The 56867-nt window shown below is 60.6% G+C and carries 54 protein-coding genes and 1 riboswitch (2 of these 55 cut by a window edge); of the genes, 36 read left to right on the top strand and 18 right to left on the bottom strand.

Translation table 11 applies throughout. From position 1 onward, the window contains the following. The 4 genes from PMI03_RS07240 to PMI03_RS07225 form a co-directional block, all read left to right on the top strand. On the top strand, window positions 1–277 hold the 3' portion of the coding sequence (locus tag PMI03_RS07240; RefSeq protein ID WP_007691410.1) for a hypothetical protein. The gene continues 41 nt to the left of window position 1, outside the view; only the last 277 of its 318 coding nucleotides appear in the window; its start codon lies off the left edge, out of view; the stop codon is at window positions 275–277. Window positions 278–359: 82 nt separating this feature from the next. Then, window positions 360–1208 carry a transglutaminase family protein gene (locus PMI03_RS07235; RefSeq protein ID WP_007691408.1) on the top strand — a complete coding sequence of 283 codons (849 nt, stop codon included), beginning with the start codon at window positions 360–362 and terminating at the stop codon, window positions 1206–1208. A gap of 231 nt (window positions 1209–1439) precedes the next feature. Then, the gene (locus tag PMI03_RS07230; RefSeq protein WP_007691406.1) at window positions 1440–2213 is read left to right on the top strand and encodes a DeoR/GlpR family DNA-binding transcription regulator; all 774 of its coding nucleotides are present in this window, start codon (window positions 1440–1442) and stop codon (window positions 2211–2213) included. A 228-nt stretch (window positions 2214–2441) separates the two neighbouring features. Further along, a complete protein-coding gene (locus PMI03_RS07225; protein ID WP_007691403.1) occupies window positions 2442–3437 on the top strand; it encodes an AraC family transcriptional regulator in 996 nt (331 codons plus the stop codon). 12 nt (window positions 3438–3449) lie between these two features. Here the strand turns inward: PMI03_RS07225 and PMI03_RS07220 are convergent, their stop codons facing one another. Then, window positions 3450–4406 (bottom strand): AraC family transcriptional regulator, encoded by a 957-nt coding sequence (locus PMI03_RS07220; RefSeq protein ID WP_309574334.1) that lies wholly within the window; start codon window positions 4404–4406, stop codon window positions 3450–3452. A 465-nt stretch (window positions 4407–4871) separates the two neighbouring features. On the opposite strand from PMI03_RS07220, the gene PMI03_RS07215 reads away from it, so the two are divergent. From PMI03_RS07215 to PMI03_RS07165, 11 genes are read left to right on the top strand one after another with little or no spacing between them, the layout of a single operon-like run. After that, window positions 4872–5114, top strand: coding sequence for a hypothetical protein (locus PMI03_RS07215; RefSeq protein WP_007691398.1), 243 nt, complete (start codon window positions 4872–4874; stop codon window positions 5112–5114). A gap of 57 nt (window positions 5115–5171) precedes the next feature. Next, window positions 5172–5639, top strand: a complete 468-nt coding sequence (locus tag PMI03_RS07210; RefSeq protein WP_007691396.1) for a hypothetical protein — start codon at window positions 5172–5174, stop codon at window positions 5637–5639. Next, complete coding sequence (gene sctJ / locus PMI03_RS07205) at window positions 5636–6457, top strand: type III secretion system inner membrane ring lipoprotein SctJ (RefSeq protein WP_007691394.1); 822 nt, start codon at window positions 5636–5638, stop codon at window positions 6455–6457. The genes PMI03_RS07210 and sctJ overlap by 4 nt, the downstream gene beginning before the upstream one ends. Next, a complete protein-coding gene (locus PMI03_RS07200) occupies window positions 6457–7074 on the top strand; it encodes a hypothetical protein (protein ID WP_007691392.1) in 618 nt (205 codons plus the stop codon). The genes sctJ and PMI03_RS07200 overlap by 1 nt, the downstream gene beginning before the upstream one ends. Beyond that, window positions 7071–7634 (top strand): type III secretion system stator protein SctL, encoded by a 564-nt coding sequence (sctL, locus tag PMI03_RS07195; protein ID WP_007691391.1) that lies wholly within the window; start codon window positions 7071–7073, stop codon window positions 7632–7634. The genes PMI03_RS07200 and sctL overlap by 4 nt, the downstream gene beginning before the upstream one ends. Beyond that, complete coding sequence (locus PMI03_RS07190; protein ID WP_007691390.1) at window positions 7627–8946, top strand: FliI/YscN family ATPase; 1320 nt, start codon at window positions 7627–7629, stop codon at window positions 8944–8946. Before sctL ends, PMI03_RS07190 begins: the two co-directional genes overlap by 8 nt. Beyond that, window positions 8943–9953, top strand: a complete 1011-nt coding sequence (gene sctQ / locus PMI03_RS07185; protein ID WP_007691388.1) for a type III secretion system cytoplasmic ring protein SctQ — start codon at window positions 8943–8945, stop codon at window positions 9951–9953. Before PMI03_RS07190 ends, sctQ begins: the two co-directional genes overlap by 4 nt. Then, window positions 9953–10606 carry a type III secretion system export apparatus subunit SctR gene (sctR, locus tag PMI03_RS07180; RefSeq protein WP_007691386.1) on the top strand — a complete coding sequence of 218 codons (654 nt, stop codon included), beginning with the start codon at window positions 9953–9955 and terminating at the stop codon, window positions 10604–10606. The genes sctQ and sctR overlap by 1 nt, the downstream gene beginning before the upstream one ends. A 3-nt stretch (window positions 10607–10609) precedes the next feature. Next, window positions 10610–10879, top strand: a complete 270-nt coding sequence (locus PMI03_RS07175; protein ID WP_007691384.1) for a flagellar biosynthetic protein FliQ — start codon at window positions 10610–10612, stop codon at window positions 10877–10879. A 5-nt stretch (window positions 10880–10884) separates the two neighbouring features. Further along, window positions 10885–11700: an EscT/YscT/HrcT family type III secretion system export apparatus protein gene (locus tag PMI03_RS07170; RefSeq protein WP_007691382.1), complete on the top strand. Its 816-nt coding sequence runs from the start codon at window positions 10885–10887 to the stop codon at window positions 11698–11700. Then, window positions 11687–12493 carry an EscU/YscU/HrcU family type III secretion system export apparatus switch protein gene (locus PMI03_RS07165; RefSeq protein WP_007691380.1) on the top strand — a complete coding sequence of 269 codons (807 nt, stop codon included), beginning with the start codon at window positions 11687–11689 and terminating at the stop codon, window positions 12491–12493. Before PMI03_RS07170 ends, PMI03_RS07165 begins: the two co-directional genes overlap by 14 nt. 64 nt (window positions 12494–12557) lie before the next feature. On the opposite strand, the gene PMI03_RS07160 is transcribed toward PMI03_RS07165, so the two are convergent. The 4 genes from PMI03_RS07160 to PMI03_RS31555 form a co-directional block, all read right to left on the bottom strand. Beyond that, a complete protein-coding gene (locus PMI03_RS07160; protein ID WP_007691378.1) occupies window positions 12558–15740 on the bottom strand; it encodes a hypothetical protein in 3183 nt (1060 codons plus the stop codon). Window positions 15741–15804: 64 nt separating this feature from the next. After that, window positions 15805–17739: a flagellar biosynthesis protein FlhA gene (locus tag PMI03_RS07155; protein ID WP_007691376.1), complete on the bottom strand. Its 1935-nt coding sequence runs from the start codon at window positions 17737–17739 to the stop codon at window positions 15805–15807. 3 nt (window positions 17740–17742) lie between these two features. Continuing rightward, window positions 17743–18705: a hypothetical protein gene (locus tag PMI03_RS07150; protein WP_007691374.1), complete on the bottom strand. Its 963-nt coding sequence runs from the start codon at window positions 18703–18705 to the stop codon at window positions 17743–17745. A gap of 151 nt (window positions 18706–18856) precedes the next feature. After that, window positions 18857–19030 carry a hypothetical protein gene (locus PMI03_RS31555; RefSeq protein WP_007691372.1) on the bottom strand — a complete coding sequence of 58 codons (174 nt, stop codon included), beginning with the start codon at window positions 19028–19030 and terminating at the stop codon, window positions 18857–18859. 272 nt (window positions 19031–19302) lie between these two features. Here PMI03_RS31555 and PMI03_RS07145 point away from each other — a divergent pair, with 272 nt between their 5' ends. Both PMI03_RS07145 and PMI03_RS07140 read left to right on the top strand, forming a co-directional pair. Beyond that, window positions 19303–19854 carry a hypothetical protein gene (locus tag PMI03_RS07145; RefSeq protein WP_007691371.1) on the top strand — a complete coding sequence of 184 codons (552 nt, stop codon included), beginning with the start codon at window positions 19303–19305 and terminating at the stop codon, window positions 19852–19854. Between the two features lie 24 nt (window positions 19855–19878). Then, on the top strand, window positions 19879–20313 hold the full coding sequence (locus tag PMI03_RS07140) for a hypothetical protein (protein ID WP_007691370.1): 435 nt from the start codon (window positions 19879–19881) through the stop codon (window positions 20311–20313). Window positions 20314–20324: 11 nt separating this feature from the next. On the opposite strand, the gene PMI03_RS07135 is transcribed toward PMI03_RS07140, so the two are convergent. The 11 genes from PMI03_RS07135 to PMI03_RS07085 all read right to left on the bottom strand — a co-directional run bounded on the left by PMI03_RS07135 (window position 20325) and on the right by PMI03_RS07085 (window position 34018). Then, window positions 20325–22268: a heavy metal translocating P-type ATPase gene (locus PMI03_RS07135; protein WP_007691364.1), complete on the bottom strand. Its 1944-nt coding sequence runs from the start codon at window positions 22266–22268 to the stop codon at window positions 20325–20327. Next, window positions 22265–23305, bottom strand: a complete 1041-nt coding sequence (gene hflK, locus PMI03_RS07130; protein ID WP_007691362.1) for a protease modulator HflK — start codon at window positions 23303–23305, stop codon at window positions 22265–22267. Before hflK (PMI03_RS07130) ends, PMI03_RS07135 begins: the two co-directional genes overlap by 4 nt. 2 nt (window positions 23306–23307) lie before the next feature. Next, window positions 23308–24318 carry a protease modulator HflC gene (gene hflC / locus PMI03_RS07125; protein ID WP_039973680.1) on the bottom strand — a complete coding sequence of 337 codons (1011 nt, stop codon included), beginning with the start codon at window positions 24316–24318 and terminating at the stop codon, window positions 23308–23310. Beyond that, a complete protein-coding gene (gene hflK, locus PMI03_RS07120; RefSeq protein WP_007691358.1) occupies window positions 24315–26381 on the bottom strand; it encodes a protease modulator HflK in 2067 nt (688 codons plus the stop codon). Before hflK (PMI03_RS07120) ends, hflC begins: the two co-directional genes overlap by 4 nt. 185 nt (window positions 26382–26566) lie before the next feature. Continuing rightward, the gene (locus PMI03_RS07115; protein WP_007691356.1) at window positions 26567–27337 is read right to left on the bottom strand and encodes a FadR/GntR family transcriptional regulator; all 771 of its coding nucleotides are present in this window, start codon (window positions 27335–27337) and stop codon (window positions 26567–26569) included. Between the two features lie 18 nt (window positions 27338–27355). Then, complete coding sequence (locus tag PMI03_RS07110; RefSeq protein ID WP_007691355.1) at window positions 27356–28417, bottom strand: four-carbon acid sugar kinase family protein; 1062 nt, start codon at window positions 28415–28417, stop codon at window positions 27356–27358. Further along, a complete protein-coding gene (locus PMI03_RS07105; RefSeq protein WP_007691354.1) occupies window positions 28414–29406 on the bottom strand; it encodes an ABC transporter ATP-binding protein in 993 nt (330 codons plus the stop codon). Before PMI03_RS07105 ends, PMI03_RS07110 begins: the two co-directional genes overlap by 4 nt. After that, window positions 29406–30413, bottom strand: a complete 1008-nt coding sequence (locus tag PMI03_RS07100; protein ID WP_007691353.1) for an ABC transporter ATP-binding protein — start codon at window positions 30411–30413, stop codon at window positions 29406–29408. Before PMI03_RS07100 ends, PMI03_RS07105 begins: the two co-directional genes overlap by 1 nt. Next, window positions 30413–31372, bottom strand: coding sequence for an ABC transporter permease (locus PMI03_RS07095; protein ID WP_007691352.1), 960 nt, complete (start codon window positions 31370–31372; stop codon window positions 30413–30415). Before PMI03_RS07095 ends, PMI03_RS07100 begins: the two co-directional genes overlap by 1 nt. Window positions 31373–31374: 2 nt before the next feature. Then, window positions 31375–32331 (bottom strand): ABC transporter permease, encoded by a 957-nt coding sequence (locus PMI03_RS07090; RefSeq protein ID WP_007691351.1) that lies wholly within the window; start codon window positions 32329–32331, stop codon window positions 31375–31377. A gap of 46 nt (window positions 32332–32377) precedes the next feature. Next, entirely contained in the window at window positions 32378–34018 is a 1641-nt protein-coding gene (locus tag PMI03_RS07085) for an ABC transporter substrate-binding protein (protein WP_007691350.1), read from the bottom strand. Window positions 34019–34305: 287 nt separating this feature from the next. On the opposite strand from PMI03_RS07085, the gene PMI03_RS07080 reads away from it, so the two are divergent. From PMI03_RS07080 to pdxA, 4 genes are all read left to right on the top strand, one after another. Then, entirely contained in the window at window positions 34306–35211 is a 906-nt protein-coding gene (locus PMI03_RS07080; RefSeq protein ID WP_007691344.1) for a dihydrodipicolinate synthase family protein, read from the top strand. Window positions 35212–35222: 11 nt separating this feature from the next. Continuing rightward, a complete protein-coding gene (locus PMI03_RS07075) occupies window positions 35223–36410 on the top strand; it encodes an exo-alpha-sialidase (RefSeq protein WP_007691337.1) in 1188 nt (395 codons plus the stop codon). 113 nt (window positions 36411–36523) lie between these two features. Beyond that, window positions 36524–37657, top strand: a complete 1134-nt coding sequence (locus tag PMI03_RS07070) for an iron-containing alcohol dehydrogenase (RefSeq protein ID WP_007691336.1) — start codon at window positions 36524–36526, stop codon at window positions 37655–37657. Between the two features lie 27 nt (window positions 37658–37684). Then, window positions 37685–38674 carry a 4-hydroxythreonine-4-phosphate dehydrogenase PdxA gene (gene pdxA, locus PMI03_RS07065; RefSeq protein WP_007691335.1) on the top strand — a complete coding sequence of 330 codons (990 nt, stop codon included), beginning with the start codon at window positions 37685–37687 and terminating at the stop codon, window positions 38672–38674. A 7-nt stretch (window positions 38675–38681) separates the two neighbouring features. Here the strand turns inward: pdxA and PMI03_RS07060 are convergent, their stop codons facing one another. Beyond that, on the bottom strand, window positions 38682–39608 hold the full coding sequence (locus PMI03_RS07060) for a LysR family transcriptional regulator (RefSeq protein WP_012650217.1): 927 nt from the start codon (window positions 39606–39608) through the stop codon (window positions 38682–38684). A gap of 96 nt (window positions 39609–39704) precedes the next feature. Between PMI03_RS07060 and PMI03_RS07055 the strand changes: the two genes are divergently transcribed. The 14 genes from PMI03_RS07055 (at window position 39705) to PMI03_RS06990 (ending at window position 55329) form a co-directional block, all read left to right on the top strand. After that, window positions 39705–41108 (top strand): VOC family protein, encoded by a 1404-nt coding sequence (locus tag PMI03_RS07055; RefSeq protein ID WP_007691332.1) that lies wholly within the window; start codon window positions 39705–39707, stop codon window positions 41106–41108. Between the two features lie 10 nt (window positions 41109–41118). Beyond that, complete coding sequence (locus tag PMI03_RS07050; RefSeq protein ID WP_007691331.1) at window positions 41119–42540, top strand: FAD-binding oxidoreductase; 1422 nt, start codon at window positions 41119–41121, stop codon at window positions 42538–42540. 119 nt (window positions 42541–42659) lie between these two features. Continuing rightward, on the top strand, window positions 42660–43556 hold the full coding sequence (locus PMI03_RS07045) for a LysR family transcriptional regulator (RefSeq protein WP_007691330.1): 897 nt from the start codon (window positions 42660–42662) through the stop codon (window positions 43554–43556). A 131-nt stretch (window positions 43557–43687) separates the two neighbouring features. Then, on the top strand, window positions 43688–44830 hold the full coding sequence (locus PMI03_RS07040) for an ABC transporter substrate-binding protein (RefSeq protein WP_007691325.1): 1143 nt from the start codon (window positions 43688–43690) through the stop codon (window positions 44828–44830). 60 nt (window positions 44831–44890) lie between these two features. Further along, window positions 44891–45769 (top strand): branched-chain amino acid ABC transporter permease, encoded by an 879-nt coding sequence (locus PMI03_RS07035; protein WP_007691323.1) that lies wholly within the window; start codon window positions 44891–44893, stop codon window positions 45767–45769. After that, entirely contained in the window at window positions 45766–46740 is a 975-nt protein-coding gene (locus PMI03_RS07030; protein WP_007691322.1) for a branched-chain amino acid ABC transporter permease, read from the top strand. Before PMI03_RS07035 ends, PMI03_RS07030 begins: the two co-directional genes overlap by 4 nt. Next, window positions 46737–47480, top strand: coding sequence for an ABC transporter ATP-binding protein (locus PMI03_RS07025; protein WP_007691321.1), 744 nt, complete (start codon window positions 46737–46739; stop codon window positions 47478–47480). Before PMI03_RS07030 ends, PMI03_RS07025 begins: the two co-directional genes overlap by 4 nt. Window positions 47481–47483: 3 nt before the next feature. Then, window positions 47484–48203 (top strand): ABC transporter ATP-binding protein, encoded by a 720-nt coding sequence (locus PMI03_RS07020; RefSeq protein WP_007691315.1) that lies wholly within the window; start codon window positions 47484–47486, stop codon window positions 48201–48203. After that, window positions 48204–49022, top strand: coding sequence for a shikimate dehydrogenase (locus PMI03_RS07015; RefSeq protein WP_007691312.1), 819 nt, complete (start codon window positions 48204–48206; stop codon window positions 49020–49022). Window positions 49023–49027: 5 nt separating this feature from the next. Continuing rightward, a complete protein-coding gene (locus tag PMI03_RS07010) occupies window positions 49028–50917 on the top strand; it encodes a bifunctional sugar phosphate isomerase/epimerase/4-hydroxyphenylpyruvate dioxygenase family protein (RefSeq protein ID WP_007691310.1) in 1890 nt (629 codons plus the stop codon). Between the two features lie 327 nt (window positions 50918–51244). After that, window positions 51245–51480, top strand: a riboswitch (cobalamin riboswitch). 183 nt (window positions 51481–51663) lie between these two features. Further along, window positions 51664–52695 carry an ABC transporter substrate-binding protein gene (locus tag PMI03_RS07005; RefSeq protein WP_007691307.1) on the top strand — a complete coding sequence of 344 codons (1032 nt, stop codon included), beginning with the start codon at window positions 51664–51666 and terminating at the stop codon, window positions 52693–52695. Beyond that, window positions 52692–53720 carry an iron ABC transporter permease gene (locus tag PMI03_RS07000; protein WP_007691305.1) on the top strand — a complete coding sequence of 343 codons (1029 nt, stop codon included), beginning with the start codon at window positions 52692–52694 and terminating at the stop codon, window positions 53718–53720. Before PMI03_RS07005 ends, PMI03_RS07000 begins: the two co-directional genes overlap by 4 nt. Next, a complete protein-coding gene (locus PMI03_RS06995; RefSeq protein WP_007691300.1) occupies window positions 53717–54547 on the top strand; it encodes an ABC transporter ATP-binding protein in 831 nt (276 codons plus the stop codon). The genes PMI03_RS07000 and PMI03_RS06995 overlap by 4 nt, the downstream gene beginning before the upstream one ends. Before the next feature lie 2 nt (window positions 54548–54549). Continuing rightward, window positions 54550–55329 carry a class I SAM-dependent methyltransferase gene (locus PMI03_RS06990; protein WP_007691298.1) on the top strand — a complete coding sequence of 260 codons (780 nt, stop codon included), beginning with the start codon at window positions 54550–54552 and terminating at the stop codon, window positions 55327–55329. Here the strand turns inward: PMI03_RS06990 and PMI03_RS06985 are convergent. Continuing rightward, complete coding sequence (locus PMI03_RS06985; RefSeq protein WP_034516579.1) at window positions 55320–56648, bottom strand: PLP-dependent aminotransferase family protein; 1329 nt, start codon at window positions 56646–56648, stop codon at window positions 55320–55322. The two genes, PMI03_RS06990 and PMI03_RS06985, sit on opposite strands and share 10 nt — an antisense overlap. A gap of 100 nt (window positions 56649–56748) precedes the next feature. Between PMI03_RS06985 and PMI03_RS06980 the strand changes: the two genes are divergently transcribed. Continuing rightward, window positions 56749–56867: the 5' portion of a nitrate ABC transporter substrate-binding protein gene (locus PMI03_RS06980; RefSeq protein ID WP_007691289.1), read on the top strand. The gene runs 868 nt beyond the window's last position; 119 of the gene's 987 nt are visible here — the first part of the coding sequence; it begins with the start codon at window positions 56749–56751; its stop codon lies off the right edge, out of view.

Below are 56867 nucleotides of genomic sequence, written 5' to 3'. Positions count from 1 at the left end.
TCCCGCCATGCATCTTTTTGCCGTGGGACAGGCCGTCTGGATAAGAAAGGCCCCCGGCATGGCCGCGCCCAAATTCAGAAGCACCTACCGTATCACCGGTACGCTGCCGCCGAGAGGTAATGTGCTGCAATACCGCATCCGCAATGAGGACGAGCCTCATGAACGGGTAATGATGGAGGACCAGCTGGAATCGGCGCGCGCTTCATCCGGTGGCAGAGAGACCCTCATGGAGAAGACTTTCGGTCATGCTCAGGGAGCGAAACCATGGCTCTCGTGAAACGAGAAAGCCAAACACGAAAAATGCCGCCGAAATCTGAACGTCCACATGCTTGTTAGCCTTGCTGCACAGGAGCCTCTTTATGCTGATCCGCTACGGTTACGAAATGACCCTGACCTGCCAGCAGCCGACGGCCCTGGTTTGCCTGCTGTCGGTCCACGACGATCGCGCTGCGGATATCAGAGCGCCGGAAACTGTATTTACCATCCCCGACGTCCCGACATCGACGTACCATGATCTCTTTGGCAACCGGTGCCTCCGGCTTGTCGCACCGGTGGGTGACCTGACGATCTGGGGCGACGCCACGATCGAGGACGACGGCAAGACGGACAGGATACTGCCCGATGCTCGGGAGGTCCCGGTTTCCGATTTACCGGATGATTGTCTCGTCTATCTCATGGGCAGCCGCTATTGCGAAACCGATCGGCTGAGCCAATTTGCCTGGGATACGTTTGGCGCGACCACGCCCGGCTGGGCGCGCGTGCAGGCCATTTGCGATTTCGTTCACGGCCACATCCGCTTTGACTATATGCAGGCGCGATCGACGCGGACGGCATTCGAGACGTTCCACGAGCGTGTCGGCGTTTGCCGTGACTACGCACATCTGGCCGTCACGCTCTGCCGCTGCCTCAACATTCCCACCCGATATGTCAACGGCCATCTCGGTGACATCGGCGTTCCCGTCGTCGATCCGATGGATTTCAGTGCCTGGATGGAAGTCTTTCTCGATGGAACATGGCATACGTTCGATCCGCGCAACAACAAGCCGCGGATCGGCCGTATCGTCGTGGCGCGGGGCCGCGATGCCGCCGATATCCCGCTCATCAATTCCTTCGGACCGCATGTGCTGAAGGCATTCCGGGTCTGGACCTACGAAGTGGAGAGCCTCAGCTCAGGAATGAGCGCACCCGCGTTCAATTCCGGGCAATGAGACGTCGCTCCCAATTCTGTTGCGTTTGCTTTCGACGGCTCTCCACAAGCGTGAGCCGGAAGAGAGTGCTCGTTGTAGTGGAATAGTGCAGCGATCCGATTCCATAAAAAGTCTACTCGGCATCGACAGGAACATCTTGCTTTCATCTTTGGTCTGACGACAAATAAGGGTGTCTCGGACGGCGCATGATGTTGGGATTCGAGGTGCTGGACTTGGAATTACGTGACGCCAATGGACTATAATCTGAAGAAAAGGGCGATCCGCCAACGGGCTTTACTGCGCCTCCTCGAAAAAACGGGCTATGCCTCGGTCGAGGAGTTGACGGCTGCACTTTCCGTCACGCCGCAGACGATCCGGCGCGACATTGCTGATCTGTCGGATAGTGGGAAGGTGCGCCGCTACCATGGCGGGGCCGCCCTTGCGAGTCCGATCGATCCTGGCACCTATCGTCAGCGGCGTGTCGACAAGGTTGACGTGAAGCGCCGGATTGCCCGCCGCGCGGCGGAGCTCGTGCCGAATGGCGCGACGCTTTTTCTCGACGCAGGCTCGACCTGCGAGGCGGTCGCGGAGGCGCTTGCCGAGCGTAAAGGATTGAAGGTTGTCACCTACAGTCTGCGCGCCGCGATGATCCTGATGGATCGAACGGATTTCACCATTGCCGTTCCGGGCGGTTTCGTCCGCCATGTGGATGGTAGTGTTATCGGCGATGCGATGGTCGAGTTCGTGCGGCGGTTCCGGTTCGATGTCGCGGTCATTGCCGTCAGCGGTATCGAAGAAGACGGCAGTATCGGGGACGACGATCAAAACGAAGTTGACATCGTGCGTGTCGCGATTGGCCAGGCTCGCTCCGTCATGCTCGTTGCCGATTCCAGCAAATTCCATCGAGCAGCACTCGTGTCGCTGGGATCGATCACGGAAGTTTCGGATTTTGTCACGGACTTGCCCCCGGAAGGGCCCCTGGAGCGAGTGATCGGAGCTTCGGGCGTCCGGCTGCATATCGCCTGAAATCATTTGAACTGACTGAGCGAGCGGTTGATCCAGCGCGGAAAATCTCTGCGCTGGATTTTTTTTGTTGTAAAACGAAAATTTTATGTTCTTAAATAAACAAAAAATAAAAACTACACATTTAGTGTGATAATGTTGGCAAGGAAGTGGACGGTGGGGCGTCTCTGGATAAGCGCGACGGCAATATTGCCCAGCGCTTTCATCTCATTCTAGTTCGGGAACACCGGAATGCAGCGCGAGAAACCTGGTTCGTCCTTAACCTTCAGGGGCAACGACGCGGATGAATTTTCTGAGATACTGAGCCGTTGCAAGGCTCCAGCAAGGGTCGAGGCCCTGCGCGATGCGGGATTTTCCGCCGAATATGATTTCGTTGCCGCCGAGGCACTTGGCGTTGGTCGCGCAGCATATCAGGGGGGGCTGAGGTTTCACCAGAAGGCTGAGGACAGCAAGTTTCTGATCTACGTCCCACTCTCGGGCGCGGCAATGATATCGTCGTCCAATCGGCACCATGTTTCCGAACCCGGCAAAGGCACGATCATCGATATGACCAGCCTGTCTGATGTCGTGATCGAGGGGGACCGCGAGCATCTTTCGCTGATTATCAATCAGAACGAGGTTGTCCGGCTACTGTCCGCCATGCTGGAGCAACCCATCTCTGGCTCGATCGATCTTGCGCCCGAATTCGACCTGCGCCTTGAGGCCGGACTGGCCTTTTCCCGCGTGACAACAATTCTGGCGACCGGATTGAATGACGACGCCTCCCTGCTGCAATCGCCGGCCGCCCTTTCCTGTCTATCCACGGGATTGATCCACCTGCTGCTTGAAAACGTGCCGCATCGTTTTTCAGGCGCGTTGGCCCGGCAGCCGGCGTTGCCATCTCCCCGGCATATCCGACGTGCTATCGATTTCATGCAGGCCAATCTCTCGCAGCCGATCTCGATCGGCGACATAGCGCAGGCTTCCCAGGTTGGCATTCGATCGCTGCAGGAAGGCTTCAAGCGTTTCAAGGGGATGTCCCCCATGGCCTATCTGACCAATCTGCGCATGGAGGCTGCGCATCGGGATCTCATCATGGCAAATCCCGCGACATCCGTCGCTGCCATAGCGCAGAAGTGGGGTTTCACCCATCTGGGCCGCTTCTCGGGCGATTACAGGAAGAGTTATGGCTGTCTGCCGTCGCATACATTGCGATCCGGGCATTCAGTGGGCGCCGATGGCCGCTGAAACCGGCATGGATTATCGTCGCAGGGTCTGCGACGGCAATTGGCCGAATCGAAGCCTGTAGTCGACGGCAAAACGACCGAAATGGGTGAAGCCCCATTTCAGGGCGATTGCCGCGACAGTCAGTCCCGGCGTTGCTTCCTGAAGTTCCCTATGGGCGGCTTCCAGTCGAAGATGCTGGAGGTATGCCATGGGCGTCGTCATTTTGAAGTCCCGGAAACCCTTCTGAAGCGACCGCACACTGACGTTGCATACCGCCGCCATGTCGGCAATCGAGAGCGGCCGCATAAGGTTGGCCTGCATGAAGTCGATGGCACGCCTGACATGGCGTGGCGCCGGCGCCGGGGCTATCCTGGCAAGTGCCTCTGAAAAGCGATGCGGCACGGTCTCCAGAATGAGGTTGGTTATGGCGCCTGTCAGGTTTGACAATGCGAGAGGCGATTGGCGCAAGGCTGTATCCTGCGCCAACCCGCTAAAGGTTGCTTCAGCCAGATCCTGCAATATCCGCCCCGGACCGGCGGCCAGATCGATATCGGGATGGAAGTTAAGATTGCCGCCGACAGGTGTTTCCAGCAGTCCGCTGAGCCGGTTGATCATCTCATTTCGATCATGGATCACGATCAGATGCTGTCGCGGCCCCATGATGTGCATGTCGCCATACGGTATTCCATTGGTAATGAAGCCGCGCCCCGGCCTTGAGCCAAACGTCTCCTTGCTGGTGTTGAAACTTGCCTCTCCGCTCAAGGGAATGAACATCAGGAACTTGCCGCTATCTGTCTCACGCGTCAGTCGAAAATCGCCGTCATAGGTGCACAGGCCGAAAGAGATTGAACCGGCGGATGCGAATTCGCATCGGTAGGAGATGGTCTTCTTTGCGGTGGTTTTGACCCTTATCGTCGATGCCGGCGTTGAAAGCGCCTCTGATAATCCATCCGGATCTTTCCCGCTGTAGCGAAGGCTTCCTTCGGTCATCGCCGGTTTCAATGGTAACTTCATGCCTTGCCTCGTATGCCGGAGCGCCCATCAATGGCGATAGGGTTCATTGATGCCCCTCATGCCTAGGGTGCGCCCTGTAAACGCTGCGTAAATGGCGCCCGCGGACGCATATTCAATTGGAATATGGGTAAACGGATTGTTCGGCAGCCCAGCCTGGCATTTCGAAACAAGAATTCGATATCATCAACAAAGAATAATAAAGCAAATATTTGCGCGTTTTACGGATATAATATTCGCTTTTCGGATTATATGTGTCTTATTGTTGTAGTTTTTAAACAAGAATCCAATTTTGGCACAGGCTTGGTGAAAAGATGCATCATTGATGCTCCATAATTTGCCATGGTTTTTAATTATCTATTATAATTAATGAATTGACACCATGATTTTGGCGAAATATTACCTGATGCAGCATTGATCAGCTCTTCCAGATGGAGAACGTGCATGGCGATTGAAGCGGTAACCTCAAGTCCGGCGACGATTCCAGCCACGCCTGCGGATGCTCCCGGCTCCACGTCGTTAAGCACCAGCGACACGACGAAGAAGGTTGATCCCAATAGCGAGAAAGAGGTCCTGAATGCTGCGGTTGAAGCGTTTTTGCCGAGCATGGTTTCCAACACGCTGATGCTCAACAACACGCTTTTCAACTTTGCGAAGGACGCCATCGACGAGGGCGATCAGGAATAGTCCTCCGGCCTCGCTTTCACTGACCAAGCGGATCGTATTGCGTACAAGGAGTTTCCGATGAGTGGTGATGCCCTTCCCAGAGGTGCCTTGGTTCCTCCTGCCGATGCGATCGGATCCGGAGCGCCCTTGCAGACGGTGGAGACCGTTTCCCTCCGGATCGGAGCTGATCGGGAGAGCCTTCAAGTCGAACAGTCGGTCTCGCCTGGCATACAGTTGCGCAAGATCATGCCGGGCGGCGAGGCGGCTCCGGCATTCGATCCCACGCCGATCGAGACGAAGACTTCGAGTTTCCTCGATCGCATTACTTCTTTCATCATGCCGAAGGGTACGGCGCCCGAAACACCGCTGGTGCGGTTCGTCGAGAAACCGGGTGAGGCCAATGGCCACCCGGCGAAGACGGAGAACCTGGAGAGCGCCATCGACAGGCTGGAAAAATCTCAGCAATTCGCCACCGGCACGACGCTCATCTCCTCTCTCACGCAATCTGTCATGTCGTCCTCTAAGCGGCTGACGCAAGGCCAATGAGTGATTTGACCGTGGTGCTGCCCTTTTCGCTCTCATCGTCATTCCTGCGCCGCGCGGCGGGAATCCTCTCCGTTCTCGTCTGTGCTGCCTTTCTGTCGGCTTGCAGTGAGGATGTCCTGACCGGCCTTGATCAGCGGGACGCGCGCGATGCGCAAGTGCTGCTGGAGCGTGCCGGCATCCGTGCTACGGTGACGGGCGAGAAGGGCGATGTTTTCAAGATCGCAGTTGATGAAACCGATCATGCGCGGGCAATCGAGCTACTCTCCGACGCGGGTCTGCCGCGCCTGCCGCATCGCACGATGGCGGAGCTGTTTCCCGGCGACGGATTTCTGGTCACGCCGCTCGAGCAGAAAGCCAGGATGACCTATGCGGTCGAGCAGCAGCTTGGCGAGACGCTATCGGCATTGGATGGCGTCGCCTCCGCCCGCGTGCATATCGTGCTTCCGGAAGACAATGGGCGGGGTCTCATCAAGGAAAAGGCGCGTGCCTCAGCGCTGTTGCAATACCGACCCAGTGCCAATCTGGTTGATATCGAGATGAAGAGCCGGTCCTTGCTGCTCAACAGCGTTCGGGGTCTCGCCTACGAAGATGTATCGGTGGTGGTCAGCCCCTGGTCGGAGATCGGCTCCCTCGCTGGAGCCGCGCCCGCGGGTGCCGCGGCCGAACCCAAGCAGGCGGCCGCGCAGGTCGCGATCGCAACTGCGACGCACGGGCTGACCTCTTTTTTGGATTATCGCACTCTTTCGATCGCAGGCTCAGCCTTGCTGGCGATTGCCGCCAGTCTCATTCTTCTCCTCCCGCGACGGAAGGAAAGCTGATGACACGGGCGGGCGGGCATGGCGAACAGGCAGCGCTTAGGGATGTGGCGGTTCGCCGGGCAGCACTCGCAGGAGCTGGCTGTGGAGCAAAGTGGTTGAGCGAAATCGATGCCGACCTTCTAGGCCGTCTGGATGCGACACCGAGGCTGCAGTCACGCCTGTTCCATGCACGCGCCGAGATCGGTGGCGATCCCGCCTGTCTGCCGATCGAAGCCAGTCATCTGCTGACGCTTTTACCGCAAATGCAGCGGAAGGCGGCGCTGTCAGCAGGCCTGACCTATCACCTCGCCGCCGCCGGTCCTGTGCTGAGCAAGGACAAAGTGGCGGCGCTGACCGCTATCTTCGGCGACGATGTTCTGGCATTCGCCTTCGGCCACACTCATCTGTCTGCGCCGGCGCCTGTCTTGCTCGGTTTCGAGGACGAGGAGGTCCGGCGGCTTGTCGAAGCGGATGGCTGGGCGATACTCGGCCTTTGGCTGGCCGACAGTGGGTTGGCGCCGATCTGGCTTGGTGATTGGGAAAGCAGGCGGGACGGCGGCTCGATATCGCTGATCCGCTCCGCCGCACTTGCCATCGGCAAGGCCGCTGCGATTGCTCAATGGGAGAGCCGGCGGTGACATCAGCCCCCTTTAGCCAGCGGCGGATCATACCAGCGGCCGAGTTCGGGCAGATCCGCGATGCCACGGATCTTGTCGCTGCCGCCCTTCAGTCCGCAGCGGACATGCATGTAAAGGCGGAAGACGAGCGGCAGGAAGCGCGGAAATCCGGCTATCAGGACGGATTTACTGACGGTTTGCGCAAGGCTTCCGAGGCTCTTGCCGAAGCCACCGGCAAGGCCGAGAGGGAGCTGGGTGACCTGGACCACTGGATCGGCCCGGTCGTGTTGAAGGCTGTAGCGCAGATTGTTGGCTCCATGGACATGGATGATCGCATTCGCCGGATCATCGCCCGGGCAATTGCCGATACGGCCGCCACGCAGACGATCAGTCTTTACGTGCCGCCGGAAGATGAGGCGCTGGTGCGCCGTGCCGCCGAAGGGCTGATTCATTCGTTCGACATCCTCGTCGACCCCCTGTTGTCCGGACAGGAGATGGTAATGGAGACATCGATGAGCCGAGCCCATATCGGCATGCGCGAACAGATCATCGCGCTCGTGGAGGCCGCGGGCCGTGGTTGAAGCGCTGGCGAGACTGGAAAAAGCGATCGACCAGACGCGGACGCGCCGCGCGAGCGGCAGGGTCACGAGCGTCTCCGGCCTGCTGGTGCGCGCGAATGTTCCGGCCGTGCGTATCGGCGAACTCTGCGAGCTGCGCGAGCCGGGAACGGATGAGGTCGGCTTTGCGGATGTCGTCGGCATCGAGGGGGAGACGGCGCTGTTGTCGCTGCATGGGACGACCCGCGGCATATCGGTCCGTACCGAAGTCATCCCGACAGGGCGCGAGCCGGTGATCGCGGTCGGAGACTTCCTACTCGGTGCCGTCATCGACGCGCATGGCAATATCATCCGCAAGGCCGAGGGGGTGACGGGTCGGGCGGGTGAAACCAGCCAGCCTCTCTATGCGTCGCCGCCGGCTCCTCTTGCGCGCCGCCCGGTTGCGCGGCATCTGCCCGTTGGGATTCCGGCCATAGACGGGCTTTTGACCTGCGGCGAGGGCCAGCGGGTCGGCATTTTCGGACCGCCGGGCGCGGGAAAATCGACGTTGGTTTCCGATATCGTCAAGAATGTCGACGCCGATGTCGTCGTCTGTGCGCTGGTCGGCGAGCGCGGCCGCGAAATCGGGGAGTTCGTCGAACTCGTCATGCCTGCCGGGGCGCGATCAAACGCCGTGCTGGTCACGGCGACGTCCGAGCGGCCGGCGCTTGAACGGTTCAAAGCCGTGCTGACCGCCACGGCGATTGCCGAGCATTTTCGGGACCGGGGCAAGCGCGTTGTCCTCGTGGTCGATAGTGTCACACGCCTGGCGCGGGCACTGCGGGAGATCGGATTGGCGGCGGGCGAGCCACCGGTGCGGCGCGGTTTTCCGCCCTCGGTTTTCGCGCTCCTGCCGCAGATCTTCGAGCGCGCCGGCAATAGCGCCGAGGGTACGATGACGGCTTTTTACACCGTTCTGGTCGAGGGCGAGGAACGGACGGACCCTATCGCCGAAGAAACCCGCGCGCTTCTCGACGGCCATATCGTTCTTTCCGACAGGATCGCCCAGGCGGGGCAATTTCCGGCGATCGACATATTGGCAAGCAGAAGCCGAACGATGAATGCGGTGGTGACGGAAACGCACCGGCGAGCGTCTGACCGATTGCGCTCGATGCTGGCGCTTTACAAGGAAGTCGAGCTTCTCATTCGCGTCGGCGAATATCAGGATGGGCGCGATGCTGCGATCGATGAAGCCGTGCGCAAGCGAACTCTGATCGGGAATTTTCTTTTCAGCGGACATGCGAAAGCGCCGTCCTTCGAAGAAACCGTCGCCAGGCTGCAGGAGCTGGCCCGATGAACGCGGCCTTTGATCACCTCTCGCCTGCGGGCCTATCTTCCGGACATGTAGTCCCGCAGGCGCGCGAACCATGGCAGATACCCTTCGGCGACAGCACGCTGGCGATCCGGCCGCTTGCTCCTGATATTGCAATGGACAGGATGGGCGATCCTGCGCGTCTCAGCTTGACCATTGCGGGAGAGCCGGTCGAACTCCTGGCGCCGGGCGCCACCCTCAAATTGCTTGTCGACCGGCTGGAGCCGCTGGCGCAATGGGACCGTCTTTCACCACCTGCCTGTGCAGCCGTGCTGGAATATCTGCTGTCGGATGTTCTCGAGAGGGTCGAAACGCAGACCGGCAAGCAGATCACCTTGACGGAAGTCGGCCCTTCGGCCCCCCAAGGACTGCCTGGCAATTTCGGTTTTGAAGTCACATGGCAAGGGCTTTCCTTGCCGCTATGCGGTCATTTTCCCGAGCCGATGCTGATGGGTCTGAGGCGATGGGCCAATCGTCTCCCGCGCCGCCGCCTTGCCGCTCTGACGGCTGAGGTTGCCATCCGGCGCGGCTATGCGGTTATCTCCGCGCGCGAACTCAAGCAGCTTTCGGTCGGCGACGGGATCGTGATCGATCCTACGGCGGCCGAGACCGTAATAGCTGTCACCGGCGAGCATTTTCTGGCGGCCTGCACGCTGTCGAACGAGGGCGCGACGCTGTGCGGACCGTTGCTGACACGGCCAAATGGACCAATGAGGCACTTCATGAGCAATGAAACAATCGACCAGGATTTACAGGGGCCGCCGACGATCGCGTCTATCGGCGACATTCCCGTCAAGCTTGTCTTCGATATAGCCCGGATCGAGCTGCCGCTATCGGAACTGGAGAGCATTGCGGAAGGCCATGTCTTCCCGCTCGACCGTCCGAAACAGGACGCGGTGGAGATCGTCACCCAGGGACGGATCATCGGCCGCGGCGAGATCGTCACACTCGACGGCCTCACGGCCGTCCGCGTCACCGCGTTGCACGCCTGATGGAAACCGCCTTTCCCTTGACCCAGGGGCTGGCGGCGATGGCCGCCATCTCGATCTTGCCCGTCATCGCGGTCGTGGCCACCTCCTTTACCAAGATCGCCGTCGTGCTTCTGATCGTCCGCAATGCTATCGGCATCCAGCAGACGCCACCGAACCTGCTGGTCTTTGCCATCGCGATCGTGCTGTCGGCCTTTGTGATGAACCCGATCCTTCAGCAGTGCTGGCAAGTCCTTCTGCGCGCTGATGTCCACTTCGATACGATCAATGGTCTGGCGGCCGGTCTTTCGGAGGTCGGTGCGCCGTTGAAGGCCTTCATGATGAAATTCTCCGATGAGGAGGTTCGTCAGTTTTTCGTCAACTCGTCGCAACGCATCTGGGGCGATACCGCGACCCTGCCTGCAAGCCCCGACGACATCACCGTCCTGACGCCGAGCTTTCTCGTCTCTGAGCTGACCCGCGCTTTCGAGATCGGTTTTCTGCTGTATCTGCCCTTCCTGATGATCGATTTCGCGGTCTCGGCCATTCTCGTGGCCTTGGGCATGCAGATGATGTCGCCGACGGTCGTCTCCACACCTTTCAAGCTGCTTCTCTTCGTCGGCGTCGATGGCTGGCGCCGGCTGCTTGAAGGGCTTGTGCTTTCCTATGCGAGCTGAGTGATGGGACAGGAGCAGATCTCGGCGGAAATCGGTGCGTCGATCCTTGCGACATTCGCGCTCGCCGGCCCGATGCTCGGTCTTGCGGCAATCCTGGGGTTGGTGATCGCCATATTCCAGGCGGCAACGCAGATCCAGGAACAGACGATCGCGCAGATCGTCAAGATATTCGTCCTGTCCTTCGTGCTACTCGTTTTCGGGCGCGCGCTGGCAACGCCCTTGCTGGAGCACTCGATCCACATATTCAATGACTTTCCGACCATGGTGCAATAGGCCGGATGGAAACGAGCCTTGCCCAGTTCCCCGTCGTCAATTTACAGACCGCGATCCCGGCGGCGATGGCGCTGGGGGCGGCGAGGGCGCTCGGCATTCTCTCCATCTTTCCGCTATTCTCTCTTTTCAGCATCACCGGCTTGCTGCGGATCGGGCTTGCTATCGGTCTCTCCGCGCCGGCCGTCGCCTTTGCCCATGCGGTGCTGGCGGAGGGCCAGACGAGCTATCTCATCCTCGGTGTCCTGTTCCTGAAGGAATTCGTGTTCGGCGGGTTGATCGGCATGGGGCTCGGCATTCCTTTCTGGGCCGCGCAATCGGCGGGCGACATGACGGATGTCTATCGTGGGGCCAATGCGGCCAATCTCTTCGATCAGGTCAATGCGCTTGAGACGACGACGCTCGGTTCGGTGCTGATGTCGATCGCGCTGGCCATCTTTGTCGCAACCGGAGGGATTACCGACCTCGTCGCCATCTTCTACAAATCCTTCGAATTCTGGCCGCTGTTCACGTTGAAACCCGCCTTCGACGGAGATGCGCTTAAGATCATCCTTGATATCTTCATCCAACTCTTCCGGATGGGCACGCTGCTGGCAGCGCCCTTTGTCATCATCATTGGCGCGATCGAGTTGTCGCTCGGCTTTGTTGGCCGTTCTGCCAAGCAGTTTCCGCTGAACGACAGCGTGGCGACGTTCAAGAACCTGGCGGTGGCTGCCGTGCTGGTGCTCTATGCCATGTTCGCGGGCAGTTATTTCAACGAAATATGGATCCGGGGCTTTGCCGAGGTGAAGTCGATCTTCGAGACTGCCGATGTCCAAAAATGACGATACGGAAGAAAAGAGCCTGCCGCCGAGCCGGGTCAAGCTCGACCGGTTGCGGCGGGAAGGCCAGGTTGCCCGTTCCAAGGAAATCCCGGTTGCCATCTCCGTGCTGGCGATCGCCGCTTATCTCGCCTGGGCACTCGGCGATATCCTGCGGGATTTCGCCAGGATTTTCGGTGTCGGTTTTGAAGCTGCAGGCCTTACCGGAAGTCCGCAGGCAGATCCTGGCTTTCCTTTGACGGCTGTCACTAATATGGCCGAAATACTATTCGGCATATTGTGGGTGCCCATGCTGCTCGGTCTTGCGATCACCATTGCCGTTTCGATCCTCGACGGCCAGGGTTTCCCAGTGTCGACGAAGCACATGAATTTCGATCTCAACCGGCTCAATCCGGCAAGTGGGATCATGAAGCTCTTTTCCGTGACGAACCTGGTGGAGTTTCTCAAAGGCATCGTCAAGGTCATTCTCCTTTCCGTCGCGGGTGGCGGCGCCGTCCTCTATTTTCTGAACGGCATTTTCTGGGCGCCGCTTTGCGGCGAGGCCTGCTCGCTATCCGTTGCCGCCCATCTGATCGGCACCATCGTCGTCGTCGCAGCTGCGATCATGCTTGCCGCGGCGTTCTTCGACCTGTCCATCTCGCGCCTGTTGTTTCGCCGCGAACATCGCATGACCAAGACGGAAGCCCGGCGGGAACACAAGGATACGCAAGGCGATCCACATCTGAAATCGGCACGCCGCCGTGTCGGCGCGGAAATGCGCAATGCGCCGCCGCGCAGGGAAAAGCCGGGAAAATAGGCTGTGCCCATTCCCGGCTTTCGGTTGAAATTCTCTCATTGACCAATAGGCGGCCGAATTTGTCTCACCAGGGAGACCAGTCCGGCCAACCGCCCGCCGGAATGCGGGGGCCGTTGAAGAGGATCGGATCGTCGAGAAGTTTTTCGGTCTCGTTATTCATCCGGTGCGTCAGCTTGTCGAACTCGCGGGCTTCCTTGATGTCGGCATAGGCCGTTATGCCGAGCCAGATCGCGTTGGAAATGAGGCTGGCGACGCCCATGACCGTGCTGAAGGTCTTTGTAAAGGAAAGCGCGCCGGCAAGCTCGGGAATGCCGTACTGAAGCCCCTTGGCTGCCGCACCGATGACGGAACCGAAGCCGACGACGCTGTCGGCGATCGTCGCGATCGAATACATCGAGAGTTCGAGCGCGTCGGCGCCGCTTCTCTTGGCGCCGATCGTCCAGAATATGTCGAGCCCGATCCAACCCACGCCGATGACGGCGCCCAAGGCGCTGGACGCCATCTTGAGCGTATCGGCGGCAAACATGGTGGATGCCTTCGCATTCCAGGAAGCTCCGTTGCCGAACAGCTTGCCGACGTCCTCGACAGTGGAGAGGAAATGCCCGGTTCCGCTCAGAATCTTGGACGCAAAGGAGGTGCCGTAGAGAACGGTCGCCGCAATGGCATCCGGCGTGCTGACGCGCCCGGTCGTCGCGCGATATGCGATGACGCTGCCGTAGACGAGCGCATTGGCGCCATCCATCAATGCGTTGAAGTATTTGTTCTTTTCCACGCCCGGCGGCGGTGTGACCTCGACCTCGAGTTTTTCCCGCAATTGCTTCATGAGGGTGGCGACATCGCCGCCGGGCTTGGCCATGCCCCAAACGGAGGTGACGATCGACATGATGTTGATGGAAAACTGTTGCTGCGCCGGCAGATTGTTCGCGAACAGGTCCTGAGCCATCGTCGAAATGGTCGGCTGGAGCACGGTGGCGAGGTTCTCGGCTCGTTGTGTCGAATCCAGGGTGGTAACGGCCTTCGGCCGCGTCACCTCATAGTCCCCGGAATAGTTGCCGACGAAATCGGAGAGTTTCGTCGACGCCGTTTCCACATCCTTGGTCGCGAAGGCTTCCAGCATGGCCTTGTCCCAGGCTTTGCCTTCGATGCCGAACATCTTGTTGTCGACGGTCGACTTGTAGCTCTCGTCCGCGCCGCCGCGTCCTTCCGGCTGGCGGGTATGCGTATCCGTGATTGATCGGCCGGCAAGACCGGTGGCGGCGGCGATCATCGCCGAGATCTCACTGTCGCTATAGGTATTAAGACCCGATTGCCGAACGAAATTGCCGTTGGCGTCGCGAACGACAAGCGGCTGCGAAATATCCGAGGGTTCCGTTTGCGCGACAACGGCTCCGCCCTGGATCAGCGCGGTGACGGCATCCTCGATCGCGGCCTTGTAGTCGGCGGCATTGACGCCGTCGGGGACTGGGACGTCCTGAAGAAGCCGGTCGAAATGTCCCTGGAAGTCGGCCGCGGACATCTCGCCACTGGTCATCTTGTCCCAAAGCGAAGGCAGGATCTCCATCACCTTGGCGGTGAAGGCGTCGGCAGCCACCTTGTTGTCGCCGAAAAACTGATTGGCGAGCATTTCCGCCGTCGGTCTGAACAACTCGCTCTTGCCCGACAGATATTTCATCTGGTCGCTGTTGTAGAGGCCGTCTCCGAAGACGGTGGTGGCGAGCCCGCTATCGGCCATCGTCGGCAACACGCTGTCGAAACCATAGCCGTTTCTGACCGGTATCGGCGCCGTGATCGTCAGGTCCGGGGCGCGGTCGCCGACCAGATCCGTCAGCTTGGAGGCGGCGGTCTCCACGTCCTTGAAGGCAAACGCACCGCTCACCGCGCTATCCCAGGCGTGGTTTTCCGTGCCGAACATCTTTCGCTCGAGCGTTGCCGTATTGGCCGGATCGGAATCATATCGGCTTTCGCCGCTGCGCGAGCTGCTGTCGGCACGCGATCGACCGGCAAGGCCGGTGGCGGCCGCGATCATCGCGGAAATCTCGTCCTTGCTATAGGTGTTGAGGCCAGACTGGCGAACGAAATTGCCATCGGCGTCCCGAACCACGAGTGGCTGCGCGATGTCTGTCGGCTGAGCCTGGGAAACGAGCGCGCCGCCCTGAACAAGGGCGCCCACCGCTTCCCGGATGCTGGTCTTGTAGTCCGTGACATTGACGCCGGCAGGAGCCTCGATTTTCTGGAAAAGTCGATCAAAAAGCCCGTAGAAATCGAGCGCCGAACCGCCATTGGCCATCTGGTCCCAAACCGTGGGGAGAAGCTCCATCACCTTGGCAGTGAACGCGTCCGCTGCCACCTTGTTGTCGCCATACATCTGCTTGGCGAGCAGTTCTACCGTCGGTCGGAACAGCTCGGTCTGGCCCGACAGCGCCTGCATCAGGTTCTTGTCGTAGAGGCCGTCGCCGAAGACCGTGGTTGCCAGCTCGCTATCGGGCACCACCGGCAAGACGCTGCCGAAACCGGGGAGCTTGTCGAGTGCGCTGCTATCGCCATTCGTGCTCCCCGCCAGGCCGTCGAGTGCGTCCGTAGGTGCCGAACCGTCCAGAAGGTTTGTTTGGAGGAAATCCGAGTAATTCTTATCTGCTTCCGGAGCCATGCTCTTGAAGTCCGCATCGGACAGAACCTGGGAATAGAAATAAAGGGCCGACGAGTAGTTGTTGAGAACCTCCTGCAGCGGTTCGCCGGCGGCCAGCCCGTCCGTCAGCATTTTGCCGCTGACGACATTCGCCGCGAAATGATCCTTGAAGGCGGCATAGGCCTCGGGATTCTTGCCTTCCGCGAACATCTCCCTGATTTCCTGAAACAGGCGCTTGTTGAGAAGCGTCTGAACATCGGTATCGGCTTCCAGCGAGGAAATTGCCCGGTCGTAATCGGCTTTGATTTCCTTGTGCGTGCGCAGGACGACGCCGGCCGTCGTGTTGGCATCGGCTCCGTACCAGGAATAGTGCTGGCCGACGGCATCCGTGTAACCTTTGTAGTTGGCCTTCGACTGCAGGAGATCAAGGAACATGATCAACTTCTGCTCGGCCGTATATTTCGATGGGTTCTTCGCGACGTCGACGCTTTCGAAGCTGCGGTCCGCATTCTTGTATTCCTCGACAAGGCGCTTCGTCGCCTCGTTCTGGAGATCGCCGGTTTTCGACATGTCCTGTTGCAGGAAGTCGGGATAGGTCGAGTTATTGACGGAATCCACCATATGTCTGTTTCCCTTGGATAGGTATCGCGACTGTGTTCAGTTTCACGCCTGATCGGGCTTGTTGTTACGCAGCGTTTTCTTGCTGCACTCCGACCATGCCCACGACATCGGAGGTGATGTCGTGGTCTATTTCTTCGATTGCGACGACCGGCACGCGGCAATTGTGCCGGATCATCAATGCTTGTGTCAGGAAGCGCAGTTCGCCCGGCATGACGACGACCGGATCGAAGCCGCGCTCGTTGGCATCCACCAGGGCATCCTTGGTTTCATTCGCCAACCGGCGCAGCTTTTCGCTGATCCCTTCCTTCTCCGTCTTGTCTGAGGCGTCGCTGTAGGATCGGACGAAGCGTTCCCATTCCGGCGAAAGCGACAGCACGGGCAGCAGTCCCCGCTGATCAAGAAGACCGAAGGCAATCTGCCGCGACAGAGCCCATCGCGCCTTCTCGGCCAATTTGTCCGGATCCTGCTCGTGCGGTTCGATCTTGAGCATTGTCTCCAGAAGGCCACGCGGTTGTGACAGCGTGACGCCGGAATCGAGCAGGCGTCGAATGACGGCGACCAGCAGCATCGGTGAAACCTGGGTGCGAACGTCGATGGCGAGTTTGCCCAGCCGAGGCTCAAGGCTCGCAAGCCATTGCGTTGCGTCATCGACGCTGAAAATCGAGCCGGTATGACGCCGGACGATGCGAACGATATCCTGGGCGATCAGCTCCGCCGGACGATCGGCCTTGCAGGAGATAAGCCCGGCCGGCACATTCTCGACCTGGATATGGATCATATCCTCCCCCATGCGGGGATCGGCGTTGAATGTCGGCACGGTAATGGCGACGCCCACTGCGCGGGCGGCGACGCGGATGCGCGCATCGAGATGGCCGCCAAGGTTGTTGGCCTCGAGCCGGGACATGGTGGCGGCCGAGAGCGTCGCGACGATGGGGTCACCATATTTTGCGCGATCAAGGGCGGCGGTGGCTGTGCCGTTCTGCTGATGAGCTATTCCCGTTGCGGCGTCGAGCTCCGGGGACTGGGATCTGCGCTTACGGACCAGGACAAGCGCCAGCGTGGCAAGGCCGATGCCGATAGGCCAGAGGACGGTGGTCGGAAAACCGGGGATAAGGCCGGCTCCCAGCGTGATTGCAGCGGCGATGCCGAGGGCGCGGGGCTCCTTGATCAACTGACGGCCTATTTCACTGCCGAGATTGGTGCTTTCATCGGCGCTGACGCGGGTAACGACCGTGCCGGCGGCAACGGCCATCAGCATCGACGGGATCTGCGACACGAGGCCATCGCCGATGGACAGCAGCGAATAGAGCTGGGCGGCTTCGGAGAAGCTCAATCCACGCTGGAAGATGCCGATCGCCAGGCCGCCGAGGAGATTGACCGCGACGATCACCAGTCCGGCAATAGCGTCGCCCTTGATGAAACGCATGGCGCCGTCCATGGCGCCGAAGAACTGGCTTTCCCGTTCCAGCTGCGAGCGCCGCTTCTGGGCGGCCTCGCCGGAGATGTGGCCGCTGCGCAGATCGCTGTCGATGGCAAGCTGTTTGCCGGGCATGGCGTCGAGCGTGAAGCGGGCGCCGACTTCGGCAATTCTTTCAGCGCCCTTGGTCACGACGATGAACTGAACCAGCGCCACGATCAGGAACATGATCAAACCGACGACCACATTGCCGGCAACGACGAAGGAACCGAACGCGGAAATGATCTCGCCTGCATCGCCCTCTGCGAGCACAAGCCGTGTCGTGGAAATCGTCAAAGCGAGACGAAACAGGGTCCCGATCAGGATGACGGCGGGAAAGGTGGAGATATCGAGCACGTTGCGCAGGTAGATCGTCGTTACCAGGACTACGAAGGCAAAGGCGAGATTGAAGGCGATCATCGCATCGATCAGCACCGTCGGCATCGGCAGCACCATCATGACGACGATAACGGCAAAAAATCCCGCAAACAGGATATCGGTTCGTTTGGCGATGGCTGCGACTGGCGGCAGGATGCGGATCATGAATTACGCTCCTCCGTCGCCTGCGGTGCGCGCCAGCCGGAGTTTCTTGTCCGGCGCGGGATCGAAGCTGATCGTGTCGGTTTCCTTGCCTCGGGCGACCACCATTTCCCCCGGGCGTATCTCCTTGATACGCCAGTCGCCGGAAACTGTTTCTCCCTCGCGGTAGCGCCGGCCGTCGTTGCCGATGATGAATTTGACAGGTGCATAGCCGGCGGCGGCGACGAAGCCGGCCAGGCCAGACGAGAGCGTCGTCATGTCGACGACAGGAACGGGGCTGCGGCGCGAAATGGCGGCGAGAATGCCGTCCAATCGTGTCTTGCTGGCCATGTCGAGCGGCTTGGAGCCTTCGCCGATGCGGATCGCGGTTCCATTGTCCGCCAATTTCGCACCGAGCTGCAGGCCGGCCAGTCGCATCGCCTCGCCTAGCTCTTCCGTGATCGAACCGGCGGTCGGCTGCGGGGCGACCGTTTTGATTTGCGCCGTCTGGACGGGTGGCGCCGGCTCCCGGTTCGGCCCGAAGCCGATGTACAGGAGGGGAGCTGCGAGCATCAGAAGGCAGGCGGCCGCCATTCTGCGGAAGGTCAGGGGCTGTCGGGCAGGCGGATACGAAGAGAGGTTCTCGATACGGCACTCAATGTCTGCAAAGCGGATGGTTTCGCTGGAGCCGATGGAAGTGCGCTCGCCGCGATCCAGGACAGAATCGTTGATGGCCACGCCGTCGCGCAGTGCTTCGATGGTGATAGTCATTCGCTTTGTCACATCGGAAACATGCAGGCGAAATGCGGGCTCCGGATCGCAGCCCAGAATGACGAAGTCACAGGTCTGGCCGCCACCGACGGTGTATGTCCCCGAGCCAAGGTGATGGATAGATGTTCGCCCGGCACGCGCGATACGCAAGGTCGGCGCGTCGTTGCCGTCCGTTGTCTTGCTGGAAATGACCGATGATGGAGATGGAACCGTACGCATGATCTTCAACGGCGGTTTCTGTTTCGGACGCCTTTCCGGCCAATCCGAGCCGTCAGACAATCACTGTGATGAGGGAAAGGCGCGGTGCCATAAACGGGCTTGGTAACGAAAAAGGGGGCGAAGCCGACCATGGTCGGCTTCGCCGAAAGCATCAGCCCGGGCCGATTTTCTTGATGGCGTTGGCAACGCCGTTGATCTTGGTGATCTCGGTTGCGACCTGCAAGCTCTGAGCCGTTGCTTCGTTCTGAGCGGACTTGAAGCTCGAGATGGCGGAGTTGATGCCAGCATCCAGAGTGGAGGTGCTGCTGGTAGGGGTTGTAGCCATTGCTTGTCTCCTTTGCGATTAAGCAGGCACAACATTGCCTAAGTGATAGTAATAATCAAGATATCGTTGTTAAATTTCGGTTAATTCGTATTTTGGATATGGATATCGCAATTAGGATATTTAGATATTGTTGAATAACTGAAATATTATCTGAGTTAATCGATTAAATTCCAAAATAATGTTAACTTTATATTAAAAAATGGCAATGGCGATCTGTGATACTTACGGGCAGGATGCTAGGGGTAAGCCGAAAAAGATTGGAGATCATCGTGATGAAGTTGCGCGTATCCTCGATTGCCCTTCTCATCCTGCTGGCGCCGTTGACGGTGCAGGCGGCGGCCAGCGGACAGGACATACGCCTCAATGTCGTGTCCCAGCCGGTGGCCGACGTGGTGGATACCTTGTCCTTCATGTCCGGAATACCGGTCACGACCACCGGAAAGCTAACCGGTCAGGTGGAGAACTGGTCGGTGAAGGAAGAGGGGGTCGCCGCATTTGAGGCGCTCGGCCGCGTCAGCAATCTGTTCGTCGCCTTTGACGGAAGCCGGGTCATCATCGCGCCCAAGAGCGAGGTTTCCACCGTGATCCTGGAACAGAAGAGACGAGGCTGGAAGGTGACGCGGAGCGCGATCGACGCGCTCTTTCCGCTCTACCCAGACGACGCCATCCGATATGATCCGGCCAGCGATCTTGTTATCGTGCGAGGCCCTACCGCTTTCGTCTCCGCGGTCGAGACGGTGTTGAATCGATCAACCGTGGAAACGGTGCAGGTGATCAAGAGTGGCCATGTGGAAATGATCACGCCTCCTGCCGCGGCGAACTGATCAGTCTTGGCAAATGGTGACCAGATGGATGACGCGAACATATTTGCGGAACTCTTGCTGATCAGAAATATCCGCGCGGACGGCCTTGCCAGACAACTCGCGGCGCTGCGTCATCGATTGGTTGATATGGAAGCGGAGGCAGCGGCCCTTGCGCTGGACCTTCGTTCCACAGCCGAGCGAGTGGATGCTGCGTCGCCGACGCGGCTGTTGCAGCCAGGCCAGCAAGTCAGCGGGCAGGAATTGCATACATCATTACGGCAAGCGGCCATGGTGAAGGCGGAACTCGAGCAGCTTCGCCAGCGTCACCGTTCCCTGGAGGAGGAGCGCCTCAATGTGAAGGAGGCTGCCGACCAATGTGAGACAAGGCTTGCGCGCGCTGCTCGTATCGTTCGGCGCACGGAATGCGTCCTGGAGAGCCTGGAGGAAGATACACCTGAAGCGGATGATGGCGCAGAATAGCAAGTTAATAACTAGGCAATAAGCGGCTCGTCATATCGCATCAGCCGTCCGGCGTTCGCCAGCACCAGTAGGGTGCTGAAATTGTGGAGGAGGGCGGCGACGACGGCTCCCGCCGCCCCAAGAAAACCGAACCCCGCTAGTGCTACGATCGCCACGGTCCAGCCGAGACCGATGATGACGTTGGTTTTCAATGTCCGGCGGCAAAGCCTGCTGAGGCGGATGCATGTGCCGAGCCGTCGCAAATCGCTGCCGATCAGGATGATGTCCGAAGAGGCGAGCGCGATATCGGCGCCGCCCGCGCCCATCGCAATCCCGACGGCACCGGCCTTGAGGGCAAGCGAGTCGTTGATCCCGTCGCCGACGACCAGAGGTTTGAAGCCGCTTTTCGTCTCGCTCAACACGCGTTTCAGCTTGTCGGCGGGCAGGGCCTGAGCCGCGACATCGGTTATGCCGATCTCTCGCGCCAGGGCATGTGCGACCGATTGACGGTCGCCGGTGAGCAGAAGCTGCCGGTTGAGTCCGAGTGCCCGCAACTCCGTCATCGCAACCGCAGCCTCCGGCTTGACCGTGTCCGACAGGAGAAGCCAGGCAACAAACTCGTCGCCGATGGAAAGGCCCGCGAGCGGGCCGTCGTGCGAGGGAACCGGGGGAACGACGACCGACAGGCGTTCGAACAATTCGGGACGTCCGAGCGCCACTTCGCCCTTTGCCGTGCCGGCAACGACACCCAGTCCTTGAAGTTCGCGGACGTTGGTCAGCGGATGGTAGGCGTCATGGGAAACAAGCGAGGCTAACGCCCGGCTGACCGGGTGGCTGCTGGCAGCGCCCAGAGAGGCGGCCAAGGCCAGAACGGCTTCCCGGTCCGTATTGCCCGTCAGTCTAATATCTTGCAGCCGAAGCCGGCCGAAGGTGAGGGTGCCGGTTTTGTCGATGACCAGGGAAGTCAAATCTGCCAGTTCTTCGAGAAATGCGGAGCTGCGGATGAGGATGCCATGGCGCGCGGCGACCGCAATACCGGCAATCGCCGTTGCCGGTGCGGACAGAACCAGGGCGCAGGGGCAGGCCGCGACCAGGATCGCCAGCATGATCTGGTCATTATAGGTGAGGAACCAGGCAATGGCCGCGATCGTCAGCACGAAGCCCAGATATTGCTGAGCGTAGCGCTCCAAGAGCCGCGTGATCGGCGGCTTTGAATTCTCCGCGCGCTGCATCAGTGCGATGACTTTTCCAAGCGTCGAATCCTCGCCGGTTCGGGTCACCTCTATCTCGAGACGACCGTCCAGATTGATCGCACCGCCGAAGATCTCCATGCCGGCTGTGACTTCGAGAGGCACGGATTCGCCGGTAATCGGGGCAGTGTCGAGGCTCGCGTGTCCCTGCCTGACGCGACCGTCGGCGGGAACGCGGTCTCCTGCTCTCACCTCCACCAGATCGCCTGGCTTCAGCGTGACATTGTCGATTTCACGCGTCGAGCCGTCCGGCGTGATCAGCCGTGCGTGGCTACGGGTCAGACGCGCCAACGCCTCCATCGCTTCCTTCGATCCGATGACGCTGCGCTCCTCCAGCACATGGCCGAATATCATGATGATCGGGAGGAGGGCCGCGGTCAGGAGGTCGCCCGTCGCCCAGGCGGCCAGCATTGCAAGAGCGATCAATTGGTCGGTGATGCCATGCAGGCTTGGATGGCGCAGGCTATGCCAACCGGACCGGATGACTGGAACCGCGACGATCAGCGAGGCAGCTGCCAGCAGAAGCTGGCTCACGCCCTCTTCATCCGGCGCAAGCCAGCGCCATGCGATGCCGAGCGCAAGCAGGCTCAAGGCGATCATGGCGAGGGTCAGCTGAACGGCCACCGCCTGCTTTTCGTTGGCGGTCAGAAGGCCGGCACTGAGCATATGGCCATGATGATGCGCGTGGCCATGGGAGCCGTGGGAATGATCGGTCGCGACACTCATTTGTCGGCTCCCTGCAGGATGAGGCGTGCGTCGTCCCTGGGGTCGACCGTGACCACCGAGCCTGCCTTCGACAGGATTTTGGCAACGCGATCGCGATAGAGGCGCCAGAGAAGGCCGGGGTCGCTATCGGACCCTTGCGCGCTTGCAAAGCCGGTGACGGTGGCCGTATCGGCGCGCGCCTTTGCCAGACGTTCGCTGGATTGGGCTTCCGCCACCTGCACGATCCGATCGGCTTCCTGATCGGCGGCCTGTCTGTCCTTTTCCGCATCGTTCTGTGCCGACGCGATCGCCTGCTCTGCCTGCTGGCTTGCGGTCAGCACCCCGTCGAACGCACTCACGGCGGATGCCGGGAGTGCGGATTGAACATCGGCCCGGTCGATCTCGATCCCGAGACCCATGCCCTTCGATTTCAGTGCGCCCAGGCTGGCGTTGATGCTGTCCACCAGGTCGGCGCGCAGGCGTTCGCGGCGCTCGGCGATATCGCTGTCGGCGGAAACCAGCTCCGGGCGGGCGACCAGAATACTGTCCAGATCGCGGGAAGCACAGATCACAACGGCGCTGCGGGTCACGAGGCGGTCCAGCGCCGGCAGGACATGGTCCTGCTGAAGGGCATAGGAGAAGGGGTCGGTCACCCGATAAAAGACGCGGATGTCGAGCTGCACGACACTGGCGTCGGCGGTCAGCAGATATCCCGATCCCGCAAGCGTATCGCTTTCTGTCTCAGCCCCGGTCTCTCCGGTCTGCGCGGCCGGCGAACGAAGCAATCCATCGATCCGGCGTTCCAGAACCGTTGCGCCGTCGGGCAGCAGCAAGACCTTTTCGAAAGGCGCGGGCAAGGCCCATAACAGGCCGGATTCCTGCACCCGGTTCAAGGCGCCCAGGCGAAAGACGACGGCCCGGTTTTGCGGTGCGATCTCCCGGATATTGGAGGTTGCCCAGCCGACGGCCGCAAGCACCGTGATCGCGGACAGCAGCATGGACACCAGGCGAACGGCCTGATGCTGCGCCATCGAATTCCTATCCCCGACCGCACCCATCTCTAATGTGCTCCGCCAGCTGATGCGGCGCTGGGCGGTCCATCGACCAAAGCCCGGAAAGGTGCTGCATCGGTGCGCAGGACAAGACGCGTGTTGGAATTGACGATGGTGCCGAGCGTGTCGAGGGAGCGGAGCAGTTCGTAAAGTTCCGGCGCGCTCTTATAGGCAGCCCCATAGATCTGCGCCGCTTCGACTCGGGATTTCGCTTCTATATCGGCGGCCTTCACGGTCGCGTCCGCCTGCAGCACTCTCGCATCGCGCTCGGCTGCGGAGCGGATTTCTGCGGCCTGGCGCTTGCCGACTGCCGCACGTTCGGTGGCGATGGTTTCACGCTCGGCCCGCATGCGGTCGACGGTGGCGCTCAACGTCACCGAAGGCAGGGTCAGGCGTTCGATACCGACATCGACAACCTGCAAGCCGTATGTATCGAGCAATTGCTGTGCGATCTGGGCCTTGAGCTGTGCTTCCAGGGCGTCGATCCGCAGCTTGTCCGGATCGGGATTGATCAACGACGACAGGTCGAAATTGCTGGCTGTGGTCTCCAGCGACGAGCCGAGGAATGTGCGGATTTGCGCGGCCGCCTGGTCCGGTTGGTTCTGAACCGACCGTACGAAGCGCTTGATGGCATCCGGATCGGGCGGGACCTGCCAGATCGCATAGGCCTGCGCGATGATCCGTAGCCCATCCTTGGTTCCGACATCCTGCAGGCCGCTGGACGTCGATTTGGCGCGAAGATCGACGTCGATGGTCTTCTCCAGGGGAATGGGAAGCCGGAAGGCAAGGCCGGGATCAATCAGAACGCGTGCCGGATTGCCAAACCTGGTGATGATGGTCGCAGCCCCCGATCTCACCTGGACGAGGCAGGCGGCGACCAGAATGATGGCGACGACGATCATCGCGACGACCAGGCGGGACCACCGAAAGGGCATTGCTTCCTTGTGATCATCGCCGTGATCATGATGATGATCGTGCTCGTGATGGTTTGAGCCCGGATGGGCGTGCGCGTCAGTCATGGGCCGGTTTCTTCGCTTTGGTATGGGGTGCCAGGCTCGGCACTTGTGTCGGGATCGGCCGGCATCGTCATGCTCCGGAGATCGAGGGTCGGAGCGATGCTTCCGCCGATGCGGTGGTCAAGGACGAGAGCCTTCGAGTGGGATAGCCCCATCGTCAGCTGGTTGAAGTATTCCTCGGTCAGGAACGCTTGCCCCGCTTCGTGGAAGGCTGATTGTTCGGCCTGGAAGCGGAGTTTTGCGACCTCCGAAGCCGCGACACCTTCCCTTGCCGTTGCCGTCGCATTGTCCTGCTGGAGGCTGGCATTCAATTGCGCCTCATTCGTCCGTTCGGCCGCCGTTCCCCGTTCGCGCGCAACCATCGCCTCCGCGCTGATCTGTGCCGCCTGAACCCCGTGAAAGGCGTTGGCCGCGCCGGCGGGCGGGTGGATGGCCTCGACGACGACCGCCAGGATTTCGACGCCGCTGTTCAGCTCATCCATGTTCTTCTGGACTGCCGAGGCGATATCGTTTGCGAGCGACAATCGGCCTTCGCTCAAGACGTCGTTGAGAGTTCTTCTGGCAAAGTCATGGACCAATACGCGGTTTGCGGTGCTTTCGATCAAGGCTGGGAGATCGGCGACCCGATAGGCCGCCTTTATCGCCGCCTGGTCCGAAAGACCGATGCGGTAGACGAAACGTACATCCATGTTGACGATCTGAAAGCTCTGCGCGCCGCCGGTGCCGCTGGCAATAAGCTGCGATTTCTCGCTGATATGTGAGGCGTCCCACAGCCGGTTCGCGCTTTCCGGCGCTGGCCCCTCGGCATCGGCCAGCTTTTCGCCATCACCGCTCGTGCTGACGGAGGTTGCCAGCTCGTGCACGCTGCCGTTCTCGATGGGAATAACTCGGCCAAACGGCCAAGGAAGGCCGATGTGCAGCCCGGAATGCAGGATGCCCTCGGCCTTGCCGAACCGCTCGTATACGCCCCGGCCGGTCATCGGAATTTCGCGCACGCCGCTCAGTAGCCAGCCCAGAAGGAGCGTTCCGAGTATGATGGCTGGAGCGGCCTTTCGAATGAACGAAAAGGCCCAGATCTGGCGAAGATCGATGCCATGCTTGGTCCGCAATTCCGATTGAATGCTGACCAAAGGCTGAGGCGGCCACTGAAGAGTGCCGGCGACAAAGCTTGTGGCGATCTGTGCTGGCTCGCGGCTGTCGTTTTGCGGGCGGAACATGGAGGCAACCGCGCGTAACAGAAACTCAAGCCCGACAAGCGCCACAAAGCTTCCCAGTGCCGCCAGGAGTTTGATTGAGAGCCCGGATCCGCGTGTGCTGAGAAACAGGCAGAAGCAAGACAGGACGAGCACGAAAATAGGCAAGCGCGCCAATTGCGAAATCGCTTTTGCCTCCGGCCATTCCTCCGTATCGATCGCGGCAAGCCGCCTTTCCGTCACCAGCAGAAGAAAGGCGAAAGCCAGACAGACCGCGGTGATGAGAAAGCTCGTCGTCCCGATCGCCATGTCGTCCGCCTTCAGGCTCCAGCCGGCATAGACGATCAAACATGCGAAGAGGGCAGGACCGAAGACCGAGAGGGGGCGGGCGCCGATGCGTGACAGGAGTGACTGCCCCGTGAGGAATGCGCTACTGGTCCCGCGTCTAGGTAGCTCTGACTCTTCTGTGTCCTGCGACGACCACGGCGATGTGGCGATTGCAATAAGCCATTGCGTGGACCTTCCGAATGGGACGCTGGCAAGACCAGCCCGCGCGCGGCGCCACCGCGCGACATCGTAGGCAGATCGAAGCCCTGTTCCAAAGAGGATAAGTGCGGCCGCGTTGTTGCAGAAGAAAGCAATCCAGATCGCGCTGAGGCTGAACGTGTTTGCAATCAGCGCGCAGAGCAGAAGCAGGGCCGCGAAAATCGCCACGCTGAAGCTCTGGCTCGCAAGGTCATGGGCTTGAACCGCCGCAAGCTGGAAGTTTGCTCGGTCTTTGATATCGGGGGGCTGCTGCGTATCCTTGGAAATCGTATCCTGCATTGCCGTGTTCGATTGCGCTCTTTCGCGCCCGGTTGAAGGAGGCTTCATGCCTCCTCGATAGCGCCGCGATGAGGTTAGGTGACCGATCCGGGTGAGAAGCTTCGATAGCGATGTTTGGAACATCGGGCCTCGAACTCAAGAGGATACGTTATTACGTATCGCTCTTATATCCACAAGGCTTGGCAGGCAAGCGGACGGTTAAGGGGATTGCAGAGTCAGATGGCTTGGAGCCGTCAAAACGACAGATCGAGCGCTCGTCCTTCGAAGAGGCGGTCCCTGGAGCCTTCAAGGTGGGCCTGCATCAGGTTGCGGGCATCTTCCGCCCGGCCTTCGGCAATCGCCTTGTAGATTGCGCTGTGCTCCTGGAATACCTGTTCGAGACCCTGTCTCGGGCCGAGCAGCGACAGGCCGTGCAGATGCATACCGACGGCGATATGGGCTTTCAAGGCGTCCATGGATGCGGTGTAATAATGGTTGTTGGCGGCTTCCGTCACCGAGCGGTGGAAGTTGAAATCGGCATCCGTGCGGTGAAGCTGATGGCTGGTGGCCTCGCGAAGATCAGCCAGTGCCGCGGCTATTTTCTGGATGGCGGCCTCATCGCGTCTCTTGGCGGCGAAATAGGCGGCTGCCGGCTCGATCGTCAGGCGGAATTCGTAGCAGCGCTGGATATCGGCGATCGTCTTGACCGGCGCATAGGCGAGCTGGGTGATCGGTGAACCGTGGGCGCTGACGAAGGTGCCGGCGCCCTGGCGCGCATAGACCATGCCCTGGTCGCGCAACCGCGCCAGCGCATCGCGGATAACGGGGCGGGAAACACCCAACATCGCGGCAAGCTCGTGTTCGCCCGGCAGGCGCGAGTCCGGCGGGTAGTTTCCGGAGCGGATGCGCTCCAGCAGCTGGTCGAAAACGCGATCGACAAGCTTCACGGCTTTGCCACGCTCGGGCTTGGCTGCCGGAGCCGCCTGCGCATTTGCCGATGCACTATTTGCTTCGTCCACGTTCATTCTCCCGCCGGCATTGTCTCAGGCCGCCTGATTCTCAGGGATCAGTCTTAGCAAACTATCAGAGTTCCCGAAGCCTCCGGATTTCACCGCGCAGCGGAGCCGAGTGCCATTGGCCATCGTCACATCGAACCACGGAATGCCCGGCTCGATTTCGCCCTTCGGTGCCAGAAGGTGAATTCCGAGCGCGCGGAAAACAGCGACGGCGGTGTCGCCGCCGCCCATCATCAGCATATCCGGATGGGTATCCTCCATCACCGATGTCACACCTTTGGCAAAACGATCGGCGACAGCCGTCGCCTCCTCGGTGATGTCGCCGGTGCAACGGAGCAGAAGTGGAAGCGTCTGCCCCTTACCGAACTGCACCAGGCCCATCGGCGCGTCGATTGTCGCCCGCAGGCGGCCCGATGCTTCGAGCGTGGCCATTTGCGCCGCAGTGATCGGATCGCGGGAGCCGAAGGCAAAAAGCGTCCTGCCGGTCGGCACGAATGCCCGGCTGGCCGTGCCTCCTCGGCCGATATAGCGGGCAAGTGCGCTGCCGATGCCGCGCGCGCCAACGGCAAGGCTCGTCTTCCAGTCATGTTTCGCCATGAGCTGGTCCAGATCGCCGTCAGTCTCGGCATCGATGATGAGGACCGTCTCTGGATGTGCCTCGAAGAGTTCGGCAATCGGCAGGGGGTGGTCCACGCCCCGGCCGACGACCTTGCCGTCTCGGGTGACGCGCTCCTGATCGGGAATAGCGGGCGCAATGACGATTTCGCGGTGACCGAAGGCGGCGGCAAGAGCAGCACTTTCCGCCGCCACATGGCCCTTCAGGCGGGAGTCGATCTTCTTCAGGAGGATTTCCGGCGCGGCGGCGAGAAGAGCGCTGGCTGCAAGCTTCACCCTCTCCACGGCTTTCTCCTCCGGCAGCGCTCGTGAGTCCGTGTTGACCACGACGACTTCGGAGCCGCTTGCAAGCGCTTCTGATATGGCGTCGATATCGATCGCGACGGTGACGGAGAGACCGGCCTCGACAAAGGGGGTGCCCGTGTCGAGCGCGCCGGTCAGGTCGTCGGCTATGATCGCAACCTTCGGCGTCATGCGTCTGCTCCCGTGTTGACCGCATGACAGGCGACGAGATGACCGGGCTTGGCTTCCTTCCATTCCGGAACGGCCCTGGCGCAGACATCCATCGCGATCGGACAGCGCGTATGGAAACGGCAGCCGCTCGGCGGGTTGAGCGGGCTCGGCACGTCACCCTGCAGGATCTGGCGGGTGCGGGTCCGCTCCAGTGCTGGATCGGTTTCCGGAACCGCCGAGAGCAGCGCCTTGGTATAGGGGTGCAGCGGGTTGCCGAAGAGCGCGTCACGGGGCGCGAGCTCTGCCAGACGGCCTAGATACATGACGCCGACGCGGGTGCTGATGTGGCGGACGACAGCCAAATCGTGCGCGATGAAGAGATAGGTCAGGCCGTATTTTTCCTGCAGGTCGAGCAGGAGATTGATGATCTGCGCCTGGATCGACACATCGAGCGCCGAAATCGCCTCGTCGCAGACGATGAATTTCGGCTGGCAGGCGAGTGCGCGGGCGATGACGACGCGCTGGCGCTGGCCTCCGGAGAGTTCGTGCGGATAGCGTTGCGCGAAGCGCGTCGGCAGGCCGACGTCGGTGAGAAGCGTTGCAACCTTGTCTTTCAGCTCGGCCTTGGTGCAGAGCTTGTGGAAGAGCATCGGTTCGCCGATTGCCTCGCCGACCGTCATGCGAGGGTTGAGTGTCGAATAGGGATCCTGGAAGACGATCTGCAGATCGCGGCGGAACGGCCGCATCTGCTTTTCGCTGAGTGTCGCTAGATCCTGTCCCTTGTAGATGACCCGGCCGTTGGTCGCCTTGTAGAGGTTGAGAATGGTGAAGCCGGTGGTCGACTTGCCGCAGCCGGATTCGCCGACAAGGCTCAGCGTCTCGCCCTCCATGATCTCCAGGTCGACATTGTCGAGCGCGTAGACAGTGGCTGCGCGTTCGCCGAAGGCGCCGAGCCGGACATGGAAATGCTTGACCAGGTTTTCGATCTTGAGCAGCGGTTGGGCGCTCATCATGCAGCCTCCCGCATTTTCTGGACGACGAAACAGGCGGTACGATGGTTTCCGGCGCCATTCAATGGCTCGAGCTTCGGCACGCGTTCGTGACAGATGGATTCCGCCAGTGGACAGCGCGGCGCGAACGGGCATCCCTTGGGACGACGGCCGGGTTCCGGCGGCGTCCCCCCGATCGAACTCAGCCGGCTTGACGGTGCATCCGAAAGCTTCGGGATCGAGGCCAGCAGACCGCGCGTATAGGGGTGGCTCGGATGGGCGTAGAGTTCGTCGACCGGCGCATCCTCGACGACGGTGCCGGCATAGAGCACGGCGACGCGGTCGACGAGGCCGGCGATCAGCGCCAGATCATGGGTAATCCAGACGACGGACATGCCGAGCTTGCGGCGCAGCTCCTTCACGAGATCGATGATCTGTGCCTGGATCGTCACGTCGAGCGCCGTCGTCGGTTCATCGGCGATCAGCAGTTTCGGATTGCAGGCAAGGCCGATCGCGATCATCACCCTCTGGCGCATGCCGCCGGAGAGCTCGTGTGGATAGGCCTGCAGCCGTTCTTCCGGACCGGGAATGCCGACGAGGCGCAGCAGTTCGACGGCACGTTCGCGAGCCTCAGCCTTGCGCAGTCCGCGATGATAGATCAACGGCTCGCAGATCTGGTCACCGACGCGCATCACCGGGTTCAGCGAGGTCATCGGGTCCTGAAAGACGAAGCCGATGTCGCCGCCCCGCACCTTGCGCAATTCGCGGTTCGACATGGTTTGCAGGTCGCGACCATCGAAGTGAGCAGACCCTTTCGTCACCCTGATCTTGTTCGGCAGGAGCCGCATCAGGCTCAGCATCGTCAGGCTTTTGCCGCAGCCGGATTCACCGACAACGCCGAGTGTTTCGCCCCTGTTGACGTGAAGATCGATGCCGTCGACCACGATAGCTGGGCCGTTGCGACTGGCGATTTCGACGGTCAGGCCGCGGACATCGAGCAGGCGTTCGGTAGGCTGGGTCGTATCCATCACTTGCTGCCCCGCGGATTGAGCGCATCGTTGAGGCCGTCGCCGAGGAAGCTGAAGGCGACCGAGGCAAGGCCGAGGACGGCCGCCGGAGCGGCAAGCAGATGGGGATAGTGTTGCCAGACGCGCAGGCCGTCCGAAATCATGTTGCCCCAGCTTGGCGTCGGCGGATTGACGCCGATGCCGAGGAAGCTGAAGGCGCTTTCGAGCACCATGGCGGTTCCGAGTCCGGCGCTGACGGAGACAATCAGCGGGCCGAGCGCATTCGGAACGACATAGCGCTTCATGATGATCCAGTTGGAAAGGCCGAGCGCCTGCGCTGCGGTGATATAGGGCCGGCTGCGGATCGACAGCACCTGGGCGCGAACGAGGCGTGCGTAAGGCGGCCAGGAAATCAGCGCCATCGAGCCGAAGACCAGCATGAAATCGACCCATATGGTCTCGCGATAGAAGGGATTGAGCGTCGCCATGTAGCGCGCTTCCATCCATTTCGAAATTGGCGATTTCAGCGATGCGTTGATGACGACGACGAGCAGCAGGTTCGGAACCGACATGGTCATGTCCGTCAGCCACATGATGGCGCGGTCGAACGGATTGCCGAAGAAGCCGGCGATGGCGCCCATCACCAGGCCGATCAGCACGGCGATGAAGGTAACGACGATCGCAACCAGAAAGGCCGTGCGCGTGCCGAAGACGACGCGGCTGAAGACATCGCGGCCGAGATCGTCGGTGCCGAAGAGATGGTGGAGCGAAGGGGCTGCGTTTCGTGCCTGGAGATCCTGGCTTAGATAATCATAGGGTGTGAGATATGGGCCGAAGATTGCGGCAAAGGCGAGGATGGTGACGACGATCAGACCGAAGATGGCGAGCTTGTTGCGCTTCAGGCGATACCACGCGTCGCGCCACAGGCTGACCGGCGGCTCTTCTTCGCTGGCGATTGGGGAAAGGGGGACGGCGGACACGGTCAGCGGCTCCTTCTTGCATCGTTGGCGCGCGGATCAAGCAACGGATAGAGCACGTCGACCAGAAGGTTCGAGAGCATCACCAGGAAGGAGCCGATAAGCGTGATCGCCAGGATGACGGGATAATCCGAATTGATCAGCGCCTGCACCGTCAGCCGACCGAGGCCGGGCAGGCCGAAGACCAGTTCGACGAAGATCGCGCCGTTGACGATGGTGATCATGATCAGCCCGAGCTGGGTGACGACGGGTGTCAGCACCGGCCGCAGGATATGGCGAAGCGCGACAATGATCTCCGGCACGCCCTTGGCGCGAGCCGTGCGGACAAAATCCTCCGACAGGACCTCGATGACGGCGGCGCGTGTCTGGCGCACGATCAGGGCAATCGGTTGGAAGGAGAGCACGATGAGCGGCAGAAGGATGCGCAGATCGAAGACGCCGCCCCAGCCATAGGGCACCTTTACGCCGGGCAGAAGGACGATCAGCCCGACCATCAGGAGCGGGCCGGCAACATAGGCCGGGATTGCCCAGAGGAAGAGAGCGGAGCCGAGGATCGTGTAGTCGATGCGCGTATTCTGGTTGAGGGCAGCGATCATGCCGAGCGGGATGGCCACGATCGTCGTCAGCACGATCGAACAGAGCGCAAGCTGGAAGGATACCGGCGCTGCCGCCGAGACCATAGCCCAGACGGAGCGACCCGAGCTTAGCGAATTGCCGAACTGGCCGTGCAACAGGTTCCAGATGTAAAGACCGAACTGGGCGATGAACGGCTTGTTGAGGCCGGCGCTTTCGCGGATGGCCTCGATGCGCTGCGGATTATAGGCGACATCGCCGGGTGCGCGCAGAAAGATCAGCTTGATCGGGTCGCCAGCGCCGTAGAAGGCTAGCGCATAGACGGCCAGCATCACGATCAGCACCGACGGAATCCAGATGGCAAACCGGGTCAGCACGTAGCGTAGCAAGGTCACCTCCCAGTTGTTGGTCGAAGAGGTCCGCGATCAGCGCGGACTAGCCGATCGAAATGTCCCAGGGCGCGACGACCTGCCAGTCGAGGTTCTTATCCATGCCCTTGACCTCCTTGGTGGCCCAGCGCGACATCGCCTGAGAATACCATGGAATGAAGGCCCAATCGTCGCGGAAAGCCTTCTGGGCATCCTGCGCAAGCTTGACGCGCTGCGGATCGTCGACGGCCTTGGTTGCCGCTTCGGCAAGGGCCGCATCGACCTTGTCGTTCTTGTATCCGCCGAGCTTGTTCTGCGCATTCGATGAGGTCGAGGCGATGCAGCCGGCGAGATAGGAAACGGCGTCCGGAACACGGGTGCCGACGTCGTCGCGGAAGATTTGAACCGAATTCTGGTCCGGGCCGGCATAGGAATCCTGCTGCGGCTTCATGTCGACGGCGGTGATGCCAAGGTTCTGGCGCCACTGCTCTGCGATGAATTGGGCTGCCGCCTGGATGGCCGGCGCGGAAATGCCGACGAACAGAATCTTGGGTAGGCGCTCCGGGCCGCCATAGCTCGACTCGGAGAGCAGCTTTTTGGCCGCTGCCGGATCATAGGGGTAGGGCTCGAAGCCGGAATTCTCGGCGCCGGGCACAGCGTTCAGGATCTGATCGGCCTTCTTGTGCGGGCCATCCGGATAGGACGCCTTGAACAGCCCATCACGATCGACCGCCATGATCAGTGCCTGGCGAACCTTCGGATCGTCCATCGGCGCGCGGGACGTATTGAACCAGAAATGCTGGCTGGTCGGGATGAGCGGGCCGGCGGAGAATTCGGGGCCGAGATCCTGGATGATCGTCGAGGTGATCAGCTCGGTATGGGCATTGAATTCGCCCGATTTGATCAGCGAGGTCGCGGTGACGTTATCCTCGATCGAGGTGATCTCAATACGCGCCAGTTTCGGCTTCGGGCCGAAGAAATTTTCGTTCGGCTCGAAGGCGAGCTTGCCGGCATCGATATCGATACTGGTGAGCTTGAACGGGCCGGAGAAGACCGGCTTGTTCTCGGGCTTGTACCAATCGATGATTTCTTCGCCATCACTGCCGCGCGACTGCGCCGCCTTGGTGATCGGCGCAATATGGTTGGCAAGGCGCATGAAGAAGATCGGATCTACCTCGGTCAATGTGACGACGACGGTGCTGTCATCGGGCGTCGCAACGCCCGTCAGTTCCGTGCCCGCGCCATTGCTGATCTCCTTGTAACCCTGAACCTTGTTCAGCACCTGATCGGCGCGCTGGCTCTTGGTGTTCGGCATGGAGGCCACTTCCCAGGAGCCCTTGATATCGGGCGAGGTGATCTTGCTGCCATCGGAGAAGACGGCCTTGGGATCGATCTTGAAGGTCCAAACCTTGTTGTCGGAAGTTTCCCAACTGGTGAAGACGTAGGGTTGGATCTTGCCGTCGCTGTCGAAATACATCGGCGAGGCCCACCAGATCGAATTCCAGCGGAAGGTTCTGCCGCCACCGCGCAGCGGCGACCAGTCCTGGTCGAAAGCAGGATTAGCGACCTTCAGCACCTGGCCCTCATCGGCAAGCACGATGCGCGCGCTCATCCCGAAAATCGTCAGCCCGACGCCGGCTGCAAGGCCCAGCTTCAATGCGCCGCGGCGCGACACCTGCGTCTTTGGCGCAGTATTCCGCTCAGTCATCCGTTCCTCCCAAAAACAGAATCCGAGACGCCTCCAATTTCTCTCTCCCGAAGGGCGTCATGATAGCAGTGAACACTCAACCGACAATGTAAATATGTCAATAAAAAATAATTTGAAATAAGCGTCTTTGGTTGAGGAAAATAATTTATGTTTTATTTTCAGCTAGTTGAAAAACGTAAATAGCTATTGCACGTATTGTCATATTGACAACATTGCGAGCTGGGCTGATGAAAACATCATTCTGCGGGCTGCTTTGCCGCCTGCCGTGCTCATCCGGGGAGGACGATATGAGCAATCACAAGATTACAGGCGTATTCAGCGCGGCTGCAACGCCGCTGAATGCCGATGGCAGTCCGGATCTGGGATTGTTCACCGAACATTGTCAACGCCTCCTTGATGAGGGCTGTCATGGCGTGGCGCTTCTCGGCACGACCGGCGAGGCGAATTCATTCTCTTCACGCGAGCGCCGCGCAATCCTCGAGGCGGCGCTGAAGGCGGGAATTCCAGCCGATCGGCTGCTTCCAGGCACCGGTGTTGTGGCCATCCCGGAAACGGTGGAACTCACCAGGCATGCGCTTTCTTTTGGCGTCACCAAGGTGGTGATGCTGCCGCCCTTCTACTACAAGGGCGTTTCCGACGACGGGCTCTTTGCCGCCTATTCGCAGGTGCTTGAAACGGTCGCTGATCCCCGCTTGCAGGTTATCCTCTATCATATTCCCCAGGTATCGGGCGTGCCGCTCTCCGTGCCGTTGATCGGCCGGCTGATCGAAGCGTTTCGCGACATCGTCGTCGGCATCAAGGAATCTGCAGGCGATTTCAATAATATGCGGGCGATCATCGCCGCCTATCCCGGCTTCTCCGTCCTCGCCGGCGCCGATCCCTTGCTGCTACCACTGCTGAAAGCCGGTGGTGCCGGCTGCATCACCGCCACGTCCAATCTCGTCGCGGATTCGCTGCGCACGGTTTATGACCATGTCCATGATGAAAAGCGTGCCGCTGACGTCGACGCGGCTCAGGCGCGCATCAACGCCTATCGCACGCTGTCCAATTCCTATGTGCAGATCCCAACGATCAAGGCGATGGTCGGGCTGAAGACCGGCAATGCGGCATGGAGGCGAACGCGGGCGCCATTGATGCCGCTCAGCGATGCGGATCATGCGGCACTTTCCGACGCCTACGCCGAGCTGCCATAAGGAGAGCGATCGTGACTTTCTCGGGCTTGCAGCCGGACGCCGTGCCGGCGCTGATGACGGGCGAGATCCTTGTCAACCCTACGGAGAAGGGACGTGCGGATGCCTATCTCCCGTCTCCCTGCATTCAAAATCACGCTGCAAATCTCGCCTTTCTTCCCGATGGGACACTCACCTGCGTGTGGTTTGGCGGCACGATGGAGGGCATGGGCGACATTTCTATTTACATGTCGCGCCTTTCCCCCGGAGCAACGCGTTGGTCGACACCGGAGAAAATGTCCGACGATCCGGCCAAGTCTGAGCAGAATCCGTTGATTTTCAATGCTCCGGGCGGAGATGTCTGGCTTCTCTATACCTCACAGACCTCCGGAAATCAGGATGGGTCTGTTGTCAAATGCCGGATCTCGGCAGATGGCGGCAAGACCTTCGGCGAGGTTCGCGTGCTCTGCGATCTCCCGGGCACATTTGTCCGCCAGCCTATTATCGTGAACAGCCGCGGCGCTTGGCTGCTCCCGGTCTTTCGTTGCGTCGGATTGCCTGGCGAGCGCTGGACCGGCGATGCCGATACGGCCTGCGTGCTGATCTCACGTGACCAGGGCAAGAGCTGGGTGATGACGGCGGTGCCGGACAGTCTTGGCGCGGTTCACATGAACATCGTTGCGCTCGAGGGCGACGATCTTGTCGCTTTCTATCGCAACCGCTTTGCACAGTCCGTGCTTGCCAGCCGCTCAACGGATGGCGGTGAGAGTTGGAGCGCGCCGCAGCCGATGGACCTGCCGAACAACAATTCTTCTATCCAGGCTGTAAAGTTGAAAAGTGGTGTAATCGCAATTGTTTACAATCATTCCAACGCGCTGATGTCGGATGCCAGGCGGCAGTCTCTGTATGATGAAATCGAGGGCGGAGAGGCGATCGACGCTGCACCATTGCAGACGCTTGAGCGGCGAAAGGCGGTCTGGGGTGTACCGCGTGCACCGCTCAGCCTTGCCTTCTCCAGTGATGGCGGCACAAGTTTCTCGCGCCGGATCGATCTCGATACTGGCGACGGCTATTGCCTCAGCAACAATTCGAAGGATTCGCTCAACCGTGAATTTTCCTATCCGTCGATCGTGCAGGGGGCGGATGGCGTGGTGCATATCGCCTACACCTATTATCGCCGGGCCATCAAATATGTGCGGCTGTCGCCGGAGGCGATCGGATGAACGCCGATCGGCTTGCCGGGAGCTGGCGCTTGCCAAGCAAAGCCGTATTGTATAACAAATTTACATCTGCGTGACAGCTGGATGCTGCGGCATCCGCAGGGAGGAGTAGTCCGGTGGTCAGCTTGGATTCGCCTATTACAATCGTCCGGCCGCATCTGATTGAGTTCGGTGTCGGCACGGCGGAGCGTCTCGGCAAATGGGCGAGTGAAAAAGGCTATGGCCGCATTCTCGTGATCTCCGATGCGTTCAACGCGAAGCGCGTTGACGCTCTCGCGCTGAAAGGCAGTATCACGGTCTTTGCCGATGTGACACCGGAGCCGGACACCGCCAATCTCGACAAGGTTCTTGCGGCGGCAAATGCGGCAGATGCCGATCTCGTGGTGGGTTTCGGCGGCGGAAGCGCCATGGATCTTGCCAAGCTCGCCGCGGTTCTCGTCGGGTCGTCGCAGACCCTGCATGAGGTTGTCGGTCCGAACAAGGTCAAAGGCCCCCGCCGTGTCGCGCTGGCGCAGGTGCCGACGACCTCCGGCACCGGCAGCGAGGCCGGTATTCGCGCGCTCGTCACCGACCCCGGCACGAAAGCCAAGCTCGCTATCGAGAGCCTGCACATGCTGGCTGATATCGCCGTCATCGATCCGGCTCTGACCTTTACGGTTCCGGCGCGCATAACGGCGGCGACCGGCGTCGATGCCATGGCCCATTGCGTCGAGGCCTTCACCAATCGCAAGGCGCATCCGATGGTCGATCTCTACGCGATCGAGGGAGCCCGGCTTGTCGGCAAATATCTGGCGCGGGCAGTCAAGGACGGTTCCGATGCCGAGGCGCGCGCCGGCCTGTCGCTCGCGTCTCTCTATGGCGGCTTCTGTCTTGGCCCGGTCAATACCGCCGGCGGCCACGCGCTGGCCTATCCGCTCGGCACGCGCTGGCATGTCGCCCATGGGGCGGCGAATGCACTGATCTTTCCGCATGTGCTCGCCTTCAATACGCCGTCCGTTCCAGAGAAGACGAGGGCCGTCATGGATGCGCTCGGGCGCAGGGCATCGGATAGTATCCAATCGGTCTTCGATGCCTCCTATGCCTTCTGTGCGGAGCTTGGCATCGAAATGACGCTCTCCGGTCTCGGAGTCCCGAAGGATGATCTTGACGCCATGGCGGACGATGCCTTTGCCATCCGTCGGCTGCTCGATAATAATCCGCGTGATCTGTCGCGCGCCGATATTCGCTCGATCTACGAAGCCGCCTTCTGAGCGCGCCGCCGAAAGGGAATGGGACTGATGGACAGGAATGCGAAAGTCGCTGTGACCCTGGGCGATCCCGCGGGCGTCGGTCCGGAGGTGATCGTCAAGGCGCTGGCGGCGATGCCGGAGGAAGAACGCCGGGATTTCATAGTCGTCGGCAATATCGAAGCGCTTGAGCGCGCCGATCGGGTTGCTGCGACCGGGCTGGTGTTTGCACCCGCGGATATCGCTGACCCCGGCCGGATCGCGGTCGACGAAGTGGCGCTCGGCGCGCCTTTGCCCGAGATCGGCAAGGTCAGTCCGGTCGCCGGTGACGCCTCGGTCCGCTATATCCGCCGCGCCGTCGATCTCGCCATGTCGGGCGCTGCCGACGTCATCGTCACGGCGCCGATCAACAAGGAAGCGATGAACCTCGCCGGCCATCATTTCGATGGTCATACCGGCTTGCTGGCGCATCTAACGGGTTCGAAGAGCTCGTTCATGTTGCTCGCTTCGGAGCGGTTGAACACCATTCACGTCTCGACCCATGTCTCTCTCAAGGGCGCAATCGAACGGGCAAGAACGGAGCGCGTGCTGGCGACCATCGAGGCTGGACACAATCATTTCCTGCGGCTCGGCAAGACGGCGCGCATCGCCGTTGCCGGGCTCAATCCGCATTGCGGCGAAAACGGCCTGTTCGGCACCGAGGACATGGAGTTCTTGGCGCCGGCTGTCGAGCAGGCGCAAGCGAAGGGGATCGATGTCGTCGGTCCGATTTCGGCCGATACCGTGTTTGCGCGCGCCTATAATGGCGCTTTCGACCTTGTCATCGCGCAGTATCACGATCAGGGCCATATCCCAATCAAGCTTGTCGCCTTCGAGGCCGCAGTCAACGTGTCCTTGGGACTGCCGATCGATCGCGTATCCGTCGACCACGGCACGGCATTTGACATTGCCGGAACCGGCAAAGCCAATCATGTGAACATGCTTTCGGCGATCGCCTATGCCCGGCTGATGGCCCGCTCCCCGCGCCGCAAGGCTGTTTGACCTGATGCTAGCTTTCCCTTGGCAGGGCAGGCGCTTGATCCATGCTGGCCTGACTGATCAGCCAGGCCTTGAAGGCGTTCGCCACCTCGTTGCTTTGGCGGCCTTCGGGCAGCACGACATGATAGCTGAACTCGGTAGCCATCGGCAGATCGAAGACCGGCACCAGCGCATCCGCACGAATCTCCTCCTCGATCAGGTGGGAAGGCAGTAACGCGACCCCCATGTCGGCGAGGGCCGCGCCGATGATCATCGAAAACTGATCGAAGCGGTTGCCGCGAAAGCCATTGTCCGTCGTCACCCCATTGGCTTCCAGCCATTGCGACCAGAGACGCGGGCGGGTGGTAAGATGGAGGAGCGGCGCATCGGCAAGACCCGCCGGGTCTCTGGCCCGTAATCTCTCGACGACCTTCCGGCTCGCGACCGGCAGCACGAGTTCGCTGTAGAGAAAGGTCGATGTCGCCTTCGCCCAGCTCGGCTGACCATAGTGGATGGCGAGGTCGAAATCCTCCTGATCGAAATCGAAGGGTTCTGAACGCGAGCCCACCGTCAATGCCAGCGAGGGATGGTTGGCCAGGAAATCCGGCAGGCGCGGCATCAGCCAGCGCGCACCGAAGGTCGGAAGCGTCGCGATGTTGAGCGACTCGTCCTTGTCGGCCGAAGCGACCGCCCGCATCATCAGTTGTTCCGATTGAGCAAGCAGGCGCTGCACCTCGGATAGCAGGCGTTTTCCCGGCTCGGAGAGGATGACCCGCCGGCGCACACGCTCGAACAGCAGCAGCCCGGTTTGTTCTTCGAGCGCATGGATCTGCCGGCTCACGGCACTTTGGGTGAGGTTCAGCTCCTCAGCCGCCCGGGTGAAATTGCCATGCCGTGCGGCACACTCGAAAGCCTGAAGATTGGCGATGTCCGGAACCAGGCTGCGGCGCATATTCATTCTCAAAACGCATCAACTTAGCTCAGAATGTCATGAGACAATGATTGCAACAAGCAATATTGTGCGGAAAAGGAATGAACTCGCTCGCAAGAAAGAATGCCCGTGACCACGTTGCATGTTTCCCCCGATGAAATTCGCCATGCATTCTCCGCCGCCATGTCGGACATGTATCGCAAGGAAGTGCCGGCCTATGGCACGCTGATGGAGCTGGTGTCGGAGGTCAATGCGGAAACGCTGGCCGCGAACCCCAAGCTTCAGGGACGGCTTGACGAAACGGACTCGCTGGCACGGATCTCCGAGGAGCGGCATGGCGCCATCCGCCTCGGCACTGCCGGCGAACTTGCCATGATGCGGCGGATTTTTGCTGTGATGGGCATGTATCCGGTCGGTTACTACGATCTCTCGACTGCGGGCGTGCCGGTGCATTCGACCGCCTTTCGCCCCGTGGGGGAGGCCGCGCTCAAGCGCAATCCTTTTCGCGTCTTCACATCGCTTCTCCGGCTCGATCTGATCGTGGACGAGACGCTGCGCGCTGAGGCGGAAGCTGTTCTCGCCGGCCGGCGGATCTTCACGGAAGGCGCGATCGCGCTCGCAGAAAAGGCTGAGAAGGACGGGGGACTCGGGCAGGGCGATGCCGACCGTTTCGTTTCCGAAGTCCTCGAAACTTTCCGTTGGCATGACCGCGCCAACGTCAGCCCCGAACTCTATCATCGCCTGCACGATGCTCACCGTCTGATCGCCGACGTCGTCTCCTTCAAGGGGCCGCATATCAATCACCTGACGCCGCGCACGCTCGACATCGATCTCGTCCAGGCCCGCATGCCGGCTCATGGCATCGTGCCGAAAGCCGTGGTCGAGGGGCCGCCGACCCGCCAATGCCCGATCCTGTTGCGCCAGACCTCGTTCAAGGCCCTCGAAGAGCCGGTGTCCTTTCGTGCGGAGGATGGTTCCTGGCAGGCCGGTTCGCACACCGCCCGCTTCGGCGAGATCGAACAGCGCGGCATCGCGCTGACCCCCAAGGGCCGCGCGCTCTATGACGCACTCCTCACCGATTCTCGCGGGATCGTTCGGCCGGCTGCCGATGGTTCGAACGCAAGGGAATATGAGGCGGCACTTGCCAAGGCCTTCGAAACTTTCCCTGACAATTGGGAGGCGATCTGCGCCGAAGAGCTCGGCTATTTCAGCTATTCGCTGACGGAAAAGGGCCGCAAGGCGGGCGGCCGCATCGATGGTGATCTCGCACAATGGATCGCCGATGGTCTGGTGCAGTTCGATCCTATCGTCTACGAGGACTTCCTGCCGGTGAGCGCAGCGGGTATCTTCCAGTCGAATCTCGGCGACGACGCGCAGCATGAATTTGCTGCGAGCCCCAATCAGCTGCATTTTGAGGCGGATCTTGGGGCGAGCGTGCTCAACGAATTCGATCATTATGCCGGCATCGAACAGGCCTCTATCGAAGCGTGCCGCCGGGCGCTGAATTGGACGGAGGCCGCGGAATAGGGGAAAACGGATGCTCGAGAGTAAGCACGTCGATGAGCTGAGACAGCTTCTTGGCGACAAGGGCATTCTGATGGAGGCCGGGGATATTGCAGCCTACGAGACCGGTGCGCGTTACGACAAGGGTCGGACGGCAGCGGTTCTGCGCCCATGTTCGACTGAAGAGGTCTCCGCCGCGGTCGCCTATTGTGTCCGTCACAGCATTCCCATCATCCCGCAATCCGGAAATACCGGCCTTGTTTCCGGTTCCACACCGGACAGTTCAGGTCGCGAGATTGTGTTGAGCCTCGATCGGCTGACGGGGGCCTTCGCAATCGATATCGATAACCGCTCGCTGCGCGCCGGCGCGGGCTGGCGGCTTTCCGATGTCAATCGCAAGCTGGAGGAGCATGGCCTGTTCTTCCCGATCGATCTCGGCGCCGATCCCCGGCTCGGCGGGATGCTCGCGACCAATACCGGCGGATCCCGCTTTCTGAAATACGGGGACGTGCGCCGCAACACGCTCGGTCTGACGGTCGTGTTGGCCGATGAGAGCGGAACCGTGCTCGATCTCGCCAGCGATCTTCGCAAGAACAATACCGGCGTCGACTGGAGACAAATCTTCATTGGCACATCGGGCGCCTTCGGCATCATCACCGAATGCGTGCTCAATCTGGAACCGCTGCCACGCCAGACGGCGACCGCCTATCTGGTGCCAAAGAGCGATGCGGATGTCATGCCGCTTCTGCGCGCCATGGAAGAGCGGCTCGGCAGCTATCTCTCCGCCTTTGAGGGCATGTCGGCCAATGCTGTATCCGCCGCTCTCGACCACGTCCCGTCACTGCGCAATCCGTTCGAGCGCGGCGAGGTGCCGGCTTATGTCATTCTGGCGGAGGTGAGCCGAAGCTGGGCGCCACGCGAGGGCGAGCAGTCGCTCGACCAAGTGCTTGAGACGGTGCTTGCCGAGATATGGGAAAGCGAGGCGGCACCGCTTGCCGACGCCTTCGTCGGCCCGGCCCACGAGATGTGGGCGCTTCGGCACGCGCTTTCGGAAGGCGTCAAGCATTCCGGCAAGCTGATTGCCTTCGACCTTTCCTTCCGTCGCGGCGACATCATGACCTTCTGCGCTCATATGCGGGCCGAGATGCCGGCGCTCTTCCCCGAGATCAGGATCTGCGATTTCGGACATATCGGCGATGGCGGTGTTCACTTCAATCTCGTGGTGCCAAAGGACAGTGAAATCGCGAGTGATCCGGATTTCGAGCGCCGCTTGCGCGACTTCGTCTTCAAGGTCGCCGTCGAGGATTTCGGTGGCAGCTTCAGTGCCGAACATGCGATCGGCCGCAAGAACCAGCCCTATTATGATCTCTATACGGCCGAGAAATTGCGGGATCTGGCCGGCGGCCTGAAAGTCCTCCTTTCGCCCGGTGCCCTCGGTGCCGTCCGTTTCGGATAGGCACGGTGTGTTGAGTTGGCGGGCGAGGCTGTTTGAGCCCGCGAACCCATTGATTTAACGGAGTGCTCATAGGATCGTGCCGGAATTCTCAGTGCCTGACTCGGGAGAGGGCCGCGACGATGTTGACGCTCCGCCAGATTGAAGTGATCCGCGCGATCATGATTACCGGCACCATTGCCGGCGCGGCCAATCTGCTTGGCGTCTCGGCTCCTGGCATCAGCCGGTTGATGAAATACACCGAGGATTCGCTGAATGTGCGCCTCTTCAACCGCAGCCATGGGCGCCATGTGCCGACGCCCGAGGCGCGGCATGTTTTCGGCCTTCTCGACACCGTCTACCGCCAGGTCGAGGATCTCCAGTTCGCGGTCGATCGCCTCGGCAAGGGCGACAACCGGCTTCTCAGCGTCGGTTCGGTTCCGAGCATCGCCAACGTCATGGTGCCGAAATCAATTGCTGGGATCAGGGATCGCTACCCGGAGCTCGATGTCGACATCAACATCCTGAAGATCGAGGAAGCCATCGACTACCTCCTTGTCGGGCGCGGCGAGGTGGTGGCGATCAGCTCGTTTCTCGAACATGCGATTGTTCATTTTGCGCCGCTGGCGACCGGGCGACTGCTTTGTATTGTGCCGGAACATAGCGAGCTCGCCGAGAAGAAGAGCATTTCTCCAGAGGAAATCGTCAAGCACACGCTGATCGGGATCGATCCGAACGATCCGTACGGGCGTGTGATGACCGAAATCTTCCGACGCCACGACCTGAACTACCGGATGAAGATCAGGGCTAGGTTCGGCACGACCGTCTGCGCACTCGTGGCAGCAGAGCTGGGCATTGCCATTATCGATCAGTTCACGGTTGCCGGCGGTGGTATACGTGGTGTCAAATGTCTTGAGATCGAAGCCGATACTACCTTTCACACCTATGCCGCATATCGCAACGATGTGGTGCTTTCGGTCTTCGCCGAAGAGTTCATCGAACTGCTGCGCATCGAGATGGAAGCGGCAGCGCGAAATTAACATCATGTTATGCATGTCGTATGCTTTGGTATTTGCAGTTATCATTGGCATCGGCCAAAATCGCTGAACGAATCCGGCAAGGGGAGATGTTTCTGCCGGGGTCGACACGATAATATGAGGAGGAGATAAGAATGAACCGGAGAAGTATGTTGTGGCTGGCGACGGCCGCCGCCATGTGGGTTGCGGTGCCGCAAGCCTCGATGGCGCAGGATGTGATCAAGTTTGCCGACGTAATCGAGCTCTCTGGCGCCGGTGCTGCTGTCGGCACCAATTGGCGCGACGGGTTGAAGCTCGCCGTCGAGGAGATCAATGCTGCTGGAGGCATTCTCGGCCAGAAGGTCGAAGTCACGGATTACGATACCCAGACCGACCCGACCACGTCGCGCGCCATGGTGCAGAAGGCCATTGACGACGGCGCCTACGTTATCATGGGGCCGATCTATTCCGGATCCGTCAAGGTCAACATGATGGTGGCGATGCAGAATGGCGTCCCGCAGATAAGCGGCGCCGAAGCACCCGACATCACCCGCATGAACAATCCCTATATCTTCCGGACCTCGTTCGGCGCACAGCAATCGATGCCGAAGCTCGTCAAATATCTCGCCGAGGAGGTCAAGGCGAAGTCGGTTGCGGTTGCTTGGGTCAATGACGATTTCGGCAAGGGCGGTCGGGATTCCTTCGTCAAGGAACTGAAGAGCCACGGCATCACGGTCGCGACTGACGTTTCCAGCGAAGTGGGCCAGGCGGATTTCGCCGCCGACGTGGTCAAGCTGAAGTCGAGCGGTGCTGACACGATCTTCGCCTATCTGCACGAGGAAGAAAGCGCCCGGCTGCTCAAGGAGCTGCAAAAGCAGGGTGTCAAATTGCCGATCTTCGGCGAAACAACGCTGATGAACCAGAAGGTCGTCGATCTTGCCGGCGATGCCGTCAATGGCGTTCGCGGTCACGTCGGCCTGATGGCTGATGCGCCGGTGCCTGGAATTCAGGAGTTCGCCAAGAAATTCCAAGCCAAATACAATTACAAGCCCGATCACAATGCCATCAAGGCCTATCTCGGCGCCTATGCGGTCAAATATGTCACGACAAAGAACGGCAAGGTCGACCGCCAAGCGCTTGCTGATACGCTGCACGGCCTGACGATCACGCCGAAGGACGAGCCCGGCATCCTGATCGAGACCTCCTGGGACGACAAGGGTGAAGTCAACCGCGACAGCTTCCTCGTCGAAGTCGAGGGTGGCAAGCAGGTCGTCGTGGCGACCATCCCCAAGCTCTGAACCGTTGTTTCCGGCATCCGGCGCTGAAGGCCGGATGCCGCCTAATCCGGAACTCCGCACATGACCACTTTTTTTCAGTTGTTGGTGTCTGGGCTGGCGACGGGCTCGATCTACGCGCTCGCGGCCATCGGCTTCACGCTTCTGTGGCAGGCCTCTCAGACCATTAATTTCGCCCAGGGCGAATTCATCATGCTGCCCGCCTTCTTCGTTCTGGCGGCCACGCACGTCTTCGGTTTGAGCTTCCCCATTGCCATCGTCGTGGCGCTCGCCTTGACGCTGCTGTTGCTCGGCTTCGGCTTCAAGCGGATCGTCGTTGACCCGCTCCTTTCACACGGCGTCCTGCCCATCGTCATCGCGACGATCGCTCTCGGGATCTTGATGAAGGAGGGCGTCAAGCAGTTCTATTCAGCCGAAGCCCAGCCGTTTCCGGCGCTATTCCCCGACACGACGCTGAATGTCTTCGGCGCGGCGGTCTCGGTCCAGGATATTGCGGTTCTCGTCATCGCGCTCGGCGCCGTATTGCTCCTGCAGTTCTTCATGAACGGCACCAAGACCGGGCGGGCGATGCAGGCGACGGCGCAGAACCCACAGGTGGCCGAAATCCTCGGCGTGCCGATCAAGCGCATGATCCTCTACACCTTCCTCATCAACGCGGCGCTGGCCCTTCTGGCTTCGATCTTGATCTCGCCCATCTATCTTGCGAAGTTTTCGAACGGTGAGACCCTCGGCCTGATCGCCTTTATCGCCGCGATTGTGGGTGGCTTCAATCAGATCAAGGGTGCGATTGCCGGCGGCCTGCTGATCGGCGTGATCGATAATCTGTCGGCAGCCTATGTCTCGGCATCCTATCGCTCGGCCATCCCGCTGATCCTTCTCATCGTCATCATCCTCGTGCGGCCGCAGGGCCTGCTCGGCAAGACGGAGGGACGTACGATATGACCGCTGCTCGCAAGCTCATATTGATCGCCATCGGCATTCTGATCCTCGTTGCCTTGCCTTTTACGCAAAGCAATTACGGCATCCTCGTGCTCTGCTCGTGGTTGGTATTTTCCATCGCAGCCATGGGGCTCAACCTGACACTCGGCTATGCGGGGCAGGTCTCGCTGGCCCAGGCGGGCTTCATGGCAATCGGCGCCTACATCACAGCGCTGACCACCATGGCCGGCGTCCCCTGGCCTCTCGCCATGCTCGCCTCGATGCTGGCCTGCTTCATGATCGGCCTGCTGCTCGGCTATCCGGCCCTTCGCGTCCAGCACCATTTTCTGGCTTTCATCACTCTGGCGTTCAATGCTCTGGTCGTGCTGGTGCTGCGCAATGAGGAATGGCTGACCAACGGCACCTACGGTATTGCCGGCATCGCGCGGCCCGTCGTTTTCGGGTTTGCGACACAGCGTCCGATCCCGTTCTATTTCTTCGTGCTGGCGCTGTTCATTCTGACCGCGTTCGCCCTTTACGGGATCATCCGTTCGCCGTGGGGCAGGGCTTTCAAGGCGCTGCGCGAAAATCCGGTGCGCGCCAACAGTCTCGGCGTGGACATCCGCAGGATCACCCTTCTGGCCTTTGCCATCGGTTCCGCGTTCGGCGGTCTTGCCGGCGCGCTTCTGGCCCAACTGACACAATATATCGATCCCCAATCCTTCGGCCTGGCGATTTCGCTGCGCGTGCTTCTGATGGTCATCGTCGGCGGTGCCGGTTTCTTCTTCGGCCCCATCCTCGGTGCCTTGCTGATCATCCTGGCGCCGGAGTTCTTCCGCTTCACCGAAGGCTATTATCTCATGCTTTACGCGATCCTCGTGATCGCGCTGATGATCTTCTGCCCGTCCGGCTTGTTCGGTTTCGTCGAACGGATGAAAACCCGGTGGAAGCTTCGCCAACAGCCCGACAAGACCACCTGGGAGGCAGCACGATGAACCCTGTTCTCTCTGTCCGAGGCGTCAGCAAACATTTCGGCGGCGTCAAAGCGGTCGAAGACGTCTCCTTCGACGTTCACCAAGGTGAAATCCTCGGCCTTATCGGTCCCAACGGCAGCGGTAAGTCGACACTCTTCAACTGCATTCTCGGCCAGTTGCTGGCCACGAAGGGCGAAGTGCTGGTCGATGGCAAGAACGTTGCGGGCAAGCGCCCGTGCGATCTCAACAAGCTCGGCGTCGGGCGCACCTTCCAGATGCTGCAGGTCTTCCCCGACATGACGGTGCTCGACAACATCATCCTGGCGGGACAGGAGCATCACGGAACCATGTTCTCGCGCCTTATCGGCAAGCCAGATGCCGGCCTCACCGAGGAAGCGAAGAAGATGATCGAGTTCTTCCGGCTCGGACACCAGACGCATGAAAAGGCGGGTTCACTCTCCTATGGGCAACAGAAGCTGCTCGATGCCGCGATGGCCTTCATGGCCGGACCGAAGCTCGTCATGCTGGACGAGCCAGCCGGTGGCGTGAACCTCACCATGCTGGCCGATCTCAAAGAGCGCCTCAAGGCCTTCAACCGGGAGCGGGGCGCCACCTTCGTGGTGATTGAGCACAACATGGAATTCGTCATGTCGCTCTGCACCCGCATCATCGTTCTGGCCAACGGCAAGATTATTGCCGAGGGCGATCCCGAAACCGTCCGCAATGACCCAGCGGTCATCGAAGCGTATCTCGGAGGTTGAACCATGCTGGAATTGAAGGATGTCTATGGCGGTTACGGCAAAATGACGATCCTGAACGGTACATCGTTCAAGATCGAGAAAGGGACCATCACGACGGTGATCGGCCCGAACGGGGCCGGCAAATCAACGGTGTTCAAGGCGATTTTCGGTCTGCTGAAGATCCGCTCCGGCAAGGTGATGCTGGATGGCGGCGATGTCACCGGCAGCCTGCCAGCCACGATGCTGCAACGGGGCGTGACCTATGTCCCTCAGGGGCGTAACCTGTTTCCGATGCTGTCGGTGCGCCACAACCTCGAAATCGGAGGGATTTCATCGTCCGACCAAGCGAAGATCAACCGCCGCATCGAAGAGGTGATGGAGCAGTTCCCGATCCTGAAGGAAAAGCAGAAGGATCAGGCGATCACCCTGTCGGGCGGCCAGCAGAAGCAGCTGGAGATCGCTCGCGCCCTGTTGCTCGATCCGAAGCTCATCCTTATCGACGAGCCCTCGATCGGGCTGTCGCCGCAGATGGTGAGCGAGACCTTCAGGACGCTGATCAGACTGCGCGACCAGGGCGTCACCATCCTGATGGTCGAGCAGAACGCCAAGGCGGCACTTGCCATGTCGGACTATGGTCTCGTGCTGGAGCAGGGGCGAACGAGAATGCATGACAAGGCCGACAAGCTGCTCTCCGACCCGCGTGTGGGGCAGCTTTTCCTTGGTGCCCATCTCGAGGAGGCCTGAATGTCCGCGGTTCCCTCGATAGCGGGCAACACCCGCTTCGTTCCTCTGATCGGACATCCGGTGCGGCAGGTGAAGTCGCCGGTTCCGATGAACGAATGGTTTGCCGCGCATCATGTCGATGCGGTCATGGTGCCGGTCGATATCGAGCCGGAGCGTGTACGTGCCTTTATCGAGAGCCTGCGCGGCGCCGGCAATTGCGCCGGATTGTCCGTCACCATGCCGCATAAGCTGGTCGCGTTTTCCGCTGTGGATGAGCTGACCCCGCGAGCCCGAAAAGCCGGGGCGGTCAATACCATCCGGCGCAATGGCGATGGGAGCTTGAGCGGGGACATGCTTGATGGGGTGGCCATGATCGGTGCCCTAGAGCAGAATGGCATGGCCGTCAGCGGCAAAGCCGTGTTGGTGGTCGGTGCCGGCGGCGCGGGTTCAGCGATCAACCATGCGCTGGCGGAAGCCGGTGCGGCCGCCATCGTCGTTATCGAGAGGGATCCGGCCAAGAGCCTAGCCATCGTCGACCGGATACGGACAGATCATCCGGCGATTGCCGTGTTCGATCATCTTCCGGACGATCTGAAGGTGGATATCGCCATTAACGCGTCGCCGACCGGCATGTCGGTCGCCGATCCTCATCCTTTCCCGCTCGATTCTCTTCCCGATTTGCAGATGGTCGCGGAAGCGGTGACCAAGCCTGAGGTAACCGACTGGCTGCGGGCGGCCGAGGCGCGCGGCATCCGCATACAGCCCGGTGCGCAAATGACGCTCGCGCAGCTCGAAGCGCAGATATCATTCTGGGGACTCAACCCCGACACGGAGGTTTGACCACAATGAAGACGTCGATTGCGACTGTATCGATCAGCGGCGAACTGCCGGAAAAGCTTGAGGCGATTGCGCGGGCGGGATTCAACGGAGTGGAAATCTTCGAGAACGATTTCCTGGCCTTCGACGGCAGTCCGGCGGATGTCGGGCGGATGGTGCGCGACCACGGGCTGGAGATCACGCTCTTTCAGCCCTTCCGCGATTTCGAGGGCATGCAGGAGCCGCTGCGGTCGCGGACCTTCGACCGGGCAGAACGCAAGTTCGATATTATGCAGGAACTCGGCACCGATCTCGTGCTGGTCTGTTCCAATGTCTCGCCGGCTTCGCTCGGGGGTATCGATCGGGCGGCGGCCGATTTCCATGAACTCGGCGAGCGCGCCGCGAAACGCGGCCTGAAGGTCGGCTACGAGGCGCTGGCCTGGGGGCGGCACATCAACGACCATCGTGACGCCTGGGAAATCGTGCGCCGCGCCGACCATCCCAATATCGGCCTGATCCTCGACAGTTTTCACACGCTGTCGAGGAAGATCGACATCAACTCGATCCGCTCCATTCCGAAGGACAAGATCTTCATCGTCCAGCTGGCGGATGCGCCGCTCATCGACATGGACCTGCTCTATTGGAGCCGGCACTTCCGCAACATGCCCGGCGAGGGCGATCTGCCGGTGACGGCCTTCGCGATCGCTGTTGCCGAGACCGGCTATGACGGCTATTTCTCACTGGAGATCTTCAACGACCAGTTCCGCGGCGGCTCGTCGCGCTCGATCGCGGCTGACGGATATCGCTCGCTGATCTATCTTGGCGACCAGGTACGCCGCAATCCCAATGCCCGCGGCCTGAGTGTCGCGGCCATGCCTGACCGGGCTTCTGTCAAAGGTGTGGGTTTCGTGGAATTTTCCGCCGACGAGGAAGATGCGGGCGATCTCATCGGTCTCCTGCGCACGCTCGGCTTCCGCAAGGTGGCGGTGCATAGGACGAAGACGGTGAGCCTCTTTCAGCAGGGCGATATCCGTATTCTCGTCAATACCGACAGCGCCGGATTTGCCAATTCTTCCTTCGCCGTACATGGCACTTCGGCCTATGCGATGGCGCTCATCGTAGACGATGCCCAGGCCGCGCTTGCTCGGGCGGTCGCTCTCGGCGCCGAGCCCTTCGGCCAGCCGGTTGCCCCGGGCGAAGTGGAGATGCCGGCGATCCGCGGCGTGGGCGGCGGATTGATCTATCTCATCGACGACAAGGGCGATCTCGGCCATTTCGCCGAAATCGATTTTCTGACCGTCGAGGACGACGTGGAGGTCGCTCCGGCCCACCTCCTGCATGTCGACCATATCGCCCAGACGGTTGCCTATGACGAGATGCTGACCTGGCTTCTCTTCTACAGTTCGATCTTCGAGACCCACAAGACGCCGATGGTCGACATCATCGATCCGGCCGGCGTGGTGCGCAGCCAGGTGGTGGAGAATGACGCCGGCACGCTGCGGATTACTTTGAACGGGGCAGAGAACCGCCGCACGCTGGCCGGTCACTTCATCGCAGAAAAATTCGGCTCTGGCGTACAGCACCTCGCTTTCCAGACCGCCGACATCTTCAAGACGGCCGAAGCGCTGCGGAAGAATGGTTTTCAGCCTCTGCCGATCTCGCCGAACTATTACGGTGACGTCGAAGCCCGCTTTGGTCTCGATCCTGAGCTGACTGAGCGGCTGAAAGTGGAGAATATTCTCTATGACCGTGACGAGCATGGCGAATTCTTTCAGCTCTATAGCGGCACCTTCGGTGAGGGCTTCTTCTTCGAGATCGTTCAGCGCAATGACTATCGGGGATATGGCGCTCCGAACGCCATCTTCCGCATCGCCGCGCTCAAGAAGCATCTCCGGCCGGAGGGCCTTCCAAGGGAGTGAACTTGGTATCACGGTGCCTCAGTCCGGATTTCGTATGAAATCAAGCCCGAGATATCTGTAGCCCGATCATCATATCTGCGCCAAACCGGCAGGCAGCCGTCACCTATCGCATTGCTTAGTCACGCCAGTCTCGGCGACTATTCCACAGCATTTCATAAAACGGATCGTGCAAACTGGACAGCTCTCAGAAAGTTTGGTAGCAAACGTAATGTTATTACGTAACTATGGGAATTTATCATGATATCCAGATCGATGATGGTCGGAGGCTTGGCCGCGAGGGGTATTTTCAAGTGGGCGACTTCGCGGCTTGACGCAACCGTCGTGCTTGGCATAACTGGAAGCGACGGTTCCCCGACGATGACTCCGAGGGGATTAATAGGGAACACGGTGAGGACGACCCAAAAGGGACCAAGACCGTGGCTGCCCCCGCAACTGTAAGCGGATTGCCGTCCATCCTCGTGGTGCCGAAAGGCGCCATGCCACTACGCCGATCAGGCGCGGGAAGGCAGATGGACGACTGATATCCGTGAGCCAGGAGACCTGCCGTCGAAGATCTATCCATTGTCACGGGCGGGGATGCCCGAAACAGGAGCAGGACATGACCATCCTTCACGCTTCGCAGCGCCTTGATGCGCTGCCTTCCCCGAATTTTGACGATCATTCGACCGCTCGGAATGCCTGTTGGGCATTCTGACTTTCACCACCGCCCTTTTCGGGCGGCGTTCACATCACTTCGGGGAATTATGATGAAGACCATTTTCAAGCGGCCATTGCGCGCCGGCCTATTCGCGATGTCGTTGATCGTCGCCGGCTTGCCGGGGCAGGCGGGAGCTGCGGAAACCAGCTACCCTCTTACGCTCCAGAACTGCGGCCGGCAGATCACCATCCAGAAGGCGCCGTCGCGCACGGTCTCTATCGGCCAGAGCACAACGGAAATCCTCTACAGCCTCGGTGTTGCCGACAAGGTGGTCGGCACCGCACTCTGGGTTGGACCGGTTCTCAAGGGCTATGAGGACGTCAACGCCAAGATCGAGCGCCTTGCCGACAACGATCCGAGCTTCGAAAGCGTCGTCGGAAAGAAGCCGGATATCGTCACCGTTCAGTTCCAGTGGCAGGTGGGACCGGAAGGCGTGGTCGCCAAGCCGGAACAGTTCGAGGAGCTAGGCATCCCGGTCTATACATCGCCGTCCGATTGCGTCGGCAAGGAGAACTCCGGCTCCAGCGATGGCGTCCGCCATCAGGTCTTCACTATGGATCTCGTCTATCAGGAGATCCGCGATCTCGCGAAGATCTACAATGTGCAGGACAAAGGCGAGGAAGTGGTCGCCGATCTCAAGCAGCGCGAAGCGGCAGCCCGCGCCAAGGTTTCTTCCGCACAGGGCAAGCTTTCTGCCGTCTTCTGGTTCTCCAGCGCCAAGGATGCCGATCCCTACGTGGCGGGCCGCAATGGCGCGCCGGGCTACATCATGTCGGCGCTCGGCATCAAGAATATCATCGAGACCGATGATGAGTGGCCGACGGTCGGCTGGGAGACGATTGCCAAGGCCAATCCAAGCATGATCGTGGCGGCTGCGATGGAACGCCGTCGCTATCCGCTGGATAGCGCGGAGGCCAAGCGCAAATTCCTGGAAAAGGACCCTGTCGCGAGCCTGATGCCCGCCGTCAAAAGTGGCCATGTCTTCGAGATGGATGCGCAGGCGATGAACCCGACCATCCGTACGATCGAAGGCATCGAGGCACTTGCTGATGCTATCGCCGCGGCCGGCCTGACGCAGTGAACCGCGCCCTTTCATCGATCGGACGAACGGGTGCCGTCGCCTTGGCGCTCGCCATTCTTGTTGCCGCGCTCTGGCTGGGTGCGGCGATCGGCGAGACCTCGATCCCGCTTGAGACCGTCGCCAAGACCGTGGCCAATCGGCTTTGGGGTGCTGGCTATCCGCTCGAGCCGATCGATGAGGGTATCGTCTGGAGCTATCGGCTGAGCCGCGCGGTGGTGGCCGCCTGTTGCGGCACGGCGCTTGCCCTGTCCGGTGTCGTGCTGCAATCGCTGCTGCGCAATCCGCTGGCCGATCCTTACATCCTCGGCATTTCCGCCGGCGCCTCTACCGGCGCCGTCGGTGTCGCGATCCTCGGTCTGGGCGCGGGTTTCCTGACGATGCCGATGGGGGCTTTCCTCGGTGCGCTCGTCGCCTTCGCTCTCGTCGCATTGCTGGCTGTCAGGGCGGGGCGCGGAACGGCCGCGATCATCCTGGCAGGGGTCGTGGGCTCGCAACTCTTCAACGCGCTCACCTCCTTCATTGTCACCAAGGCGGCGACGGCCGAACAGGCGCGCGGCATCATGTTCTGGCTGCTCGGCAATCTCTCCGGTGTGCGTTGGCCCGACGCCTGGCTGGCAATCCCGGCTGCGCTATTGGGGCTTGTCGTTTGCCTCTGGCATGCCCGGTCGCTCGACGCGTTTACCTTTGGGGCAGAATCGGCAGCTTCGCTCGGTATTTCGGTGCGCCGTACCTATCTGGTGCTCGTGGGCACATCCGCGATGATGACCGCTGTCATGGTGTCCATCGTCGGCTCCATCGGCTTTGTCGGGCTGGTCATACCGCACGCGGCGCGGATGTTGGTCGGCGTCCGTCATGGCGTGCTTCTGCCGGCAGCTGCTCTGATCGGCGCCATTTTCATGATCGCGGCTGATATCCTGTCGCGCACGCTGATCCATGGCCAGGTCCTGCCGATCGGAGTGATCACCGCTCTTGTCGGCGCGCCCGCCTTCGCCTTGATTTTGAGCCAGAAGAGGGCGCGCGCATGACCCTGTCGGCAAGGAATGTTTCGTGGAATGCCGGTGGGCAAGCCATCGTGCGGGACATATCGCTTGATGTTCGCACAGGCGAGTTTCTCGGCATCATCGGGCCGAATGGATCGGGCAAGACCAGCCTGATGCTGATGCTGTCCGGCATCCGCAAGCCGAAGACCGGCGAGATTTTTGTGGACGGCACGCCAATCCGCTCTCTCGGCCGGCGCGAGCTTTCTCGGCGTCTGGCCTTGGTGGAGCAACAGGCAGACACCGGGGAGCGGATTACCGCCAGACAGGCCGTAGAACTCGGCCGCACGCCCTATCTCGGAGCGTTGTCGCCTTGGTCGGCGACGGATGACGCGATCGTCGAAGCTGCCCTTACCAATGTCGACATGCTCCATCTTTCCGGCCGGCTGTGGCACACGCTTTCGGGCGGCGAGCGCCAGCGGCTGCATATCGGCCGCGCGCTCGCGCAGCAGCCGAAGATCCTGCTCCTCGACGAGCCGACGAACCATCTCGACATCGGTCACCAGATCGGCCTGCTCGATCTCGTGCGCCGGCAGGATCTGACCGTGGTCGCGGCCCTGCACGACCTCAATCACGCTGCCATGTTCTGTGATCGCCTTGCCGTCATGAACGGCGGGCGGCTGGTGGCACTCGGTACGCCGAATGAAGTGCTGACGGCCGAATGCATCCGCGATGTGTTCGGCGTGGAGGTGGAGGTGGAGCATGATAGTGATGGCGGTTGCTTTATCCGCTACCGGGCGTCGGCAGTTCCACGCCGGCCATTGCGGGTCATCGATGAGGCTCAGCTTGAAAGCGCCAAGGTTAGGGCGTCGTAAACATGCAGGGCCGCAATCATCATCTGAAGGAAGACATCCGCGAGTACTGGTCCGAACGGTCGAAAACTTTCGACCTTGCCTTCGGTCATCGCATTCCTCCTGGGCCGGAACTGAATGCATGGGCCACTGCGGTTCAGCGCGGTCTTGGCCGCGAACCGCAAAAGGTGCTCGAGCTTGCCTGCGGCACTGGCGAAGTGACAAACGTGCTGCTTTCTCGCGGGCATCAGGTGACGGCGCTCGATTTCTCCGAAGCGATGCTTGCGGTTGCCCGCCATAAACATGCCGAGCGGGAAGGTGTGCGCTTTATCCTCGCTGACGCGGAACGGACGATGGAACCGGATGCGCGTTATGATGCCGTCGTCTGCCGTCATCTTGTCTGGACGCTGACGGAGCCGGAGCAAGCATTTGCGGACTGGTATCGGGTTCTGAAGCCGGGCGGGAAACTGCTGATCTTTGACGGCGATTGGGCAAAGCCGACGCTTGTCGGACGGTTCGCCTCCTTCGCCATCGGCCTGATCGACCGCATCGCCGGGATCGATCCCCACTACGACGGCGCGATGAGCGACCGGCATCAGAGCATCATGGAACGGCTGCCGTTTGGTGCCGGCCTTACCGCGGAAAGACTTACGCCGCTGATCGAAGCGGCAGGCTTCGAGGGCATGGAAATCGGTTCCCACCAGCCGATCGCGACGGCCCAGCGGCAGACCGCTGATCTGAGGAACCGGTTGCGCACCCTGCCTTATCGGCGTTTCGTACTTTGTTGCAGACGGCCTCAGTCATAAACAGCGGACAGCGCAATCGAGCTTGCAACCTCCTCGCAGCGGTCCGTGAGGGTGGCAGTTGCAATGCGCAGGTGATTGCTCGGCAGGTTGGAGAATTTCGCACCGGGATGAACGGCGATGCCGCGCGCAGCCAAGGTAACCATCGCGAAGGGTTCGGACGAAACGGGAATCCAGGCACAAAGGCCGTGGCCCTGTGCCGCGTCGACGCCTCTGTCTCGCAAGGCGCCGATAAGGTTGTCGCGTCGGGTCTGATAGATGGCGCGTGCTTGATGCAGCGTATCCTGCGTTGCCTCGTCGCGCAGCAGCCAGGCGGTCGCGGCTTGCAGAATGCGGCTTGTCCAGCCGGCGCTGAAGCTCCGGTAGGACTGGATCTGCTCGATAATTGCCCGCGAGCTTGACAGCACGGCGAGACGCAGATCCGGCCCATGTGTCTTCGAAAAGGAGAAAATGTGGATCACCCGATCGGGAAAACGGTGCCCGAGTGAATGGCGCGGCGCGGCGGAGATATCGCCCATGCCATCATCCTCGACGATCAGCGTATCGGTATCTCTGAGGATGCGCTCCAGAGCGTCCATGCGCTGGCGGCTGATGGTCTGGCCGGTGACCGAATGCAGGCGCGGCTGGAAGATGAAGGCTACCGGTCGATGTTCCATCGCCGCTTGTAATGATGAAGGCAGGGGGCCTTCGGAATCGCACTGCACGGGGATGATGCGCGTGCCGCGATCTTCGAAAATATCCAGAAGACGCATGCCTGTCGGGTCTTCGATTGCGACGGTTTCTCCCGGCGCGATCAGGGCATGCGCCAGCGTATAGACGGCGTTGTAGCCGCCATTCGTCGCGAGAAATGCTTCCGGCTCGTAAGGCCAGGTCTTGCGCATCGCGGCCTCAAGTTCTGGCAGGATGCGGTTGCGTTCATAGCTATTGAGGTTTTCGGCCGATGCGCCGTAGGCCATTGCTTCCGCCAGTTTCGGGAGCAGGCTGACGTCCGGTACGGCAGCGGTGAGGTCGAGGACGTCCTCGCCGTAATGTCCGTTGCTTGCCAGTCGCGCCGGTTTGGCAACGAAGCGATCGCCGCTGACCCAGGTGCCGTTGCGGCCACGCCCGCTGATGATCTTCTGGCGCCTGAGTTCGCTCCAGGCTTCCGAGATGGTGGCGGGGCTGATGCCGAGTGCGAAGGCGAGATCGCGGATGGGCGGCAGCTTGGTGCCGACCGGCAGGGCGCCGGCGCGGATCAACGCGCTGGTTCCAATGGCAATTCCCCGAATGGTCCTGTCGCTCAATTTTTCGGCAAACCATCCCGCGTTTTTGTCTTCGCTCATTTCCGCGCCATATTTAATGTTCAATAACGTAATAACATTTGATCGGTTATATTTGAACATTTATTCATTTTGAAAACAAGATTTCAGCGAGTGAATGTCCATGCCTCTGACTCTCCGCCTTGCGCTTCGTGACTGGGACTACATGACGCCGCTCGTCCTCGGCGACGTCTCCTCTCCAAAGCTCGACATCAAGGTGGACAGGATCGGCACCCTGGTTTC

Origin of the sequence: Rhizobium sp. AP16 (assembly GCF_000281735.1) — a bacterium.
GTDB lineage: Bacteria > Pseudomonadota > Alphaproteobacteria > Rhizobiales > Rhizobiaceae > Rhizobium > Rhizobium rhizogenes.
The sequence above is the reverse complement of the archived record's forward strand: the minus strand, read 5'-3'. Positions and strand labels throughout refer to the sequence as shown.

What these genes read in the sequence shown, in the direction of transcription:
- PMI03_RS07135 (WP_007691364.1), bottom strand. Translation starts at nt 22,268, where the DNA reads ATGAGTGTCGCGACCGATCATTCCCACGGCTCCCATGGCCACGCGCAT.
- PMI03_RS07110 (WP_007691355.1), bottom strand. Translation starts at nt 28,417, where the DNA reads ATGACGCCGAAGGTTGCGATCATAGCCGACGACCTGACCGGCGCGCTC.
- PMI03_RS07025 (WP_007691321.1), top strand. Translation starts at nt 46,737, where the DNA reads ATGAACCCTGTTCTCTCTGTCCGAGGCGTCAGCAAACATTTCGGCGGC.
- hflK (WP_007691358.1), bottom strand. Translation starts at nt 26,381, where the DNA reads ATGAAGCCTCCTTCAACCGGGCGCGAAAGAGCGCAATCGAACACGGCA.
- PMI03_RS07055 (WP_007691332.1), top strand. Translation starts at nt 39,705, where the DNA reads ATGCCCGTGACCACGTTGCATGTTTCCCCCGATGAAATTCGCCATGCA.
- PMI03_RS07145 (WP_007691371.1), top strand. Translation starts at nt 19,303, where the DNA reads ATGAAGTTGCGCGTATCCTCGATTGCCCTTCTCATCCTGCTGGCGCCG.
- PMI03_RS06990 (WP_007691298.1), top strand. Translation starts at nt 54,550, where the DNA reads ATGCAGGGCCGCAATCATCATCTGAAGGAAGACATCCGCGAGTACTGG.
- PMI03_RS07100 (WP_007691353.1), bottom strand. Translation starts at nt 30,413, where the DNA reads ATGGATACGACCCAGCCTACCGAACGCCTGCTCGATGTCCGCGGCCTG.
- PMI03_RS07030 (WP_007691322.1), top strand. Translation starts at nt 45,766, where the DNA reads ATGACCGCTGCTCGCAAGCTCATATTGATCGCCATCGGCATTCTGATC.
- PMI03_RS07165 (WP_007691380.1), top strand. Translation starts at nt 11,687, where the DNA reads ATGTCCAAAAATGACGATACGGAAGAAAAGAGCCTGCCGCCGAGCCGG.
- PMI03_RS07040 (WP_007691325.1), top strand. Translation starts at nt 43,688, where the DNA reads ATGAACCGGAGAAGTATGTTGTGGCTGGCGACGGCCGCCGCCATGTGG.
- PMI03_RS06995 (WP_007691300.1), top strand. Translation starts at nt 53,717, where the DNA reads ATGACCCTGTCGGCAAGGAATGTTTCGTGGAATGCCGGTGGGCAAGCC.
- PMI03_RS07050 (WP_007691331.1), top strand. Translation starts at nt 41,119, where the DNA reads ATGCTCGAGAGTAAGCACGTCGATGAGCTGAGACAGCTTCTTGGCGAC.
- hflK (WP_007691362.1), bottom strand. Translation starts at nt 23,305, where the DNA reads ATGGGTGCGGTCGGGGATAGGAATTCGATGGCGCAGCATCAGGCCGTT.
- pdxA (WP_007691335.1), top strand. Translation starts at nt 37,685, where the DNA reads ATGGACAGGAATGCGAAAGTCGCTGTGACCCTGGGCGATCCCGCGGGC.
- PMI03_RS07150 (WP_007691374.1), bottom strand. Translation starts at nt 18,705, where the DNA reads ATGCGTACGGTTCCATCTCCATCATCGGTCATTTCCAGCAAGACAACG.
- PMI03_RS07115 (WP_007691356.1), bottom strand. Translation starts at nt 27,337, where the DNA reads ATGAACGTGGACGAAGCAAATAGTGCATCGGCAAATGCGCAGGCGGCT.
- PMI03_RS07085 (WP_007691350.1), bottom strand. Translation starts at nt 34,018, where the DNA reads ATGACTGAGCGGAATACTGCGCCAAAGACGCAGGTGTCGCGCCGCGGC.
- PMI03_RS07235 (WP_007691408.1), top strand. Translation starts at nt 360, where the DNA reads ATGCTGATCCGCTACGGTTACGAAATGACCCTGACCTGCCAGCAGCCG.
- PMI03_RS07160 (WP_007691378.1), bottom strand. Translation starts at nt 15,740, where the DNA reads ATGGTGGATTCCGTCAATAACTCGACCTATCCCGACTTCCTGCAACAG.
- PMI03_RS07080 (WP_007691344.1), top strand. Translation starts at nt 34,306, where the DNA reads ATGAGCAATCACAAGATTACAGGCGTATTCAGCGCGGCTGCAACGCCG.
- PMI03_RS07060 (WP_012650217.1), bottom strand. Translation starts at nt 39,608, where the DNA reads ATGAATATGCGCCGCAGCCTGGTTCCGGACATCGCCAATCTTCAGGCT.
- sctQ (WP_007691388.1), top strand. Translation starts at nt 8,943, where the DNA reads ATGAACGCGGCCTTTGATCACCTCTCGCCTGCGGGCCTATCTTCCGGA.
- PMI03_RS07015 (WP_007691312.1), top strand. Translation starts at nt 48,204, where the DNA reads ATGTCCGCGGTTCCCTCGATAGCGGGCAACACCCGCTTCGTTCCTCTG.
- PMI03_RS07045 (WP_007691330.1), top strand. Translation starts at nt 42,660, where the DNA reads ATGTTGACGCTCCGCCAGATTGAAGTGATCCGCGCGATCATGATTACC.
- sctJ (WP_007691394.1), top strand. Translation starts at nt 5,636, where the DNA reads ATGAGTGATTTGACCGTGGTGCTGCCCTTTTCGCTCTCATCGTCATTC.
- PMI03_RS07010 (WP_007691310.1), top strand. Translation starts at nt 49,028, where the DNA reads ATGAAGACGTCGATTGCGACTGTATCGATCAGCGGCGAACTGCCGGAA.
- PMI03_RS07140 (WP_007691370.1), top strand. Translation starts at nt 19,879, where the DNA reads ATGGATGACGCGAACATATTTGCGGAACTCTTGCTGATCAGAAATATC.
- PMI03_RS07220 (WP_309574334.1), bottom strand. Translation starts at nt 4,406, where the DNA reads ATGACCGAAGGAAGCCTTCGCTACAGCGGGAAAGATCCGGATGGATTA.
- PMI03_RS07005 (WP_007691307.1), top strand. Translation starts at nt 51,664, where the DNA reads ATGAAGACCATTTTCAAGCGGCCATTGCGCGCCGGCCTATTCGCGATG.
- PMI03_RS07035 (WP_007691323.1), top strand. Translation starts at nt 44,891, where the DNA reads ATGACCACTTTTTTTCAGTTGTTGGTGTCTGGGCTGGCGACGGGCTCG.
- PMI03_RS07225 (WP_007691403.1), top strand. Translation starts at nt 2,442, where the DNA reads ATGCAGCGCGAGAAACCTGGTTCGTCCTTAACCTTCAGGGGCAACGAC.
- PMI03_RS31555 (WP_007691372.1), bottom strand. Translation starts at nt 19,030, where the DNA reads ATGGCTACAACCCCTACCAGCAGCACCTCCACTCTGGATGCTGGCATC.
- hflC (WP_039973680.1), bottom strand. Translation starts at nt 24,318, where the DNA reads ATGACTGACGCGCACGCCCATCCGGGCTCAAACCATCACGAGCACGAT.
- PMI03_RS07230 (WP_007691406.1), top strand. Translation starts at nt 1,440, where the DNA reads ATGGACTATAATCTGAAGAAAAGGGCGATCCGCCAACGGGCTTTACTG.
- PMI03_RS07170 (WP_007691382.1), top strand. Translation starts at nt 10,885, where the DNA reads ATGGAAACGAGCCTTGCCCAGTTCCCCGTCGTCAATTTACAGACCGCG.
- PMI03_RS07215 (WP_007691398.1), top strand. Translation starts at nt 4,872, where the DNA reads ATGGCGATTGAAGCGGTAACCTCAAGTCCGGCGACGATTCCAGCCACG.
- PMI03_RS07020 (WP_007691315.1), top strand. Translation starts at nt 47,484, where the DNA reads ATGCTGGAATTGAAGGATGTCTATGGCGGTTACGGCAAAATGACGATC.
- PMI03_RS07105 (WP_007691354.1), bottom strand. Translation starts at nt 29,406, where the DNA reads ATGAGCGCCCAACCGCTGCTCAAGATCGAAAACCTGGTCAAGCATTTC.
- PMI03_RS07155 (WP_007691376.1), bottom strand. Translation starts at nt 17,739, where the DNA reads ATGATCCGCATCCTGCCGCCAGTCGCAGCCATCGCCAAACGAACCGAT.
- PMI03_RS07210 (WP_007691396.1), top strand. Translation starts at nt 5,172, where the DNA reads ATGAGTGGTGATGCCCTTCCCAGAGGTGCCTTGGTTCCTCCTGCCGAT.
- PMI03_RS07175 (WP_007691384.1), top strand. Translation starts at nt 10,610, where the DNA reads ATGGGACAGGAGCAGATCTCGGCGGAAATCGGTGCGTCGATCCTTGCG.
- sctR (WP_007691386.1), top strand. Translation starts at nt 9,953, where the DNA reads ATGGAAACCGCCTTTCCCTTGACCCAGGGGCTGGCGGCGATGGCCGCC.
- PMI03_RS07200 (WP_007691392.1), top strand. Translation starts at nt 6,457, where the DNA reads ATGACACGGGCGGGCGGGCATGGCGAACAGGCAGCGCTTAGGGATGTG.
- PMI03_RS06985 (WP_034516579.1), bottom strand. Translation starts at nt 56,648, where the DNA reads ATGAGCGAAGACAAAAACGCGGGATGGTTTGCCGAAAAATTGAGCGAC.